The sequence below is a fragment of the Flavobacterium aestuarii genome (assembly GCF_040049115.1).
GTDB classification, from domain to species: Bacteria; Bacteroidota; Bacteroidia; order Flavobacteriales; family Flavobacteriaceae; genus Flavobacterium; species Flavobacterium aestuarii.
In genome coordinates this window covers 288,358-329,731 of record NZ_JBDLZZ010000004.1, presented here as the reverse complement: position 1 = coordinate 329,731, position 41,374 = coordinate 288,358, and the positions used below count along the sequence as shown (strand labels likewise).

33 protein-coding genes, 3 tRNA genes and 1 pseudogene (1 of these 37 cut by a window edge) are annotated in these 41,374 nt (G+C 36.0%); 28 read left to right on the top strand and 9 right to left on the bottom strand.

Going from position 1 to position 41,374, the window contains the following annotated elements; translation table 11 throughout:
* Positions 1-270: 270 nt before the first annotated feature.
* From ABEG11_RS06430 to ABEG11_RS19090, 22 genes and pseudogenes are all read left to right on the top strand, one after another.
* Positions 271-534 (top strand): helix-turn-helix domain-containing protein, encoded by a 264-nt coding sequence (locus ABEG11_RS06430; protein WP_348823360.1) that lies wholly within the window; start codon positions 271-273, stop codon positions 532-534.
* Positions 535-630: 96 nt separating this feature from the next.
* Positions 631-1,311, top strand: a complete 681-nt coding sequence (locus tag ABEG11_RS06425) for a hypothetical protein (protein WP_348823359.1) — start codon at positions 631-633, stop codon at positions 1,309-1,311.
* A gap of 22 nt (positions 1,312-1,333) precedes the next feature.
* On the top strand, positions 1,334-1,879 hold the full coding sequence (locus ABEG11_RS06420; RefSeq protein WP_348823358.1) for a hypothetical protein: 546 nt from the start codon (positions 1,334-1,336) through the stop codon (positions 1,877-1,879).
* Between the two features lie 260 nt (positions 1,880-2,139).
* Positions 2,140-2,613 (top strand): hypothetical protein, encoded by a 474-nt coding sequence (locus ABEG11_RS06415; protein ID WP_348823357.1) that lies wholly within the window; start codon positions 2,140-2,142, stop codon positions 2,611-2,613.
* Between the two features lie 129 nt (positions 2,614-2,742).
* The gene (locus ABEG11_RS06410; RefSeq protein WP_435302832.1) at positions 2,743-3,081 is read left to right on the top strand and encodes a DUF4134 domain-containing protein; all 339 of its coding nucleotides are present in this window, start codon (positions 2,743-2,745) and stop codon (positions 3,079-3,081) included.
* An 11-nt stretch (positions 3,082-3,092) separates the two neighbouring features.
* Entirely contained in the window at positions 3,093-3,521 is a 429-nt protein-coding gene (locus ABEG11_RS06405; RefSeq protein ID WP_348823356.1) for a DUF1896 family protein, read from the top strand.
* 38 nt (positions 3,522-3,559) lie between these two features.
* Positions 3,560-9,142: a helicase-like domain-containing protein gene (locus ABEG11_RS06400; RefSeq protein ID WP_348823355.1), complete on the top strand. Its 5,583-nt coding sequence runs from the start codon at positions 3,560-3,562 to the stop codon at positions 9,140-9,142.
* Between the two features lie 9 nt (positions 9,143-9,151).
* Entirely contained in the window at positions 9,152-9,469 is a 318-nt protein-coding gene (locus ABEG11_RS06395) for a DUF4133 domain-containing protein (protein ID WP_348823354.1), read from the top strand.
* Positions 9,470-9,509: 40 nt separating this feature from the next.
* Positions 9,510-11,978, top strand: coding sequence for a TraG family conjugative transposon ATPase (locus ABEG11_RS06390; RefSeq protein WP_348823353.1), 2,469 nt, complete (start codon positions 9,510-9,512; stop codon positions 11,976-11,978).
* 11 nt (positions 11,979-11,989) lie between these two features.
* Positions 11,990-12,688, top strand: a complete 699-nt coding sequence (locus tag ABEG11_RS06385) for a conjugal transfer protein TraI (protein ID WP_348823352.1) — start codon at positions 11,990-11,992, stop codon at positions 12,686-12,688.
* Positions 12,689-12,692: 4 nt separating this feature from the next.
* Positions 12,693-13,322: a hypothetical protein gene (locus ABEG11_RS06380; protein ID WP_348823351.1), complete on the top strand. Its 630-nt coding sequence runs from the start codon at positions 12,693-12,695 to the stop codon at positions 13,320-13,322.
* On the top strand, positions 13,319-13,954 hold the full coding sequence (locus tag ABEG11_RS06375) for a TerB family tellurite resistance protein (protein WP_348823350.1): 636 nt from the start codon (positions 13,319-13,321) through the stop codon (positions 13,952-13,954). Before ABEG11_RS06380 ends, ABEG11_RS06375 begins: the two co-directional genes overlap by 4 nt.
* Before the next feature lie 14 nt (positions 13,955-13,968).
* Positions 13,969-15,165 (top strand): conjugative transposon protein TraJ, encoded by a 1,197-nt coding sequence (traJ, locus tag ABEG11_RS06370; protein ID WP_435302831.1) that lies wholly within the window; start codon positions 13,969-13,971, stop codon positions 15,163-15,165.
* An 18-nt stretch (positions 15,166-15,183) separates the two neighbouring features.
* A complete protein-coding gene (gene traK, locus ABEG11_RS06365) occupies positions 15,184-15,804 on the top strand; it encodes a conjugative transposon protein TraK (RefSeq protein ID WP_348823348.1) in 621 nt (206 codons plus the stop codon).
* 14 nt (positions 15,805-15,818) lie between these two features.
* Positions 15,819-16,325: a hypothetical protein gene (locus tag ABEG11_RS06360; RefSeq protein WP_348823347.1), complete on the top strand. Its 507-nt coding sequence runs from the start codon at positions 15,819-15,821 to the stop codon at positions 16,323-16,325.
* Between the two features lie 4 nt (positions 16,326-16,329).
* Positions 16,330-17,625 carry a conjugative transposon protein TraM gene (gene traM / locus ABEG11_RS06355; RefSeq protein ID WP_348823346.1) on the top strand — a complete coding sequence of 432 codons (1,296 nt, stop codon included), beginning with the start codon at positions 16,330-16,332 and terminating at the stop codon, positions 17,623-17,625.
* Between the two features lie 19 nt (positions 17,626-17,644).
* Positions 17,645-18,490: a conjugative transposon protein TraN gene (gene traN / locus ABEG11_RS06350; protein WP_348823345.1), complete on the top strand. Its 846-nt coding sequence runs from the start codon at positions 17,645-17,647 to the stop codon at positions 18,488-18,490.
* 27 nt (positions 18,491-18,517) lie between these two features.
* Positions 18,518-19,318, top strand: coding sequence for a hypothetical protein (locus ABEG11_RS06345; RefSeq protein WP_348823344.1), 801 nt, complete (start codon positions 18,518-18,520; stop codon positions 19,316-19,318).
* 29 nt (positions 19,319-19,347) lie between these two features.
* Complete coding sequence (locus ABEG11_RS06340) at positions 19,348-20,403, top strand: hypothetical protein (RefSeq protein WP_348823343.1); 1,056 nt, start codon at positions 19,348-19,350, stop codon at positions 20,401-20,403.
* 14 nt (positions 20,404-20,417) lie between these two features.
* Positions 20,418-20,702 (top strand): hypothetical protein, encoded by a 285-nt coding sequence (locus ABEG11_RS06335; protein ID WP_348823342.1) that lies wholly within the window; start codon positions 20,418-20,420, stop codon positions 20,700-20,702.
* A gap of 71 nt (positions 20,703-20,773) precedes the next feature.
* Positions 20,774-20,974 carry a hypothetical protein gene (locus ABEG11_RS06330; protein ID WP_348823341.1) on the top strand — a complete coding sequence of 67 codons (201 nt, stop codon included), beginning with the start codon at positions 20,774-20,776 and terminating at the stop codon, positions 20,972-20,974.
* 20 nt (positions 20,975-20,994) lie between these two features.
* Positions 20,995-21,921, top strand: a pseudogene (locus ABEG11_RS19090) (recombinase family protein); the annotation flags it as partial.
* A gap of 586 nt (positions 21,922-22,507) precedes the next feature.
* Here the strand turns inward: ABEG11_RS19090 and ABEG11_RS06325 are convergent.
* The 3 genes from ABEG11_RS06325 to ABEG11_RS06315 form a co-directional block, all read right to left on the bottom strand.
* A tRNA-Arg gene (locus ABEG11_RS06325) sits at positions 22,508-22,581 on the bottom strand.
* A 14-nt stretch (positions 22,582-22,595) separates the two neighbouring features.
* Positions 22,596-22,670: transfer RNA gene (locus ABEG11_RS06320), tRNA-Pro, on the bottom strand.
* 77 nt (positions 22,671-22,747) lie between these two features.
* Positions 22,748-22,831 (bottom strand) — tRNA-Ser (locus ABEG11_RS06315).
* 392 nt (positions 22,832-23,223) lie between these two features.
* Between ABEG11_RS06315 and ABEG11_RS06310 the strand changes: the two genes are divergently transcribed.
* Both ABEG11_RS06310 and ABEG11_RS06305 read left to right on the top strand, forming a co-directional pair.
* Positions 23,224-24,408, top strand: coding sequence for an acetyl-CoA C-acyltransferase (locus tag ABEG11_RS06310; protein WP_348823340.1), 1,185 nt, complete (start codon positions 23,224-23,226; stop codon positions 24,406-24,408).
* A 105-nt stretch (positions 24,409-24,513) separates the two neighbouring features.
* Positions 24,514-25,275, top strand: coding sequence for a C40 family peptidase (locus ABEG11_RS06305; RefSeq protein WP_348823339.1), 762 nt, complete (start codon positions 24,514-24,516; stop codon positions 25,273-25,275).
* Positions 25,276-25,324: 49 nt separating this feature from the next.
* On the opposite strand, the gene ABEG11_RS06300 is transcribed toward ABEG11_RS06305, so the two are convergent.
* The 3 genes from ABEG11_RS06300 to gyrA all read right to left on the bottom strand — a co-directional run bounded on the left by ABEG11_RS06300 (position 25,325) and on the right by gyrA (position 30,891).
* Positions 25,325-26,389: a tetratricopeptide repeat protein gene (locus tag ABEG11_RS06300; RefSeq protein WP_348823338.1), complete on the bottom strand. Its 1,065-nt coding sequence runs from the start codon at positions 26,387-26,389 to the stop codon at positions 25,325-25,327.
* A gap of 531 nt (positions 26,390-26,920) precedes the next feature.
* Positions 26,921-28,189, bottom strand: a complete 1,269-nt coding sequence (locus ABEG11_RS06295; RefSeq protein WP_348823337.1) for a tetratricopeptide repeat protein — start codon at positions 28,187-28,189, stop codon at positions 26,921-26,923.
* Positions 28,190-28,236: 47 nt separating this feature from the next.
* On the bottom strand, positions 28,237-30,891 hold the full coding sequence (gyrA, locus tag ABEG11_RS06290) for a DNA gyrase subunit A (RefSeq protein ID WP_348823336.1): 2,655 nt from the start codon (positions 30,889-30,891) through the stop codon (positions 28,237-28,239).
* Positions 30,892-31,153: 262 nt separating this feature from the next.
* Here gyrA and ABEG11_RS06285 point away from each other — a divergent pair, with 262 nt between their 5' ends.
* From ABEG11_RS06285 to ABEG11_RS06275, 3 genes are all read left to right on the top strand, one after another.
* Positions 31,154-33,700 (top strand): ATP-dependent Clp protease ATP-binding subunit, encoded by a 2,547-nt coding sequence (locus tag ABEG11_RS06285; protein ID WP_348823335.1) that lies wholly within the window; start codon positions 31,154-31,156, stop codon positions 33,698-33,700.
* A gap of 138 nt (positions 33,701-33,838) precedes the next feature.
* A complete protein-coding gene (gene rimK / locus ABEG11_RS06280) occupies positions 33,839-35,209 on the top strand; it encodes a 30S ribosomal protein S6--L-glutamate ligase (RefSeq protein WP_348823334.1) in 1,371 nt (456 codons plus the stop codon).
* A 129-nt stretch (positions 35,210-35,338) separates the two neighbouring features.
* Positions 35,339-35,854 (top strand): DUF421 domain-containing protein, encoded by a 516-nt coding sequence (locus ABEG11_RS06275; RefSeq protein ID WP_348823333.1) that lies wholly within the window; start codon positions 35,339-35,341, stop codon positions 35,852-35,854.
* Between the two features lie 425 nt (positions 35,855-36,279).
* Here the strand turns inward: ABEG11_RS06275 and ABEG11_RS06270 are convergent, their stop codons facing one another.
* The 3 genes from ABEG11_RS06270 to hutH are packed head-to-tail and all read right to left on the bottom strand — an operon-like array spanning position 36,280 to position 39,865.
* Positions 36,280-37,626, bottom strand: a complete 1,347-nt coding sequence (locus ABEG11_RS06270; RefSeq protein WP_348823332.1) for an inorganic phosphate transporter — start codon at positions 37,624-37,626, stop codon at positions 36,280-36,282.
* Positions 37,627-37,655: 29 nt separating this feature from the next.
* Positions 37,656-38,300, bottom strand: coding sequence for a DUF47 domain-containing protein (locus ABEG11_RS06265; RefSeq protein WP_348823331.1), 645 nt, complete (start codon positions 38,298-38,300; stop codon positions 37,656-37,658).
* Between the two features lie 50 nt (positions 38,301-38,350).
* Positions 38,351-39,865: a histidine ammonia-lyase gene (gene hutH, locus ABEG11_RS06260; protein WP_348823330.1), complete on the bottom strand. Its 1,515-nt coding sequence runs from the start codon at positions 39,863-39,865 to the stop codon at positions 38,351-38,353.
* 652 nt (positions 39,866-40,517) lie between these two features.
* Here hutH and thrA point away from each other — a divergent pair.
* On the top strand, positions 40,518-41,374 hold the 5' portion of the coding sequence (gene thrA, locus ABEG11_RS06255; protein ID WP_348823329.1) for a bifunctional aspartate kinase/homoserine dehydrogenase I. Its footprint extends 1,591 nt past the window's final position; the window shows 857 of its 2,448 coding nt (coding positions 1-857); the start codon lies at positions 40,518-40,520; its stop codon lies beyond the right edge, outside the window.

The window sequence follows — 41,374 nt, the reverse complement described above, 5'->3', positions numbered from 1 at the left end:
TATATCAATAAATTCATTTTTGATAGACCGATAAACAATATTAAAAATCAAACAATTTAATTACACCCAACGGGTTATTTAAATAAAGATGCGAAGAGAAATTGTTTTGATTTTGAACTACAGCGTATAAGTTTTAATTTATTTCTGCAGGAATTACGATTCATTTATTCCAAATATACTTCTGAGACTTTATTAAACTTCAGCAGAAAGGAAAGCCTGACCATTCAATTTTTGACGATACTGGCCATTCATTGCAAAAAACAGCATAATGTGTCTTTTTACGCAGGCGTTTTATTTGTTACTTCAGGATATTTGAATAAAATAGTAAAACAAGTGACAGGAAGGACTGCAAAAACGTTGATACTGGAAGCTATAGTTGTTGAGGCTAAAAACCTTCTTGAAAATTCGCAATCCACAGTTGCTGAAATTGCTGAGGAATTGGAATTTAGTACTTCATCAAGCTTTAGTATTTTTTTTAAGAGACATACTTCCCTGTCGCCTTCCCAATACCGGTTACGCTTAAACTTTCATTGATATTTTTGACTGGGTTAGTACTGTTCTACAAGCATTGATTTAGGGTACTCTTGATCACAATTCAAGAGAAATATTTACTAAGTAAAAGTAAAAAGTATGACTCAAACCTATCTTTTAGAGTGGCTGGACTCAGTGATTACTGAAACTCTTAATGCGAAAAAAAAAGACATACACGAGATTACGGGCATTCAATCAAAGGTAATTATTGAAACAGCGATGCATGAAACACAGCAAATTCAGTCACAATTGACCATTCAAATCTTTTCTTTGACAAATGAAAAGCATATTAAAGTGCTTGTAGGAAACTATTATTTGTCACTGCTGTTTCTGTCAGGAAAAGTAAGAGAGGCAAACAGCAGTAATGATATGCAGGGAGATAATTTAAAAGAGGTTGCGGCTGTATTGATTTCCTGCTTGAGTGAATTATTAAACTTTATTGAAACCAGGTTTTCAAATTATTTAAATATCACATCGCAAATTAATGGTAATAATGTTACCGGAACTTCAGTAATTGAAAACGTTTCGAGCAAAGTTTTATGTAAACTTTCAACAGATCAGACAGCTCTGATACTGAGAGCATCTGACGAATTAAAAATTCTTATGTCAAAATCAATGAATCACTTATTTAAGACTATAGTTCCTTTTTTGTCCACTCCAAATAAAGCAGATCTTTCCTATGATGCGATGCGAAGTAAAGCATACGTTGCTGAAGAGAGAGATAAGGAAATAGCTATCGAAACTTTAGAAAGAATGATAAAGCGGATACGAGAATATTAACTAAACACTAAAAAATAAAAACATGAAAAAATTACTTTGTATTTTGGCGGTAAGCATTATGATTACGGGATGCCACACTAGAACGCTTGATGAGGAATCGGCCACTGCTCTTATTCTGGAAAAAAATCATTATCCAAAAATTGTAGACCATGATATTTTCTGCAATGATCCAGTACATGCTTACACTATTTTTAAATCCGGATTGATAAAACAAGGATTTGTAAAAGTGCTTCAAAGCAAGAAATTTGGTGACACAATTCCTTTTGTCAGCTTTACTGCTGCCGCAAAACCTTATTTACTGCCTACACCGCCTGAGGACAAAATTTATAAAATTCAGCGTGTAAAAATAGCAGATGAAGAGTTTGGAGCTATTGCAGCAATCAGAATCATGAGTTCAGGAACAAAAGCCATAGTGACTTATAGTACCATCCGCAGAAAGAATGTTTTTGCTAAAGCTGTCAAAAATGGTGTAAAAGATACGCTGAAGCATGAAATATATTTTATACAAACTGATGATGGCTGGCGGATAATGGACAAAAAATCAGAAATAGAATTTTTAGCATTTTAAACCGTATGAACAATCGTATTATCATCCAAATCAGCCTCCCAAGTGGAGGCTTTTATTTTCTTAAAATTTTTTACTTTTTTTAAAGGCTGATTTTGTTGGGAGTCCAGCGAGGTACAGTCGGGGTACAGCATAAAGTTGGACTTGCTGCGGTTTGCTTTCTATTGTTTCTTTGCTGTGTAATGATGGAAATCCGGACATGGTAAGCACTCCATTAAGCCGGACCGAAGGAAACTAATGTAGAACGATTAAATGAGGAAAGTATGTTTACAAACATTTCATGGGGCAATTATATTATTGTGGCTGCCCTGCTATTAGTAAGTTGGTATTTATTTGTTGGATTTCGGTTTTATTTGGATGAAGCCAAAGAAATCATAAAAGAAAAACTTCAATACCGGGGCTTAAAAGACTTCAAGTATCTAGAAGTCCCGTCTAAACTGAACCATGAGGATTCAGCCGAACAGAATCCATTTCAATCTGAATTTGAGATACCGGACAGTATGTTTGAGGATGTTGAGAGTTTAGTTGAACGATTAAAAAATGTTGCTGCAGATGCGGCCAGCAGAAAACTTCTTAAAGAAGAATTTATCGAATATGTGCGATTGGTTCTCACCGAATATCCCACAATTAAAAATTCTTCATTTAAAAGTTCAGTGAGCGAAGTGATTGTCTCAGAGTGTGACAAATTGGAATCTGTCACTTTAACTCAAGAGGAAGCGGAAAAATTGTGGAATTAAAAAAACAAAGCGAAGGATATGTCCCTGTCCATCCCGGCGCGGTATGGCATATGTAACAGGAAAGTGGAATTGTGACAGCGGCGAGCCCTTCGCTTTTATCTAATTATTTAAACTTTAAAAGAATGTGTTATGAAAAAGTGCAGTTGGAATTTTAAAAAGTTTACCAAACAAAAAAATGTTGTTGTTAGTATGGTTTTGTTATTACTGGCAATTAATTACCAATCCTACGCCCAAGACGGACTAGCAGGAATCAATGAGGCCAATCAAAAGGTGAGAAGTTATTTTGATGCAGGGACACAACTGATGTATGCCATTGGAGCACTCTTGGGGTTAATAGGAGCTGTTAAGGTATATCAAAAGTGGAATGCTGGAGATCCAGACACTGGAAAAGTGGCGGCGGCTTGGTTTGGCAGTTGTGTTTTTTTAGTGGTTGTGGCTACTGTAATTCAATCCTTCTTTGGGATTTAAATACCAACGTTATGGAAAATATTCTCAAAGAAAAGCTATGGTTCTATATTATCCATAACAATCCCGATCTGATGCTTACGCTGCAGGAAGAGTACTCGGTAACTGAATATCTCAATGAAAAAGTAAATGGTGTAAAAACCATTATGGAGGATATGCTATCAGAGAGTACACCCCAATATATCATTGAGGAAATTTGTCTCAATGTACTTACCGAAGATTTAAAGCCATCCCGATTTCTATATATCTGCAGTCTATTGGAAGAGGAATTTGAGGATACCTATGCCTCTTTTAGTAAATCAGATATTCTCAGGTATGAAGTAATCAACCTTATGGAAAGTTGCAAAGAAATTTTTGAAACCATTGGTTTTACAAAAGAAAATGAAGAGGATCCTATTTTGAGGAATGCCATTATTGGTCAGATTGCTGACTATTTGAGTTGAGCTATTTATGGAAGAGTGAAGTATGAAAAGGAATAATTATGGCTTACAATCTATCCCAAAAACTAAGTGCGAATATCAAGGCAATAGAAACTGCTATTGCATGGCAGCAAGGTGAAGTTCTTCCTGAAAAGGCTTTAACAACACTAAAGGCATACGCTGGTTTTGGCGGTATCAAGGCTATTTTATATTCAAATGGCAGTATCGAAGAATGGACAAAGTCTGGAGCAACTAAAGAAGACCTAAAACTGCATTCCGAGATTACTCGCATGCATGAATTGTTACAGGAACATTATTCCGAAAAGCAGTACAATGAGGTTGTTTCATCACTTCGCAATAGTGTGTTAACTGCTTTTTATACTCCTGAAATTGTTCCCAAAACACTATACAACGCATTAAAAGAGCAAGGTATTGCTCCTAAAAGATTATATGAACCATCGGCGGGATCAGGGATTTTTATCACGGAAGCCGAAAAGGTTTTTTCGAATCTAGAACAAATTACGGCTGTTGAAAAAGATAGATTGAGTGGACTGGTACTTTCGGCATTGAACAGTACGCTGGTGACAAACACTACCACACATATTACAGGATTGGAGGAAACATCAATTAATGATAACGGTAGTTATGACCTTGTAGTGAGCAATATTCCCTTTGGTAATTTTTCAGTTTATGATGAGGCTTATCCTGATAAAGCGATATCAGGAAAAATTCATAATTATTTCTTTGCAAAAGGATTGGATAAATTAGCAGATGGTGGACTCATGGCATATATCACGACTGACGGTTTTTTGAATAGTCCTTCGAATCAGATTGCTCGTGAATATCTTTTTCAAAAGGCAGATTTTGTAAGTCTGACTGTGATGCCCGATAACCTGATGAAAGAAACAGGAAATACGGAAGCTCCAAACCATTTGCTTATTGTGCAGAAAAATGAGCATAAGGAAATGTTGTCAGATGATGAAAATAAGCTCTTACAAACTGTTGGAATGGAAAACGAGTTTGGGAAATACAGTAGTAATAAATATTTGCACGACAGACCAGATCTGCTAATTGCTGATGAAATACAAGCTGGTAAAAACCAATACGGACAGGCACATCAAAGAGTATGGCAAAGCGGTGATATCAATTCAATTGAAAGCCGTCTGGCACAAACAATTACTGAAGGATTAAAAGAAAATTTCAACAAGGAACGTTTTGAACAGGCACAACAAACAGACATTGTTCAGCAGCCCGAAGTATTGGGGCAAAAATTTACCTATCTGCCCATGCCAGAAAATAAAGCAAGCGGTATTTCTGTTCAGCTGGGATTGTTTGACACCGTGCCAGCGGAGAACATCAATCGTGCGATGGATTACATCAATCCCTTCGATGAAACTGTAGTTGATAAAAAAACAGCACGAATACTAAGTACGATACATACAACAGATAATCCCTCACATGAAAATGTGGTACTTATTACCGCCAAACAAAACAAGACTAATCGTTATCTATACAAGTTCTATTCCAATGTAAAAGAGATAGATGGCTTTTCAGCCAACTGGATGAATGGCGGATTATTGCCCCATGAATTATTGGCTTTATCTAATACGCTTCAGCATTACGGTCATAAATATGTGTACCAAGGAGATAAAACCCTTGAACCGGCTTTTAACTTAAAGAGAGAGCTTCATGAAGAAGCGGCTGCACTCAAATCGTTTTATAAAGAAGGAACACTGGTTCGGCTCGGAGAAAAAGTTGGAATTGTCAGTGATATAAATAATGAGCACAAACAGGCTTTTTTTCAGCCATTACTGCTGCAGGGGAATCTTAAATTTTATGATTCGTATATAGCTGTAAGGGACAATTATTTAGAGCTGTTTGAAAAAGAACTATCAGGTGAAACCGATAGTGATAAGCAGCGAAAAAATCTTGATGAACAGTACACAAGTTTTGTTTCTCATTATGGCATTCTTAACAGTGCAGAGAACCGCAGACTGATTATGCAGGATACGGCTTTTGGGTTCATAATACTTTCTTCATTGGAACGCAAAGAGGGAGAACGTTATGTTAAGTCGGATATTTTGAGGGAGTCTATAGTAAAGCAGCAGGAACGGTACTTTACAGATGATCCAATTGAAGCACTTGCCCGAAGCCTGAATGAAAAAGGAAATGTGGATCTGGGATTTATAACAGCAGCTACGGGGCTTGAAGAAAACGAAGCTGTTGAATATCTGAATAGTCATGTCTTTCTGAATCCAATTAGTCAGAACTGGGAAGCTTCGGATCTGTACTTAAGCGGTAATGTTGTGGAAAAGTTGCAACAGGCTAAACAAGCTGTGGAGCAATATCCTGAAAATACGCAATATTATAAAGGAATGCTGGCATTGGAAAAGGTACAGCCAGAGCGGATACCTTTTGAGCTTTTGGATTTCAATCTTGGAGAGCGATGGATTCCAATGCATTATTATGAGGATTTTGCCAAACAATTATTTGAACAGGCTACGGAAATTAATTACTTTCCATCATTAGATACTTTTAAAGTCAGTACAGGGCATAATACCAAGATTGACAGAGAATTTGCAGTAACTCCTAAAAGTGGACGAACAACCTATGGCTATACCATATTGGAGCACGCGCTCGAAAATACGACTCCATTTTTTACCTATGAGGTTAATGGTCTTGGTGGCAAACCAATACGATTACCTGACAATGAAGCCATACAATTAGCACATCAAAAAATTGAGAATATCCGTAATGGGTTTATAGAATGGCTGCAGGATTTACCCGAAAGCGACAAGAAAGAATTGGAAAATCTGTATAACGAAACGTTCAATTGCTATGTCCTACGGGAGTATGATGGAAGCCATCTGAGTTTTCCCGGCTTGGATAAAAAAGCCCTTGAAATTGAAGATTTGTACAGTTCGCAGAAAAATGCTGCATGGCGTATTATCCAGAATCGAGGTGCTTTAATTGACCATGAGGTGGGATTGGGCAAAACACTTACCATGATTGTAGCCGCCAATGAAATGAAGCGTTTGGGAATCATACACAAACCAGCAATACTAGCGCTTCATGCCAACGTAGATCAAATTGCATCGACCTATCGTAAGGCCTATCCCAATGCCCGGATTTTAGCACCTGGAGAAAATGATTTTACGCCAGCCAAAAGAGTACGGCTGTTCCATGAAATCAAGAATAACAATTGGGATTGTATCATTCTGACACACGATCAGTTCGGTAAAATTCCACAATCTCCGGAAATCCAAAAAGAGATACTACAAAATGAATTGGATAATGTAGAACGTGATTTGGATACAGTAAAAGATTTAGGAGGTGATATATCAAAAAAAATACTCAAAGGACTTGAGATACGCAAAAATAATTTGGATGGAAAGCTCAAAGGATTATTAAAGGATATTGAAGAAAAGAAAGACGGCGGCATCAACTTTAAGGAAATGGGAATTGACCATTTGTTTGTGGATGAGTCGCACAAATTCAAGAATCTGACTTTCACGACCCGTCATGACCGTGTTGCAGGGATTGGAAATATGCAAGGGAGCCAAAAGGCGCTTAATATGCTGTTTGCTGTGCGTTCGCTTCAAGAGAAATTTGATTCGGATTTGTGTGTGACGTTTCTTTCAGGAACTCCTATTTCAAACAGCTTAACGGAGATGTATCTGCTTTTTAAATACCTGCGTCCAAAAGAAATGGAACGGCAGCATATTGAAAACTTTGACGGATGGGCATCTGTTTTTGCCAGAAAAACAACTGATTTTGAATTTTCGGTAACCAATGAGATTATTGCCAAAGAGCGTTTTCGTCATTTTATTAAAGTACCAGAACTGGCACTATTCTATAATGAGATTACCGATTATAAAACAGCCAAGCATATTGATTTGGACAAACCAGAAATTGATGAACAACTTGTCAATATCAGTCCGACACCCCAGCAAAGTGAGTTTATTACACAGCTCATGCAGTTTGCAAAGACGGGTGATGCCACACTTATTGGAAGAGCACCCCTTACTAGAGAGGAAGATAGAGGAAGGATGCTAATCGCCACCAATTACGCTAAAAAGATGGCTGCCGACATGCGCCTGATAAACGAAGGGTACGGTGATCATCCCAATAATAAAGTCAATACCTGTGCCCATAATGTAGCTAAAATTTATAATGCTACAACGGAGCATAGAGGGACACAAATTGTCTTTTCGGATATCGGAACACCTAAGTCAGACGCATTTAATATGTATGATGCCCTTAAAGAAAAATTGGTAACGGATTTTAATATACCTGCCCATGAGATTACCTACATCCACGATTGGACCGATAAAAAGAAAGCGCAATTGTTTTACAAAATGAACACAGGTGAAATACGCATTCTTTTGGGGAGCACGGAAAAAGCGGGCACGGGACTTAATGTTCAGAAACGAGTTGTGGCGATGCATCATTTGGATATTCCTTGGAGACCATCGGATTTAGGACAGCGTAATGGACGAGGCAGCAGACAAGGAAATGAAGTTGCCAAACAATATTACGATAACAAAGTGAAGAATTTCATCTATGCCACGGAACAGTCATTGGACAATTACAAATTCAATCTTTTAAAAAACAAACAGACTTTCATCAGCCAGATGAAAAACTGTGAACTCAATGTCCGATCTATTGATGAAGGTTCTATGGATGAGAAAAGTGGAATGAACTTTTCGGAATATATCGCAGTATTATCAGGGGATACTTCTTTGCTGGAAAAATCAAAATTGGAAAAGAAAGTAGCCGTGATGGAAAGCCTTAAAAAAGCACATTACAAGGAAATTTCCAGAACCAAGTATCAGGTTGAATATCTATCGGAAGAAAAAATGGTCACTACTAAAACATTAAATAAGCTTACTGTCGATGAAGGTTTTTATAAAAAGAGTCTGAAGTATGAGAGTGACGGAACAAAGTCAAATCCCATACAATTGTATGATTTTAAAGTATCCGATTCCGAAAGTATCGGTAAGCAGCTTATTGATCTCTATAAAAATTGGAAGCCTCCAGATGGAGAAAGCGAAGCGAAACAAATTGGTAAACTGTATGATTTTGGACTGTATGTAAAAAGGGAACGAGAAGCGTATCAGAATGATGGACTTTACCAATACCGCTATTCTAACAGCTTTTATGCACAGCGATCGGATGAAGGTATTAAATATACTTTCAATGGAGGAATACCTAACGTGGACAATCCAAAATTGGCGGCACGTCATTTCTTAAATGCCATTGACAGAGTAGAACATCTCAGGGAAAAGTACCAAAAGTCTTTGAATGATATTGAAGAGCAGTTACCAAAATTACAGCAATTAACCGCAAAACCCTTTAGCAAGGAAAACGAATTGCAACAAATGAAAAGTGAACTCTCCAGCCTTGAAAGAGAAATAGCCTTGAAAATTCAGGAGAATCAATTAAAGCAGGATAATCCACAAAATGCCAGTATCAATGGAGAAACATCAGAATCTAATGACGTACCTGTAATTCAATTAGCTGTAAAGAACGGAGAAGAACATACGGAAAAATCAAACAGCTTTTCAACTGTAGAAAAAGATAGCGATAAATGGCAACAACAATCTTATGCAGGAATGAGAAAAAACAGCAGGATGAAATTTTAAAATAACAACATGGCAAATAGTGTATATCAAATCAACAAAGGAATTAACCAGAGTATAGAGTTTAAGGGGTTAAAAGCTCAGTATATATGGTATTTGGGTGGCGGTGTGGTAGCTCTTATGATTCAGTTTGCCACAATGTACATCATAGGGGTACCTTCATTTGTTTGCGTAGTAATTATTGGGATATTGGGTGCGCTATTGGTTTTGTATATATACCGAATGAGCCATAAATATGGTGAACATGGGATGATGAAAGCTTTGGCAAAACGTCAGATTCCTAAAGCAATCAGGGTTCAAAGCAGGAAAGTTTTTAAAATGCAAAAATAGCATTTGGTTAAAGTTAAATAACAGGTAAATAAAGAGGGTGATGGAAAAAATGATAGATGATATTTTACCGATTATGGATGTGGAGCATGATTGCATCCTGTCCAAACAAGGAGATGTGACTGTAGTATTCAAGGCAGAACTTCCTGAGATATTTACTTTGTCGGATCAAGAATACGAAGAGTTTCATCAGGCATGGCTCAAAGCTATAAAGCTGTTGCCAAAGTTTAGTGTGTTCCATAAACAGGACTGGTTTATCGACAGTACCTTTCAAGCTGATTTTACAAATGAAGATACTAGTTTCCTAACCCGAAGCAGTGAGCGTTTTTTTAACGAGCGTCCTTTTCTGGATCATTCGTGTTACATTTTCCTGACCAAGAAACCGGCAGGCAGAAAAACATCCAGTTCCCTATTCTCCAATTTACTGCGAACTTCCATAGTTCCCGAAGAAACATTAAAAGCACAGCTCCGTCAGGAATTTATTGACAGCACAGGACAATTTGCAAGAATCTTGGAAGACAGTGGTTTTGTAAAACTGAGACGCCTTGGTAATGATGAACTCAGAAGCCACAGTAGAAAGATTGGGATTATAGAGAGGTACTGCTTTCTTTCTGAAAAAGAAAATTCGTTTGTTTTTAAAGATATATCATTTAATGATGGATTACAGGTTGGCGACAAGCATTGCCAAATGTATACACTGGGTGATGCAGCAGATTTACCTGCTCTTTGTGGCTCGCGAATTAACTATGACCGATATTCCACTGATAAGACCAAGTTCAGTATTGGTTTTGCTTCAACTTTGGGTCAATTACTTTCCTGCAATCATATTTATAATCAGTACATCTTTATAGAGGATTTCCAGAAAACATTGCAGAAACTAGAAAGCAAAAGATTACGATTGCAGTCCTTATCGGCGTATAGTAGAGAGAATCTCATTGCGCGTGATGCCACTAATGATTTTCTCAATGAGGCTATCAGCCAGCAACGATTACCTGTCAAAGCACATTTTAATGTACTTATCTGGACGGATAATAAAGAGGAAATGAAGGACTTAAAGAACAAAGTTTCTTCCGCACTGGCGCAAATGGATGCGGCTGCCAAGCAGGAAACTATTGGAGCAGCACAAATTTTTTGGGCGGGCATTCCAGGAAACTCGGCAGACTTTCCCATGAATGACACCTTTGATACGTTTGCTGAACAAGCTACTTGTTTTTTGAATTTAGAAACGGGTTATCGTTCTTCCCTTAGTCCCATTGGAATCCGATTGGGAGACCGCTTGACAGGAAAACCAGTTCATGTGGACATCAGTGATGAGCCTGTTAAAATGGGTATTTGTACTAATAGAAATAAATTTATACTGGGTCCTTCGGGTAGCGGAAAATCCTTTTTTACCAATCACATGGTTAGAAGTTATTACGAACAGGGAACTCATATTGTTCTTGTGGACGTCGGACACAGCTACAAAGGTTTATGTGATATGGTGGGAGGCTATTATTTTACTTATGATGAAAAAAATCCCATACGTTTCAATCCATTTTATATTGGTGAAGGAGATAATTTGGATACGGAGAAAAAGGAAAGCATCAAAACATTGCTATTGGCTTTATGGAAAAAGGACAATGAAACATTCAACCGAAGTGAATATGTGGCATTATCCAATGCACTGCAACTCTATTATGAAAAACTAGATGCCAATCCCGATTTATTTCCCTGTTTTAATACTTTTTATGATTTTCTAAAAAATGATTTTGTAAAAATACTGGAAGGAGACAAGGTAAAGGAAAAAGATTTTGACGTGAATAATTTTCTTTACGTATTGCGTCCTTATTATCAGGGGGGCGAATTTGATTACCTGCTCAATGCAACTGAAAATCTGGAATTGTTAAAAGAACGCTTTATCGTTTTTGAGTTGGATAATATCAAAGATCATCCAATACTCTTTCCCGTTGTGACCATTATTATCATGGAAGTGTTCATTAGTAAGATGCGTAAGCTTAAGGGCGTCCGTAAAATGATTCTGATTGAAGAAGCTTGGAAAGCCATTGCTAAGGAAGGTATGGCAGAGTATATAAAGTATTTATTTAAGACTGTACGAAAGTTCTTTGGCGAAGCCATCGTGGTTACACAAGAAGTGGAAGACATTATTTCTTCCCCAGTTGTAAAGCAAGCAATCATCAATAACAGTGATTGCAAAATATTACTGGATCAGAGTAAGTACCAGAATAAATTCGAGCAAATACAAGAACTATTGGGACTTACAGAAAAAGAAAAAGCACTAGTACTATCAGTTAACAAATCGAACGACCCAGATAAAAAGTACAAGGAAGTGTTTATCTCTTTGGGAGGAATGCTCTCCAAAGTATATCGAACCGAAGTATCCCTTGAAGAGTACCTCGCCTATACTACGGAAGAAACTGAAAAAGTAAAAGTGCAGACGTATGCCAAGAAATTTGATGGAGACATTAGAAAAGGAATTGCAGCACTGGCAAACGATATGAGAAACGAAACCTAAATTATAACATTATGAAAGCAAAGAAAAAAATTATGATTTGCGTATTGTGTCTGCTATTCGTCGGCACTCCTGCAAGACCTGCAGAAACAGTTGTTGTCTTTCCAATTGCAGTAATCAAAGAAGCAATTAAAGCAGTGATTAAGGCGATTGACCTTAGAATACAAAAACTGCAGAACAAAACAATCTGGCTACAGAATGCACAAAAGAAAATCGAGAATATTTTATCGAAATTGAAATTAGATGAGATTTCTGATTGGACACAGAAGCAAAAAGACCTATATAAGAATTACTATGAGGAGCTGATGAAAGTCAAATCTATCATTACCTATTACCAGCGTATTAAAGATATTACCCAAAAACAGGTACGGCTAGTTGATGAGTATGAAAGGGCTTGGAGTCTGTTTCAAAAGGACGACCATTTTAACGCTGACGAATTGGTCTATATGCAACAAGTATATTCCGGCATATTGGAAGAGAGCATGAAAAATATCGATCAGATTTTTTTAATTCTGAATTCCTTTTCCACACAGATGAGTGATGCCAAAAGACTTGAAATCATCAATACCGCTGCGGATCAGATTGAAACCAACTACGACGATCTTACTCTTTTTAACAGACAGAATGTACTGTTAAGTTTGCAGAGAACAAAAACAAAAAGTGATTTAGATGCGGTTAGGAAATTTTATGGGATACCACTATTAAAACCCTAAAGTGATGAAAAAAATAATTCTTTTGCTACTCTTTGCAGGATTCTTAAACGGAAACATTTACGCGCAGGCAAAACAAGCACAAGTACTACTGAAACAAATTGCAGCGCTGCAAGTGTATATTGGTTATGCCCAAAAAGGATATTCTATTGCCAAGAAAGGGTTGAACGTAATAAGTGATTTCAAGAGAGGGGAGCTTAATCTTCATACTGATTATTTCAATTCGCTCAAAACGGTTAATCCGAAAATAAAAAAGTATGCAAGAGTTGCTGAAATCATATCCCTTCAGATAAAAATTACGAAAAGCTATAATGTTATCTATAGACTGGTCCAAGAGGGAGATTTATTTCATGGTGATGAAGTGGAATATATCAAAAGGGTATTTGAACGCCTAATCGATAATTGTGACAGCATTTTAGTGGAACTCATTGCCATAATAACTGACAACCAGCTTGAAATAAAAGATGACGAGCGAATAAGTCGGATTGATGTATTGTATCAGAATATGCTGGATAACCATACTTTCTGCGAGAGTTTCGGCAATCAAACCAGATTGTTGTCTTTGTCAAAAACGAAAGACAGTAATGATGTAAAAACCAGCCGCGCCATACAGGGCTTCAATAACAATTTACCATGAAAAAGCTATTGATTATAGGAGTTGTGTTTGTGGGTTTAGTATTCCCGTTCAGGGTTAATGCCCAAGCACAGGAAATGCAACAATTGATTTTGAACATAGAAAAACTTGCTCAGTTCAGACAAATTCTTAAGGATATGAAAAAGGGCTATGAAATTCTTAATGGTGGCTATAATACGGTAAAAAATCTATCGAAAGGGAATTTTGATCTTCACAAAACATTTCTTGATGCGCTGATGCAAGTCAGTCCAACAGTTCGAAAGTATAGGCGTGTTGGGGACATTATTAATAATCAAGTGCTTTTGGTAAAGGAATATAAGGCTGCATTGAAACGTTTCAGAAACAGTGGAAATTTTAACCCTGATGAAATTGCCTATCTCGAAAGAGTGTACGATAATCTGTTCCGGCTGAGCCTTAGAAATCTGGACGAGCTAACCACCGTCATTACGGCCAATAAACTCAGAATGTCCGATGATGAGCGTCTTGCCGCAATTGATAAAATTTATGCTGATATGCAGGATAAACTTTTATTCTTGAGAAGCTTTAATAACGACAATTCTATACTTGCTCAGCAACGTGCAAAAGAGCAAAATGACGTGAATGCTATGCGCAAGATTCACAGGTTAAACAATTAAATAAATATAACGACATGGTAAAAATGAGCAAGGCTGCACTATCTGTAGCTGTAGGGATGGTATTGCCTTTTACGATTCAGGCACAGGGTGTCGCAGATGACATGAACAGCCTGCACAGCGTATTGGAACAATTGTATGATGAGATGATGCCTTTATGCAGTAATCTGTTGGGAGTTGGACAGGGAATCGCTGGCTTTGCTACCATCTGGTATATTGCCTCCAGAGTTTGGAGACATATAGTGAGTGCGGAACCCATAGACTTTTATCCGCTTTTCCGCCCATTTGTCATTGGGTTTTGTATCATGATTTTTCCTTCGGTTTTGGATATGATTAATGGGGTTATGAAACCAACGGTAACAGCTACAGCGGCAATGGTTGAAGGATCAAACAAAGCAATTGAGTTACTGCTTAAAGAAAAAGAAGATGCGCTCAAGAATACTGATCCCTGGAAAATGTATGTTGGCACAGATGGAAGCGGTGATCGGGATAAATGGTACAGATACACACATGGTAATGCTGATCCCAATGCCGAAGGAATACTTGAAGGGATTGGAAATGACATCAAATTTGCCATGTCCAAAGAAGCATACAATTTTCGAAATTCAGTGAAGGAATGGATGAGTGAAGTACTGCAGGTACTTTTCGAAGCCGCTTCACTTTGTATCGATACGCTTCGAACTTTTCAATTGGTAGTACTTTCTGTTTTAGGACCACTGGTTTTTGGGATTGCCGTTTTCGATGGTTTTCAACATACGCTTACCGTATGGCTGGCACGCTACATTAATATCTATTTATGGCTTCCAGTGGCCAATATATTTGGTAGTATCATTGGAAAGATTCAGGAGAACATGCTAAAAATTGACATAGCTCAGGCTCACCATTATGGAGATACTTTTTTCAGCAGTAAGGATATAGCGTATCTGGTGTTCATGATTATCGGTATCGTTGGTTATTTTACTGTTCCTTCAGTTGCTAATTATATTGTTCATGCCGGTGGCGGTGGAGCTTTGGGTCAAAAAGTGACCAGTATTTTTAGCAACTCCACAAATTCGGCTATTAATACTGCATCAGCGGGCGCAGGTATGGCAACGGATGCAATGGGCAATGCTGCAGGGCGCATGGTTCAAAGCATGTCAGGATCCAGTAGTTCTTCTCCTTACTTTAAAGATAAGGAGAGTTACATGGGCGATAAATTAAAAGGCAATTCTTAATCCCTAAATAAAAGTATCATGTTTAGCAAAATGAAAAATGTTGACACTGCCTTTCGCCATGTTCGCGGTTTTACCATGTTGATAATAGGTGGATGCATAGTAATCTGCTGCTTTACTCTTTATAAGAGTTTCAGTTTGGTGTCGAAGATGCAGGATAAGGTCTATATACTGGCCAATGGAAAAGCACTCGAAGCGTATGCTTCTGACCGAAAAGATAATATACCCGTTGAAGCAAGGGATCATGTAAAAGTCTTTCATAAATTATTCTTTACCCTTGATCCAGACGATAAGGTAATCAAAAGCAATGTTACCAAGGCACTTTACCTTGCTGATGAAAGTGCAAAACGGATCTATTATGATTTAAAGGAAAACGGGTATTACTCGGGTATTATTTCAGGAAACATTAGCCAGACATTACATGTGGATAGTGTAACAGTTAACATTAACGAGTATCCATACCGTTTCCGATGTTATGCTACGCAAAATATTATCAGGACAACCAGTATTGCGTATCGGAGTCTAATCACAGAGGGTAATCTTCGCAATGTGTCCAGAAGTGATAACAACCCGCATGGTTTTTTGATCGAAAGATGGAATACCATTGAGAATCGGGATCTACGTAATGAAAACAGAAAATAATAAAACTGCTGATTATGAAATTCATCTTTAAAAGAAACAACGGGAACAACAAAAATAGCTCCGCTGAAGGGTATGATTTCAGGTGGAATCTATTGAAAAGATTTGATGAAGCGAATCTTCGTTTGCAATATAAGTGTGCCAATTGGCTAGAAAGAAAAACGGCACATTTATCGCGTAAAAGTTGGATGGTGATTTTGTTCTGTTTTACAATTTTTACAGGAAGCTATAGCATTTACCTGATTGTGAATAGCTTTTCAGCGAATACAACTAAAAGTATCATTGTAACTCCGATTAGCAAACCGACTAATGCGGTATCATTTGAGAATGAAACCATACAACAAAATGCGACAATCAGTAAAATTGAATTTGAAAGAATTGCCCGTTTTCGGGAGTATTTGGATAGTCTGGGTCGAAGTCCAACAGGAGGAAAACTACACGACAGCATTTTGAAGTACCGACTGGGGTTTTTGGACAGTCTTATCATAGTTGAAGACCATTATCACTCACAATTTAAAAAATAATATCATGGAACAAAAAACAAAATCATTAAAAATACTTAGACAACGTAAGATGCTATTAGTATTACCGCTATTGGTCTTGCCCTTTATTACCACTATGTTTTGGGCATTTGGGGGAGGAAAAAAAGAGATTAAAGAAACGAACCTAATCGAAAAGGAGGGTTTCAATGCACAGCTTCCTGATTCAAAATTTAAGGAAGATGCTACATGGGACAAAATGCATTACTATGAACAGGCAGCTCTTGACTCGGCAAAACTGGATGAACTCATCAAAAAGGATCCTAATTATTTGAGTCAATCTTTTCAGATAGATTCTACAAAGCATAATAGTGATGCTACAATTAGTAAAGGTGCTACTGGTTTAAATACATCGGTGTATCGTGATCCGAACGAAGAAAAAGTGCGTCAAAAACTAGAAGCATTGCAAAAAGTAATAAACGCGCCAACAGCTCCTGTTGTAGAAAATCAGAATTATAATAAATATTCAGAATCAAATCAGACAGCAATGCATTCCAATGACGTTGAGAAATTGGAACAAATGATGCAATCCATGAACGGTCAAAATGGCAATCAGGATCCTGAACTAAAACAACTCAGCGGGATGCTCGAAAATATTCTTGATATTCAGCATCCAGCCAGAGTACAGGAGAAATTGAAAAAGGCATCAGAGGCTGAACGTGGACAGGTATTTGTAATAACGACTAAAACTCAAGAAGACAATATTTCTTCCTTGCAAAATACACCTACAAACACTACTGTTTCTCTCGGACAATCCAAATATAATGGTTTCTATTCCTGGGATCAATCTGCCAATACTGAGTATCTACAAAATGCCATAGAAGCTATTGTTCATGAAACGCAGACTATTGTAAATGGTTCAACCGTTAAACTGCGACTTACCAATGAAATTTTTATCAATGGCATTAAAATTCCAAAGGATAATTTCTTGTTTGGTACAGCTTCCTTAAAAGGAGAAAGACTGGTAATTACGATAAACAGTTTGAGATACAACAACTCTTTGTTTGCTGTTGATTTATCTGTATATGATATGGATGGACTCAGTGGAATCTATATTCCAGGGGCAATCAACCGTGATGTCGCCAAAGAATCGGCAGATCGTTCTATGCAAACTCTGGGAGTTGCAACTCTCGATGATTCATGGGGCGCTCAGGCAACTGGAGCTGGGATTGAGGCTGCCAAAAGCCTTCTTAGTAAAAAAGTAAAGCTTGTCAAGGTAATTGTTAAGGCTGGTTATCAGGTACTGCTTCTGGACGAAAAGCAGAAACAAAAAGATTCCAATTAAAAACTAAAAATTATTAACTATGAAAAACTTTAATCTATTGGTGATGGGGTATTTATTACTTATTGCCACCAGTGTATCTGCACAACAAGCATCTAAAAATCACTTATTCAAAATAGAGCCAGATTCCTTAAGGATAGCGTACTCAAAAACGACCAATATTGTATTTCCTTTTGCCATTAAAAGTGTTGACAGGGGAAGTCAGGATATACTGGTACAGAAAGCGAAAGGACTCGAAAATATACTGATGATTAAGGCTGCCCAAAAAGGATTTTTCGAAACCAACCTTACGGTAGTCACTGCCGATGGTAAACTATATTCTTTTGTACTAAACTACGATGAGAGTTGCCCACAGTTGAATCTCGCTCTAAATAAGACAAAACCAGAGGGACAGGAAATTTATTTTTCTTCTGAAAGTGGAAACGAAGAGAATATTCAGAAGTATTCCAAATTGGCTTTTTACGACAAGAAAAAGTTAAGGGGCGAAAAGGAAATTAAGTATGACATTCATTTTCAACTCAGTGGAATTTTCATCCGCGATGATGTGATGTACTACAGAATTAATGTAACGAATAATTCTAAAATCAATTATGATGTTGACCAACTGCGTTTTTTTATTCGGGACAATAAAAAAGTAAAACGAACTGCTTCACAGGAAATCGAGATTATACCTGTGTATATTTTAAACAATGCAGCTGCAATTGAGGGAGAATCCGAAAACACGTTCGTGTTTGCCCTTCCAAAATTTACAATTCCGGAGCAAAAATACCTTGCTATACAGTTAATGGAAAAGAATGGAGGCAGGCATGTAGAACTGCATGTAAAAAACAAAAAACTGGTACAGGTCACTGTACTGCCTAAACTATAAATTATTAATCATTTAAAATAAATAGTCATGAACGAGAAAAATTTTGAATACTTGCGCGATCAGGTTAAGTACACTGGTTTCGGTGAAGGGCTTGAGGGAGAATTGAAGGAAAAAATGCAACAGGAAACTCCTAGTTTCACTTTGACCCATAATGCTCAGTATGGTAACGACAATGCGGTAGCTACATTAAACTTTAAAAAATCAACCCAGAGTGATATGTATTTTTTTAATTCCTACGAAGTGAACCTGCAAAAAGAGCAAGCTAAAGAATCTATGGAGCAAACTTTTTATGTTAATAAAGGAGGTATTACGATGAAGGAGGCTTATAATCTAATGGATGGTAGAGCGGTTTATAAAGATCTGACCAATAAAGAAGAACAGATTTACAAGGCTTGGGTGCAGCTGGATTTTAAAGAAGCTGATACAAATGGAAATTTTAAGTTAAATCATTACCATGAGAATTATGGCTATGATTTAGAAACTGCATTATCCAAACATCCCATTAAGGAATTGCAAAATCCTGAATATAAAAAGGATCTTATGGATTCGCTGAAAAAAGGGAATCTGCAATCTGCCACTTTTATAAAGGATGGCAATGAGAATAAGCAATATATAGAAGCAAATCCTCAATTCAAAACGATTAATGTATATGATGACAATAAGCAGCGAATTGATAATCGAAAGTCTAAAGAAGAAAAGCAGTCTGAAGGAGAAAGTAAGTCTACTAAACAGGATAACAAAAAACAAAGTCAGAGTGCTGACGATGATGGTCCTGATATACCCAAGGAAGCTAAGAAAAGAAGGAAAAGCCAGTCTAATTCCATGTAACAGAAAGGGTTATAAATAAGATTTGAGATATGAATGAGCAACTTCCCGTTAACAGAATTGAGATGGAATTGAGCCAATGGCACTCTAGGGAAGAGCGTTTTAGTAAATTGTTCTCTTTCAGTCTTTCTAACAATAGGTCACTTCTTAAAGAAAAGCTACATCATTACGAGCGTATTGCAACAAAGTATAAAGACTCACAGAATTTGGATGAACGATTTGCTTTACGGATGCTAAAGCAGGAAAGGAACAGAATACTGAAACAACTTTATCCGAACTTAGTAGTACGTCTTGTTCGGAGGGTTTTGGTTGCGCCATTAATAGAGCAAATTGCAGTCCGACAGGATCTAAAGGAAGTGGAACAGAATAGTCAATCGCTGCACGATCAAGTGCAGCGCATTGGTTTTTCAGATTTGTCCGCTAGAATAGACCAACAAATCAGAAAAGGTCAAGAGCAGTTTACTATCCCAATTTCTTATTACATCAGCGAAAAAGAACGACTCGATCACGAACTTTCTTTTGTCAAAGATCCGACAGGACACTATCAATTTGAAGGTTATAAAACCGCTTTGCAAAACGAATTAAAGCCCGAAGAAAGTAGGTGTCACTATTTTAAAATGCGGGAAGGTCATACAGTTGACACAACACAGGCTTATAATCTATTAGCAGGACGCTCGGTTCAAAACGAAGGAGCTTGGATACAACTTGACCTTAACGACAAGGATCCGAATGGGAATTATCGTATAAAGGAATTCCATTCCGGATATGGTTATGATCTTGAAAAAGCAGTACAACAATTACCATTAAAGGTACTATCATATAAAATCGAGGCAGATAAATTGCTGGATGCCTTAAAACTAGGGAGTCGTCAGTCCGTAATCTTGATGAGAAACGGAAATGAACATCGCTTTTATATCGAAGCCAATCCTCAGTTTAAAACGGTGAACATTTATGATGAACATTCAAGAAAGGTAACACTTGCAACTGTATTGGGTAATAAAACAAGGGAAACGATAAAACAGATGCAGAAAAACAATGAGCATCAGGAAGAGAATCGATCAAAACGTAATGGTATGCGCATAAGCTAATACACAAGGAAATAATGGAAACACTAAAACCTCTGTCCGATTTCTTTAAGGCTATAGAAAAAGATTGTCGTATAAGTATTACTCATATTGGTATATATGCTGCATTATTGCAATTCAGATTGGATAGTGGCTTTGTTAATCCTATTCAAGCATACAGATATGAAATTATGAAGATAGCCAAAATAACGGGACCTGTAACCTATCATAAATGCATGCGTGAACTAAACGAGTATGGCTATATTAATTATGTGCCAAAACGTAATAGAAATCAGAGGAGCACAATTTATTTCCCTATATGAGTAATTGAAGTAATCATAGTAAAATTAGTAAAGCCCGTTATCGGGCTTTTGCTGTCAATAGAGGGAGGTACATGATGAGAGATGAAGAGATTGATAGAATAACACCACACAAAGCTATGGAATTATTAAGTAAGGATGGTATTGATGTAGATGCTGAGCAAGCAAAAATCATTGTAGATTTCCTCTACGAAATGGCTGAAATAGTGGTAAATACATATTTAGATAAACATAAAAGACGTAAATTTACCCTCTCACAAGAGGCATGTGAATAAGTTTAATCAATTTCAAAATCATGAAAATTGCAGATTTATATATCAGAGTAAGTACCGAAGAACAGGCAGATAAAGGATATTCCCAGCGTGACCAAGAAGAACGTCTGCGTAAATACTGTGAGTCAAATGCACTCAAAGTACGCAAAGTTGTAATAGAAGATCATTCAGCTAAAACATTTAACCGTCCAGCTTGGAAAAAATTACTGGTAGAGCTTCGTGCACATAGAGGACATTCCGATTTAATCCTCTTTACAAAATGGGACAGGTTCAGCAGAAATGCAGGTGATTCTTACCAAATGATCAGTACACTGCGTAATTTAGGAGTAGAACCTCAGGCAGTTGAGCAACCATTAGATCTTTCAATTCCTGAAAATAAAATGATGCTTGCTTTTTACCTTGCCGCACCTGAAGTAGAAAATGACCGTCGTGCATTAAATGTATTTAATGGAATGCGTAGAGCAAAAAAAGAAGGTCGTGTAATGGGTCGTCCACCTTTAGGATACATCAATAGAATTACTGAGACAGGAAAAAAGTTTATTGCAATTAAAGAAGACCAAGCAATAATTATGCGCTGGGTGTTTGAAGAACTTGCTAAAGGACAAATAAATACACAACAAATATGGAAAGAAGCAAAAAAGAAAGGTCTTAATTCCACACGAAGCTGTTTTTGGGTTGCACTCAGAAATCCTATTTATATGGGAAAGGTTTTCGTTGCAAAATATAATGATGAAGAATGTCATTTAGTCCAAGGACAGCATGAACCATTGATAACAGAAGCATTATTTTATGACGTACAGGATGTAATAGATGGACGTAAAAAAATAAAAAGAACTACGGTAACAGTAGATCCTGCATTGCCACTCCGAGGTTATTTAATATGTCCTGAATGTGGAAAAATACTCACTGGCAGCGCATCTAAAGGACGATACAAGTACTACCATTATTATCATTGCACCATGGGATGCCCATTTCGAGAGAAAGCCCCTGTAGTAAATGACCTATTTATAGAGGAGATTAGAAGATATGTAAGACCATTACCGTTTCTAGAGCTCTACAAACAGACAATCACTTCTGTATTTAAAAGTAAAACAAATTATAGTAGAAGCGATATAGATCTTCTAAAAAAACAACTAGAAGAAACAAATCAAAGATTAACGCGGGCGAGAGATTTGTTAATATCCGGAGATTTGGACGCTGATGATTATAGAAAAATTAAAATAGAGACTGCAGATAAAATAAATCGCCTTGAAGCTCAACTAACAAGTCAAAGCAGTACCATTTTTAATGTCGATCCTCTTTTAAACAAAGCCCTAGGCAATATTTCACAGCTTGACAAACTCTATGAAGAAGCATCAACAGAAGGAAAAAGGAAGATAATTGGTTCGATGTTCCCCGAAAAACTCACTTTTGAAAAAAATGAAGTTCGAACCACTAAAATTAACGAAGCACTCCGACTTATGTTATTGTTTTACAAGCAATTAGACAATAAAAAAAAAGGACAAAATCAGCAAAAAACTGATTTGTCCTCTTATGTGAACGCAGAAGGATTCGAACCTTCGACCGCCTGCTTAGAAGGCAGGTGCTCTATCCAGCTGAGCTATGCGTCCATTATTTCAATTTGTCGGGGTGGCAGGATTCGAACCTGCGGCCTCCTGCTCCCAAAGCAGGCGCGATAACCGGGCTACGCTACACCCCGAAAACAATTTATCAATTCATTGGCGAAAATACAATAGAGTATTGAACTTGCTATAATTCTTAATCACAAATAAATTGCGGAGAGACAGGGACTCGAACCCTGGCGACGGTTACCCGTCGACAGATTAGCAATCTGCTCCATTACCGCTCTGGCACCTCTCCAAAAACTCAGGAAACGTGTCCTGTTTTGCGGTTGCAAACTTAAGACATGTTTACGTTTCTCACAACTATTTTTGTACTTTTTTTTAATATTTTTTAGTGTTTTATTAAAATGACTTCACAATCAAATATATAGCACGGAATAAAAAAACACAAATATAGCAATTAGTTCTAATCTAAATATGCTTAGTAATAATACCGCATTTATTGTTTCAATTACTGCATAGCCCCAGCAAATAACATTCTGAATAAACACAACCTCTATTTAACAAATTATTTAAAATCATATACAAAAAGACAAAATCATTAAATATATCTTATTTTAATACAGTTAAAAATTTTAATATTACAAAAAAGATTTAAATTTGCTATACAAATCAATATCGTAATAAAACATGAACAAAAAAGTTGTTATCGTTTCTGCAGTTAGAACTCCTATCGGCAGTTTTATGGGAGGATTATCTACAGTAACTGCACCGCAATTAGGAGCAGTGGCCATTAAAGGAGCACTAGACAAAATAAAATTAGATCCCGCCTTAGTTGACGAAGTTTTCATGGGTAATGTGATACAAGCAGGTATAGGTCAGGCACCCGCACGACAAGCATCTATCTATGCTGGTCTTTCGACAGAAACTGCTTGCACCACCGTAAATAAAGTATGTGCCTCTGGAATGAAAGCAATCATGCTGGGAACTCAAGCCATACAATGTGGTGATGCCGAAATTGTTGTAGCTGGAGGCATGGAAAACATGAGTCTGATACCTCATTATATGAATTTAAGGAGTGGCACTAAATTTGGACCAAGCACAATGATCGATGGTTTACAAAAAGACGGACTGACAGATGCTTACGACAACAATGCAATGGGTGTTGCTGCTGACCTTTGTGCAAGCGAATATAAAATCACAAGAGATGAACAAGATAAATTTGCTATACAATCATATGAACGCTCAGCCAGAGCATGGAATGAAGGTAAATTTGAAAATGAAGTTGTTCCAGTAGCAGTTCCACAAAGAAAAGGAGACCCCGTTCTTGTTTATAAAGATGAAGAATACACAAATGTTTCATTGGAAAAAATTCCTCTATTAAACGCAGTATTCACGAAAGACGGTACGGTTACAGCCGCTAACGCCTCTACAATTAATGATGGCGCCGCTGCTATTATATTGATGAGTGAAGAAAGAGCAATTGCACTAGGAATAAAGCCATTAGCATACATTAAAGGCTATGCCGATGCTGCTCAAGAACCAAAATGGTTCACAACAAGTCCGGCAAAGGCTATACCAAAAGCTCTGGCAAAAGCTGGATTGGCACTAAACGAAATTGATTATTTCGAATTTAACGAAGCTTTTTCAGTAGTTGGGTTAGCCAATTCAAAAATATTAGGATTAGATAATAAAAAAGTAAACATTAATGGAGGTGCCGTTTCATTAGGACATCCACTTGGCTGTTCAGGAACACGTATTATTGTGACCCTTTTAAATGTATTGGAACAAAACAATGCTAAATACGGTGCTGCTGCCATTTGTAACGGTGGCGGAGGCGCTTCAGCTTTAATTATAGAAAGAATACTTAATTAGTTTCCTTTTAAATTAAAAGAAAATAATTAAACAATACGAATTGAAAATCACTATTTTTACGGTCATTTTCGATTCGTATTTTATTTTTTAATCTAATTTATATAAATGTTTGGAATTTGTAATTTAGCCATGATTCCACTTCGTGCTGAAGCTAGTGATAAAAGCGAAATTGTTTCCCAAGTGCTGTTTGGCGAACATTTTGAAGTTCTGGAACAGCATAAGCAATGGTCTCATATTAAAACACAATATGATCAATATGAAGGCTGGATAGACACCAAACAGTTTCAGCCAATAACAGAATCTAACTATTCCCAGCTTTCAACTGATGCAATAATCCTGAATGCAGATCTTCTGGAATACATTATAGCTCCATCGAATTTACTAATTCCGATTCCGCTTGGCGCATCATTGTCTTTTTTAAATTATCCCGAAATAAATATTGATTCCTTTGAATTTGAAGGAGCGAAAATCAGTGGAATTAAGCCCAAAAACAATATACTTGCTTCAGCCTTTATGTATTTGAATGCACCATATCTATGGGGAGGAAAAACACCTTTTGGCATTGATTGTTCGGGATTTACACAAATGGTTTATAAACTAAATGGGTATAAATTACTTAGAGATGCATCACAGCAGGCAACTCAAGGAGAACCACTGAGTTTTATTGAAGAAAGCGAAGCAGGTGATTTAGCTTTTTTTGATAACGATGAAGGCAACATCATTCATGTAGGAATCATAATGGAGAACAATTACATTATTCATGCCAGTGGCAAAGTACGAATTGACCGTTTAGACCACCTAGGCATTTATAATGCTGAAAGCAATAAACACACTCATAAACTGAGAGTAATCAAGAAAATAATTTAAAATATTGAAATAAAAAAAGCTAGAAAAATTTTTCTAGCTTTTTTTTATGTTACATAGATGCTTTTAATGCATTGTACTCATTGGTCATATCAAGAGATCGATACACTCCCATTAAAGATTTTATAACATCCTGATTTTTAGGATCAATATCTAAGGCTTTTTTAAGATAAGGTATTGCGCTTTTTACCAAATTATCTTTTTTGATTTTTAATTCATCATACTGCTGCATTTCTTTTGGAGTATTGCCAAGTGCAGACATTTGATCAACTAATGTTTTTTTCGACTCTAATTTAACATAAGCCAGGTTAATGTAAGCGTCAATATATTTCGGATCTAGCTCTACAACTTTATTATAGCAGATTTCAGCTTTTTCAAAGTCATTTTTCTCTAAATAAATATATGCTAGATTTTTATTAATCTCAAATCGTTTTGAAGAGGAAAATTCATCTCTAGGTTTTTCATAAAGCCCCACTTGAATTCCAGAATCCCTGGCACCTGCTGAAACAAAACTATCTTCTTCTTTGGTCTTTTTGTTTGTTGCGTAATATATAATCCTCTTTCCAGAGTAATTAATTCTTTTTAGCTCCTCGTAGTACTTAATGGCTGAATCATAATCTTTTGCCACCATAGAAGCAGAAGCAGCGTTGAATAAATTTAAAGTATCTCTTTTATCAAACAAATAAACTTTATAGCTTTTCTCTGCACTTTCTTTGAATTTATTAGCCTTATAATCATCAACAGCACCGTTAACAAGCTTAGACTTCATTTCTTTTAAAGCAGTGTTTGCCTGCAATGTGAATCTATATTTACCTGCCTCGTTTTCAGCTTTAATCAATTCCTGGTATGCTTCAGAAGCTAATGAGAAATTATTAGCTGCATCGACACCTTTCGTAGCCATGTCTTTCAGAACATTACCTTTCAAATAATAAAAATCGGATTTATCTTCATCAGTTGCATTTACAATCATATACTCTGTTTTTTTCAGGATTCCCAATGCGTCTTGAGATTTACCGCTCGAAAAAACAGCTTGAGCTTCTTTTATTTGTGCCTTTTGGGCATTTACACCAACATTTATCAATAACACTATTGATAGTATTACAAATTTTCTTTTCATGAGGTTAAATTTAGATATTAAACAGATTTTTATAGGGTTTTGTTTTTTTTTTCAAGGATATTGAAATGCAATAGATATATGTCGCCTAGCTAATGAAAAACTAAGTGATTTTTTTAATATACAATTCAAAAAATAGTTAATCGCAGTGATTAATCGTTGCAGCGTAATGTTATATCATTTTTACATTTTTTTGGTTATACAATATCAAAATTTTCTTCTTTTTAAAAAAAGCACATTTTTTTAACAATAATTAATTTACACCGTTTTTTTTATTGCACTTTTTTTATAAAATACATTAATATGCATCTAAAATAAAATTAAAATTTGATAACACAAATAATTTTGAAACAATTTTTTAATTAATTATAACGATTTCGTAAACCCGCCAATGTTTATCACTTCATTAGCAAAATTGTTTTATTTTTAAGACATATCATATACTAATAAATTAGAAAAAACCTAAAGCCAAAACATAAAAAATCCTGCTCTGAATACTACAGGCAGGATTCTTATATCAGGATTTTAAAAAAACTACATTTTAGCTTTCAAAGCTTTATATTCGGCAGTCATTTCTAATGCACTATATACATTTAATAATGTTTTAGCAACATCTTCGTTTTTTGGGTCTAGATCTACAGCTTTCTGCAAGTATGGAATTGTACTTTTAAACAAATCTTCTCTTTTCTTTTTAAGAGCATTGTATTTTTTCATGTCATCAGCCGATGTTCCAAGTTTATTCATTGCATCAATAATAACCTTTTCATCTTCTAACTTCATTGCTGCCATATTTATATAAGCATTTGTATAATCAGGTTTTTTCTCAATAACTGTTTTATAAAATTTCTCAGCTTCCACATGATTTTTAGCTTGAGCACTTATAACACCTAAATTGAAAATCAAATCTACATCATCTGGATTTTTCTCCAATGCCTCGGAAATTAATTTTTTATAGGTATCCATATCTTTAGATTCAAGATATAAATTAGCTTCTGTCAAAATTAAAGAGGTGTCTTCTGGATTTGTTTTTCTCGCATCGGAAACAGCTTTTTTAGCTTCATCTAATTTTCCTTGCTGTACATAAATCAAAGCAACATTTTTATAAATCTCTCCTCTTTTAGAAGGAACGTTTTCGGTTCTTGGCTTTTCATGAGTTCCCATTTTGACCAATCTGTCTCTGTCAGCTGCAGTCTTAAAAAAATCTTCTTGTCCGCTCACTTTATTAACAGCATAATAATAAGTTGCTTTTCCGGAATAATTCAATACTTTTAATTCTTCATATAACTTAAGAGCCTTATCATAATCTTTGGCATTAACATAAGTTGAAGCAGCATAATAAAGATTTATAGTGTCTTTTTTCTCTAACAAATAAGCCTGGTAAAGTTTTTCAGCTCCAGCAGCATCTTTGTTTACTTTTGTATCATCAATTGCAGCATTTACTAACTTTCCTTTAATTTCAGCAATTGAATTAGCGGCTTGTGTTGAATATTTTGATTTACCTGAAGCTTTTTCAGCAGCAATTAATTCCTGATAAGCTTTTGCTGCTAAAATTAAATTTTTATCAAGTTCAACATTTTTATTGGACAGATCCAAATAGGCATTTCCTTTTACAAACAAAAACTGCGCTTTTTCGGCATCAGGTGCATTTGCTGTTAAATATTCTGCACTTGTCAAAATTGATATTGCCTCATTAGAATTCCCGGATTTAAGTGCTTTTTCAGCAGCTTTTATTTCATTTTTTTGAGCAAAACTCGCAACTGATAAAAATAACGCTGACGCAATTATTACATATCTACTTTTCATATTAAATTTATTTTATATTTTACTTTTTTATTACGCTTAAAAAAAAATTAAGCTTCATCGTCTGAATCATCATCAGCAGCATCGTCTTCTTCAGCTTCATCATCAGAATCGTCGTCATCATCGTCATCATCATCTGCAGCACCTTCATCTTCAAGAACTTCAAGAACAGGTTTTACTCTTTCTATAGCTTCAGTCTCGATAACGTTTCCATCTTCATCAACAACCACTTCTTCAGCATCATCTTTCATTACTTTTGTAACGGCTGCAATTGAATCTTTTCCTTTCAGATTAATCAATTTAACCCCTTGAGTTGCACGTCCCATAACACGTAAATCTTCGATAGCCATCCTGATAGTTAAGCCCGATTTATTAATAATCATCAAATCATCAGCGTCTGTTACTGCATTTATTGAAATAAGCTTACCTGTTTTTTCAGTAATATTAAGGGTCTTAACTCCTTTTCCTCCACGGTTTGTTATTCTGTAAACATCTTCGCCGTCTTCATCAACTAGTTTAGTTCGCTTGCCGTATCCGTTTTCGGTAACAACTAAAATCTGCGAATCATTTATATCTTCTTTAGCAACAGTAACCATTCCAATTACTTCATCGGTATCATCTTTTAATGAAATTCCGCGCACTCCTGAAGCTGTTCTTCCCATCGGACGTGTTTTGGTTTCTTCAAAACGAACTAATTTCCCGGATTTAACAGCCAAAATAATCTGGCTCTCACCATTAGTTAATTTTGCTTCCAGCAATTCGTCACCTTCCTTAATAGTTATAGCTGCAACACCGTTTACTCTCGGTTTAGAATATTTCTCTAAAGATGTTTTCTTAACCTGGCCTTGTTTAGTTACCATTACAAGGTTATGACTATTGATATAATCTTTGTCTTTTAAGTCTTGTGTACAGATAAACGCTTTTACTTTATCATCGCTTTCTATATTTACCAAGTTTTGGATCGCTCTTCCTTTGGCTGTTTTGCTTCCTTCTGGAATTTCATAAACACGCATCCAGAAACATTTTCCTTTTTGAGTAAAGAACATCATGTACTGATGATTTGTTGCCACGTACATATGCTCTAAGAAATCCTGATCTCTTGTACCTGCGCTTTTTTGTCCAACCCCTCCTCTATTCTGAGTTTTGTATTCAGACAGATTTGTACGTTTAATATATCCTGCATGAGAAATAGTAATTACCACATTTTCATCAGCAATTAAATCTTCGATGCTTACATCTCCTCCGGAGTATTCTATCTGCGAACGTCGCTCATCACCATATTTATCGCGAATTTCCGTAAGCTCTTCCTTGATTAATTCAGTTCTTAAATTCACATCGGCCAATAAGGCTTTCAAATGCTCAATCAATTTCATCAGCTCTTCAAACTCAGCTCTTAATTTATCCTGTTCAAGACCAGTTAATTGACGCAGACGCATTTCAACAATAGCACGAGCCTGAATATCTGACAGATTAAATCTTTCAATCAATTTATCACGGGCTTCCTCAGTATTTTTGGATCCTCTTATTAACGCAATAACTTCATCAATATTATCTGACGCAATAATTAAACCCTCTAATATATGGGCTCTTTCTTCAGCTTTACGCAATTCAAACTGTGTTCTGCGAACTACAACATCATGACGGTGTTCAATAAAATAATGAATCATATCTTTCAGATTCAGCATTTGTGGACGGCCATTTACCAATGCAATATTATTAACACTGAAAGAAGATTGTAATTGTGTGTATTTGTATAAGGTATTCAAAACCACATTTGGTGTAGCATCACGTTTAAGAATATAAACAATACGCATACCAGTCCTGTCTGATTCATCACGGATATTAGCAATGCCATCTATTTTTTTCTCATTCACCAAATCAGCCGTACGCTTAATCATATCGGCTTTATTCACTTGATATGGAATTTCGGTAACAATGATTGATTCTCTTCCATCTACTTCTTCAAAACCGACTTTGGCACGCATTACAATACGTCCACGACCTGTTTTAAAAGCTTCACGAACTCCTTCATAACCATATATAACCCCTCCTGTTGGAAAATCTGGAGCCTTGATATGGTTCATCAAGTCATCAATTTCAATATCGTTATTATCAAGATACGCTAATGTACCATTGATTACTTCAGTCAAATTATGAGGAGGCATGTTTGTAGCCATACCTACAGCAATCCCTGTTGCACCGTTAACTAATAAGGTAGGAACTCTGGTTGGCATTACTTTTGGCTCATATAAAGTGTCGTCAAAGTTCAATTGAAAATCAACTGTTTCTTTTTCGATATCAGCCATAATTTCTTCCGAAATCTTTTTCATTCTAGCCTCGGTATAACGCATTGCTGCTGGGCTATCACCATCGACAGATCCAAAGTTACCTTGTCCATCAACCAATAAATAACGCATACTCCATTCCTGAGCCATACGCACCATAGCATCATAAACTGAGGCATCTCCATGAGGGTGATACTTTCCTAAAACTTCCCCGACTATTCTTGCAGATTTTTTGTGGGCAGATCTTGAAGTTACTCCTAAATCATACATTCCATAAAGTACTCTTCGATGCACTGGTTTCAAACCGTCTCTTACATCAGGAAGTGCTCTTGAGACAATTACTGACATCGAATAATCGATGTAAGCTGATTTCATTTCATCTTCAATGTTAATTGGAATTAACTTTTCTCCGTCAGACATAAATATATTCTTAAATTAAAATTATTTTGTGTTAAAAAATCCCGCTAATATAAGCTTTCTCAATATTTTTTCAGTCATAAAGTAAACATAAATTTATCCGATTTATTAACAAATTTTTATTGTGATTTAGTTAATAAAATAAGTTACTTTTAAGGCTGTGTTCTTCATTTTTTTTGTCAATTAGCATTAATAGATTTATCAGGTATGATTTTTGCTTTTAAACTTCATGTTTATTAAATTTACATAAACAACAATCAATATTATGGATGATAATTTTTCACCTAGAGTAAAAGACGTTATTACTTATAGCAAAGAAGAGGCTTTACGTCTTGGACATGACTTTATAGGTACTGAACATTTGATGCTTGGCATTCTGAGGGATGGTAATGGTAAAGCTATTCACATCCTGAACAACCTGTCAGTTGATCTTGATCATTTGAGGAGAAAGGTTGAAATCCTAAGCCCCGCGAGCCCTAGCGTTGATGTGAGTGTAGAAAAGAAAAATTTACATCTGACCCGTCAAGCTGAACGAGCTTTGAAAACTACTTTTCTTGAAGCAAAAGTTTTTCAGAGTTCCTCTATTAGCACAGCCCATCTGCTGCTGTGTATCTTAAGAAATGAAAATGATCCAACAACCAAGTTATTGAATAAGCTTAAAATAGATTATGATATAGCTAAAGAACAATACATCAATATGACTCCAAACGAAGAAGAATTTTTAGAAAACTTGCCAAAAAACGAATCATATAATGATGATTCAGGACAAGATGACAGTCTCAAAGAAGGAAGTTTCAATAATCCAGCCAATAAATCTAATAAAAAATCAAAAACTCCAGTTCTTGATAACTTTGGAAGAGATTTAACTGAAATGGCAGAAGAAGGAAAGCTAGACCCTGTTGTTGGACGAGAAAAAGAAATAGAACGTGTATCTCAGATTTTGAGCCGCCGCAAAAAAAACAACCCGTTATTAATAGGTGAACCCGGTGTAGGCAAGTCAGCTATTGCAGAAGGATTGGCTTTGCGTATTATTCAAAAGAAAGTTTCGCGAATATTATTCAACAAACGTGTAGTAACTCTCGATTTAGCCAGCCTGGTTGCCGGTACTAAATATAGAGGACAGTTTGAAGAACGCATGAAAGCGGTTATGAATGAATTGGAAAAAAATGACGACATCATTCTTTTCATAGACGAAATTCATACTATTGTTGGTGCTGGAGGTGCTACTGGCTCTCTTGATGCTTCAAATATGTTCAAGCCGGCATTATCAAGAGGAGAAATCCAATGTATTGGAGCTACAACTCTAGACGAATACAGACAATACATTGAAAAAGACGGCGCGCTTGAAAGACGTTTCCAAAAAGTAATTGTAGAACCGACATCTGTTGAGGAAACCATTGCGATTTTGAATAATATCAAAAACAAATATGAAGATCATCATAATGTAATTTACACTGACGAAGCTATCGAAGCCTGTGTTAAACTAACCAATAGATACATGTCTGAACGTTTCTTGCCAGACAAAGCTATTGACGCATTGGATGAAGCCGGATCCCGAGTACACATCACCAATATTGATGTTCCTAAGCAGATATTAGATTTAGAACGCCAATTGGAAGAAGTACGCGAATTGAAAAATCTGGTTGTCAAAAAACAAAAATATGAAGAGGCTGCTAAACTTCGTGACGATGAGAAAAAAATTGAGAAGGATTTAGCCATAGCACAGGAACAATGGGAAGAAGACTCTAAAAACAATCGAATTGTTGTTACCGAAGATAATGTTGCTGACGTTGTATCAATGATGACCGGCATTCCAGTAAACAGAATTGCACAGACTGAAAGCAATAAACTGGCTAAATTGCCTGAGCTGATTCAAGACAAAGTAATAGGACAAAATGACGCTGTTTTAAAAATTGCGCGTTCTATTCAAAGAAACCGTGCCGGATTAAAAGATCCTAACAAACCAATTGGTTCTTTTATTTTCTTAGGACAGACAGGTGTTGGTAAGACACAGTTAGCCAAAGTTCTTGCCAAAGAATTATTCGATTCTGAAGATGCATTAGTCCGCATTGATATGAGTGAATACATGGAGAAATTTGCAATTTCAAGATTAGTTGGAGCACCTCCAGGATACGTAGGATACGAAGAAGGCGGACAATTGACTGAAAAAGTGAGAAGAAAACCATATTGCGTTGTATTGCTTGACGAAATTGAAAAAGCGCATCCAGATGTTTTCAATATGATGCTTCAGGTGCTTGACGATGGTTTTTTAACTGACAGTTTAGGACGTAAAATTGATTTTAAGAACACAATCATTATTATGACTTCGAATGTTGGAGCTCGTCAATTGAAAGACTTTGGACAAGGTGTTGGATTTGGCACTGCAGCCAAAATTGCTCAAGCTGATGATAACTCTAAAAGCATTATCGAAAATGCATTGAAGAAAACTTTTGCTCCTGAATTTTTGAACAGAATTGATGATGTAATTGTATTTAATTCTTTAGAAAAAGAAGATATCAATTTAATTATCGAGATTGAATTGAGAAAATTATACAGCCGTATCAATGAATTAGGATATCAATTAAAACTGTCTGACAAAGCCAAAGCATTTATTGCAGATAAAGGATTTGACAAACAATTTGGAGCGAGACCTTTAAAAAGAGCCATTCAGAAGTATATTGAAGACGCTCTTGCAGAAGAAATTATCACTTCAAAAATTACTTCGGGTGACGAAATATTCATGGATATTGAAGATGGTTCTCAAGAGTTAACAATAAAAGTTCACAAAGCAGAAGAACCTACTAATCAATAATTTAAATAAAAAACATCCATAACAAACCCGTTACGTTTTAATAACATAACGGGTTTATTCTTTATAGGATAATTTCGTATTTTTTGAAAACAAATATTTACATTTGATAATACATATAAAAACAACCAAAATTAATTTATGGTACAAAATAAAGTCATCCTGGGTAGCGAAGAATGGTGTTCATTTCCAGAATTAGGAATTCCTACAATAAAAGCAAGAGTAGATTCTGGTGCCAAAACATCTGCTTTACATGCCATAAATATTGCTCCATTTATAAAAAACAATGCCAATTGGGTAAAATTTGACATCAACCCTATTCAAAATAATATCAAAACAGTTATTCACTGTGAAGCCCCTTTGGTTGGCAAACGTATCGTAAAAAGCTCCAGCGGCTTTAGAGAACACCGTTATGTTATTCAAACCAGCATAGCTATTGGCGAGTCGAAATGGCCAATTGAAATGACATTGACCAATAGAGATTCAATGGGATTTCGAATGCTTTTGGGAAGGGAAGCCATGAGCGGGAGAATCCTTGTTGATCCAGAACAAAAATACCTGCTAGGACAGCCCACTGCCGAAAGCTTAAAAGAATTATATATAAACTCAGAAAAAGCCAGTTCGGGCTTACGCATTGGCCTTTTGGCCAGTAATCCCGAATTATACAGTAACAAAAGAATCATAGAAGCCGGCGAAATGAGAGGACATGAAATGCACTTCTTGAATATCAAAGAATGCTACATGAAACTGGATGCCAAAACTCCCGAAATTCATTACCGCGGCGGAAAAATTTTAAATCAGTTTGACGCCATTATCCCAAGGATTCGTCCGAGTATCACTTTTTACGGCTGTGCTTTAACGCGTCAATTTGAGGCCTTAAAAGTGTTTTGTTTAAATTCATCAACAGCAATTACGCAATCAAGAGATAAACTGTTTTCTTTACAGTTATTACTGAATCACGGTGTTGATATTCCAACAACAGGATTTGCTAATTCTCCTTTGGACACCGATAATTTAATAAAAATGGTTGGCGGACCGCCACTTATTGTTAAATTGCTGGAAGGAACTCAGGGAAAAGGTGTCGTATTGGCAGAAACCAAAAAAGCAGCCGAAAGTGTTATCAATGCATTCAAAAGTCTTAATGCAAATATCTTGGTTCAGGAGTTCATTAAAGAAGCCAACGGCAAAGATATCCGCTGTTTTGTGATTGACGGCAAAGTGGTTGCTGCAATCCAAAGAGAAGCTATGCCTGGAGAATTTAGAGCCAATATTCACTTAGGAGGAACCGCATCTGTAATCAAAGTTACCGCAGAGGAAAAAAAGATCGCTATAAAAGCAGCAAAAGCTATGGATTTAAAAGTAGCCGGCGTAGATATTATTCGTTCTTCTAAAGGGCCATTATTACTGGAAGTAAACTCTTCACCGGGGCTAGAAGGAATCGAAGGCGCAACCAACAAAGATATTGCCGGAGAAATGATCAAAGCAATTGAGAAGAACTTTAAGATAAAGTAGCTTTAAGCTTTAGGCGGTAAGCATTAAGCAAACTTCGAGCGTGAATTCAATCACGAAATACAACTTATAATCCAGTTCAACAATAGCCTATAGCATATTGCTTATAACTTAAAGCAGCAATAAAAAATAATGAATCCATATTTAGATATCACCATCCGCAGTGCAGCCGTATATTTATTTATGGTTATTGCACTGCGTCTTTTTGGTAAAAAAGAATTATCGCAGCTTAACACCTCTGATGTGATTTTGATTCTGCTGATAAGTAATTCGGTTCAAAATGCAATGGTAGGCGACAACACGACGCTCTGGGGAGGTATAGCCGCAGCTACAATTCTGTTTGTGATTAATTTTATATTGATGAAATTAATTTACCGCTATAAAAAATTTGGTGATCTCTTTCTCGAAAAACCAGAGATTTTAATTCATAACGGAACTTTAGATTTTAAAAACTTAAGTAAATTAAATATTACTTCGGATGAACTGAAAGAAGCGATGAGAGAGCATGGAGTCGAATATTTTAAGGATGTGAAACTTGCCATGCTTGAAATAGATGGAAATATAAGCATCATAACTGGCGATAAAAACTTAAAGCAGACTCATTACAAACGAAGAAAAAATCACAAAAATCTAGTTCGAGGCAATTAGGACTCTACCCAATGTCATTAAGTTAAGTTTTTTTACTAATGTTTATCTAAATATGATTCTCGCAAAGACGCTAAGACGCAAAGAAATCCGATCATAACTTTGCGTCTTAGCGCCTTTGCGAGAGTGAATTAAAACTTAACTTAATAACATTGAGACTCCACCCGAAAACTACACTTTTTTTCTTTTAAAAGTTCTTTAAATAAATTCATTTTGGGGATGTTGAAACAAAATACTAAATTTCTAATCTAGCCCCGATCGAAGTGAAAATCCTTGCGAGCCGGGGTTCGGCTCACAAGATTGCAGCGAAGAGCGGGACAATTATTTCTATAATTCGAAAATTTCTGCTCCTAAAAATTTCCTTACCTCATTTTACAGCACAAAAAAACCATTCGGATTGAATGGTTTTTTATATATTATTATTGTGATTAAATAAATATTCTGAGAATCCAATATACTAATGAAGCCAGCAATGCAGAAACCGGAATTGTAAGGACCCAAGCCCAAAGCAGACTTACGGTTACACCCCAGCGTACTGCCGAGATACGTTTTGTTAAACCTACTCCAATAATCGATCCTGTAATAGTATGCGTTGTACTTACGGGTACTTTAAAATGCTCTGTAAAATAAAGCGTCAAAGCTCCTGCTGTTTCGGCAGCCACACCTTCAAAAGAAGTTACTTTGGTAATTTTAGAACCCATAGTTTTTACAATTTTCCAGCCACCGCTTAAAGTTCCAACTGCAATTGCAGTATAACAAGCCAATGGAATCCATTCTGGCATTGCTCCCTTTATTCCTTTATCATCGTCTGGAAGAACAACCTGCAGCCAGTCTGGAAGATTCATAATATCGACACCGCTTGTTTTAATGTAAACCGCTACAGCGGCAGCAATAATTCCCATTACTTTTTGAGAATCATTTCCTCCGTGACCTAAACTAAATGCTGCTGAAGAAAGCAGCTGCATTTTTTTCAGGACTGCATCGGCTTTATGTAAATTCAAACTGCTAAACAGCAAAGCAAATGTAGAAATTGAAAGTATTATAAAAGCTACCAAAAACCATTTAATATTATGCGATTCGAATACAATACTCCAGAAATGAGACTCAAAACGAGGTTTTTCAATTTTCTCAAAAGGAACCATCTGTCCATATACAAACCATATTGACACTATCATCAATGCAATTGTAAAAAGTTTAGGCAGAATACTTTTTCTTGAGGCATTTAATAACCAAATAGAAATTAAGTATGAAATTAATGCTCCCAATAAAGGTGCGAGAACGATAAACGCAATGATAATCACAACTCCGGAAGGCATACCGCCGTCTTTCCCTGCTTTATACCAGCTTACAATATCATACCAGTGTTTAGTATGCTGTACTCCGTCTTCCAGGATTGTATAGTCTGAAAATCCGTGAATTGTGATTGCATGAGCAATCGCGGCTCCAGCAAAACCGCCAATTAAAGTATGTGAAGAACTGGAAGGAATTCCCTGCCACCAGGTAATTAAGTTCCAAATAATAGCTGCAATAACACCTGCAAGAATTACTGTTAAATCAATTTGGCTTGCATCGGCAGTTTTTGCAACGGTATTGGCAACACCTAAACCAAAAACCCAATAGGCCAAAAAGTTAAAAAAAGCCGCCCAAAGCACCGCCTGAAAAGGAGATAAAACCTTGGTTGCAACAACAGTAGCAATAGCATTGGCAGCATCATGGAAACCATTGATGTAATCAAAAATTAATGCTAGAACTATAATAAGTAATAGTAAAGTCATATCAATATCTTCAGAATGAATAGATTAAATTAAGAATGTTTTACTGTAATAGATTCTAACACACTGGCAACACTCTTACATTTATCAGTAGCAGATTCTAAAACTGACAATACTTCTTTATATTTAATAATATTTTTGGCATCTGTTTCGTTTTCAAAAATTTCAAAAACAGCTTTATTATAGACCATATCCGATTTATTTTCCAGCTTATTGATTTTTGCACAAGCGTTGGTAATCGTTTTCATGTGGCTCAGGTTTTTCAGTTCTTTTACCGCTACATCGATATTTTGACAGGCCTCCAGATTGATTTCTGTCATCTTACGGATTGATTTCGTGATTTTATCTACCTGATACAAACGCATTCTTGAAGCTGCTCCATGAAGATAATCCGCTACGTAATCTATTGAAGTAACCAGAGAGTGAATATCTTCCCTGTCAAAAGGAGTAATAAAGTTTCTGCTCAATTCTAAATTAGTCTGACGGGTAATATCTTCGCCTTTTTGCTCTAATTCATCTATTTTATGAAATAAAGCCTCTCTTTCTTTCAAAGGAAGATTTACAGCTTCGTGCAGATTTGAAGCTAATTCAATTAAATTACTTGATGCTTCTTCAAAAAGAGGGAAGAATTTTTTGTCCTTTGGAACCAGAAATTGAAAAATACTATTTAATGACATTTGTTTAATTTTTATGTAGTGCAAAATTACTTCATTATTTAAAGCCAATGTTAAGCCAATGTTAACAAATCATCTTCGATTTGGAAACTGTTTAAGAAGCCCACTGTTTGCTCGATATCATAATGTAAAATTCTGTCTTCCTTAACCAAAGGCACTTCATTTCTGTAGGATTTTAAAAACATTTCAATAAAATCACTTGACTTTAAAGGTCTTCTATACTCAATTGCCTGCGAAGCATTCATCAGTTCAATCGCTAAAATGCGTTCCAGATTCTCCATTACCTTTAAGCATTTTACTGCACCATTCGCTCCCATACTCACATGATCTTCCTGTCCGTTACTGGAAACAATACTGTCAACACTCGAAGGTGTTGCCAGCTGTTTATTCTGGCTTGCAATACTGGCAGCGGTATACTGAGGAATCATAAATCCAGAGTTCAACCCTGGATTATCTACCAAGAAAGCAGGAAGATTACGCAATCCGGAAATCAGCTGATAGGTTCTGCGCTCCGAAATACTTCCTAATTCTGCCAAAGCTATTGCCATAAAATCCAGTGCCAGAGCCAAAGGCTGTCCGTGAAAATTCCCGCCGGAAATAATCTGGTCGCTTTCGATAAATATATTAGGATTATCCGTTACCGAATTGATTTCGGTTTTGAATACTTTTTTTACATAATCAAATGCATCTTTGGAAGCACCGTGTACCTGCGGAATACAGCGGAACGAATACGGATCCTGAACATGCGTTTTTGGCTGTTCGATGATTTCGCTGCCATCTAGAAACTCTTTTACTCTTTTGGCAGTAGCAATCTGTCCGTTATGAGGTCTTATATAATGTATCAGCTCATTAAAAGGCTCAATTCTGCCGTCAAAACCTTCCAGTGATATTGTTCCGATTAAATCTGCTAAAAACGAAAACTTATCTGCTTTCATTACAATATAAGCACCGTAAGCACTCATAAACTGCGTTCCGTTTAACAACGCCAGACCTTCTTTGGATTTTAAAACGATCGGTTTCCACTCAAAACGTTTTAACACTTCTGCCGAATTTACTTTTTTGCCTTCAAACCAGACTTCCCCTTCTCCTAATAAAGGCAGTGACAAATGAGCCAAAGGAGCCAAATCTCCTGATGCTCCAAGTGACCCTTGAGTATAAATTACAGGCAGAATATCATTATTGTAAAAATCAACCAATCGCTGTACCGTTTCCAATTGTATGCCCGAATGTCCGTAACTCAACGATTGAATTTTAAGAAGCAGCATTATTTTCACAATCTCATTCGGTACTTCATCACCAGTTCCGCAGGAATGCGATTTCACAAGGTTTTCCTGGAGTTTTGACAAATTCTCGCTTGAAATTTTTACATTACAAAGCGAGCCAAAACCAGTATTGATTCCGTAAATAGGTTCCGAATGCGAGGCCATTTTAGCATCAAGGTATTTTCTGCACTTTAGAATATTCGTTTTTGCATTCTCAGAAAGCGCAATGGATTTATGATGCGAAATAATCTCCTGCAGGGTTTCAAAAGAAAGCAATTCGGTACTTATATAATGTGTATTCTCCATTTCTATTTGTTTTAAGTGTTCAAAATTCCACAAAACCTTATTAAAAAACAATATTTTATAACAATAATTTAAAACTGTGACTAAATAAAGTTCCGAACCAATATCATACTGATTGTCATTTAAATTTTGATCATTTTAAAATTTTTCAAAGACAAGAATATCATTTTTACAGCAGAATTAGCAATATTCAGTCATCAAATCAATATCAAAACAGCAGGAAACTTCAGCAGAAAACAAAGATAATCTCAATAAACAAATAAATAAATTACGCAATATTAAATTTGAATCACAATTGAATTTTAATTATTAAACTATTCGCAAAAACGAACATTAAAGCTTTTTTTTTCATAAAAAACAGTACTTTTGGAAAATCAAAAATGAAGAAATTTAACAGCACATATCATCCTTCGGTAACAACTCAAATCTGGGTTGCTCTTGCTCTTACAACTACATCTACTACAATTACTACCCCTTAGGGGTATACATTTTACATATAATCCAGCTGCTGTACTTTTTTCTTTAAAGAAAAAAAGTCATGGGTGTATAGAAACCATTTTACAATCAGAAAATAAAAACACGAATTCACTGATTATCACACAATAACAATCAAAAAAACAGTGATTCAAATTTACATAAAACAAATAAACTTCTTATGAGAGTATTAAAATTTGGCGGTACTTCGGTAGCCAATGCAGAAAACATAAAATTAGTTTTAGACATAGTCCTTAATAAAGCACAAGGTGAAAAACTTGCCGTTGTTGTATCCGCTTTGAGCAAAGTAACCGATTTACTACTGTTAGCTGCTTCGAAAGCTGCATCCAACGACGAAAGCTTTAAAGAAATTGTTGCCGAAATTGAGAAAAAACATTTAGAAGCACTTAAACAGCTGACTCCTGTTAGCGAGCAAAGCGGTTTGTTAAGCCATATAAAAAGAATCATCAACCACTTGGAAACACTGCTTGACGGATGTTTTCTTCTGGGTGAATTATCACCAAGAACTTTGGATACTATCCTAAGTTTTGGAGAATTATTATCATCATTCATCATTGCCGAAGCCTTAAAACAAAAACTAAAAAACAGCAGTTACAAAGACAGCCGTGAATTGATTAAAACCAATAATCAGTTTGGTAAAGCTGCGGTGAATTTTGAGATTACAAATAAATTAATCGCTGATTTTTTTGCTTCAAATGAAAATCAAGTGGTTGTAATGCCTGGTTTTATTGCAACTTCCGAAGATGGAATCCATACTACTTTAGGACGTGGCGGTTCTGATTATACTGCTGCAATCATTGCAGGAGCATTAAATGCAAGTGATTTAGAAATTTGGACTGATGTAAACGGAATGTTTACTGCTAATCCTAAAATTGTAAAACAGGCGCAGCCAATTGCCACAATTTCGTACCAAGAAGCAATGGAATTGTCTCATTTTGGTGCCAAAGTGTTGTATCCGCCAACTATTCAGCCGGTTTTAAGAAAAAACATTCCAATTTATATCAAAAATACTTTCGA

Bases quoted from the DNA above. Each gene is read 5' to 3' on its own strand.
- ABEG11_RS06390 (WP_348823353.1), top strand. From the start codon at position 9,510: ATGGAAAAAATGATAGATGATATTTTACCGATTATGGATGTGGAGCAT.
- ABEG11_RS06410 (WP_435302832.1), top strand. From the start codon at position 2,743: ATGAAAAAGTGCAGTTGGAATTTTAAAAAGTTTACCAAACAAAAAAAT.
- traN (WP_348823345.1), top strand. From the start codon at position 17,645: ATGAAAAACTTTAATCTATTGGTGATGGGGTATTTATTACTTATTGCC.
- rimK (WP_348823334.1), top strand. From the start codon at position 33,839: ATGGTACAAAATAAAGTCATCCTGGGTAGCGAAGAATGGTGTTCATTT.
- ABEG11_RS06405 (WP_348823356.1), top strand. From the start codon at position 3,093: ATGGAAAATATTCTCAAAGAAAAGCTATGGTTCTATATTATCCATAAC.
- ABEG11_RS06335 (WP_348823342.1), top strand. From the start codon at position 20,418: ATGGAAACACTAAAACCTCTGTCCGATTTCTTTAAGGCTATAGAAAAA.
- ABEG11_RS06340 (WP_348823343.1), top strand. From the start codon at position 19,348: ATGAATGAGCAACTTCCCGTTAACAGAATTGAGATGGAATTGAGCCAA.
- ABEG11_RS06395 (WP_348823354.1), top strand. From the start codon at position 9,152: ATGGCAAATAGTGTATATCAAATCAACAAAGGAATTAACCAGAGTATA.
- ABEG11_RS06385 (WP_348823352.1), top strand. From the start codon at position 11,990: ATGAAAGCAAAGAAAAAAATTATGATTTGCGTATTGTGTCTGCTATTC.
- ABEG11_RS06265 (WP_348823331.1), bottom strand. From the start codon at position 38,300: ATGTCATTAAATAGTATTTTTCAATTTCTGGTTCCAAAGGACAAAAAA.
- ABEG11_RS06270 (WP_348823332.1), bottom strand. From the start codon at position 37,626: ATGACTTTACTATTACTTATTATAGTTCTAGCATTAATTTTTGATTAC.
- ABEG11_RS06375 (WP_348823350.1), top strand. From the start codon at position 13,319: ATGAAAAAGCTATTGATTATAGGAGTTGTGTTTGTGGGTTTAGTATTC.
- traM (WP_348823346.1), top strand. From the start codon at position 16,330: ATGGAACAAAAAACAAAATCATTAAAAATACTTAGACAACGTAAGATG.
- ABEG11_RS06305 (WP_348823339.1), top strand. From the start codon at position 24,514: ATGTTTGGAATTTGTAATTTAGCCATGATTCCACTTCGTGCTGAAGCT.
- ABEG11_RS06275 (WP_348823333.1), top strand. From the start codon at position 35,339: ATGAATCCATATTTAGATATCACCATCCGCAGTGCAGCCGTATATTTA.
- ABEG11_RS06425 (WP_348823359.1), top strand. From the start codon at position 631: ATGACTCAAACCTATCTTTTAGAGTGGCTGGACTCAGTGATTACTGAA.
- traK (WP_348823348.1), top strand. From the start codon at position 15,184: ATGTTTAGCAAAATGAAAAATGTTGACACTGCCTTTCGCCATGTTCGC.
- gyrA (WP_348823336.1), bottom strand. From the start codon at position 30,891: ATGTCTGACGGAGAAAAGTTAATTCCAATTAACATTGAAGATGAAATG.
- ABEG11_RS06400 (WP_348823355.1), top strand. From the start codon at position 3,560: ATGGCTTACAATCTATCCCAAAAACTAAGTGCGAATATCAAGGCAATA.
- ABEG11_RS06415 (WP_348823357.1), top strand. From the start codon at position 2,140: ATGTTTACAAACATTTCATGGGGCAATTATATTATTGTGGCTGCCCTG.
- ABEG11_RS06295 (WP_348823337.1), bottom strand. From the start codon at position 28,189: ATGAAAAGTAGATATGTAATAATTGCGTCAGCGTTATTTTTATCAGTT.
- ABEG11_RS06330 (WP_348823341.1), top strand. From the start codon at position 20,774: ATGATGAGAGATGAAGAGATTGATAGAATAACACCACACAAAGCTATG.
- ABEG11_RS06360 (WP_348823347.1), top strand. From the start codon at position 15,819: ATGAAATTCATCTTTAAAAGAAACAACGGGAACAACAAAAATAGCTCC.
- ABEG11_RS06300 (WP_348823338.1), bottom strand. From the start codon at position 26,389: ATGAAAAGAAAATTTGTAATACTATCAATAGTGTTATTGATAAATGTT.
- ABEG11_RS06380 (WP_348823351.1), top strand. From the start codon at position 12,693: ATGAAAAAAATAATTCTTTTGCTACTCTTTGCAGGATTCTTAAACGGA.
- hutH (WP_348823330.1), bottom strand. From the start codon at position 39,865: ATGGAGAATACACATTATATAAGTACCGAATTGCTTTCTTTTGAAACC.
- ABEG11_RS06420 (WP_348823358.1), top strand. From the start codon at position 1,334: ATGAAAAAATTACTTTGTATTTTGGCGGTAAGCATTATGATTACGGGA.
- ABEG11_RS06310 (WP_348823340.1), top strand. From the start codon at position 23,224: ATGAACAAAAAAGTTGTTATCGTTTCTGCAGTTAGAACTCCTATCGGC.
- traJ (WP_435302831.1), top strand. From the start codon at position 13,969: ATGGTAAAAATGAGCAAGGCTGCACTATCTGTAGCTGTAGGGATGGTA.
- ABEG11_RS06285 (WP_348823335.1), top strand. From the start codon at position 31,154: ATGGATGATAATTTTTCACCTAGAGTAAAAGACGTTATTACTTATAGC.
- ABEG11_RS06345 (WP_348823344.1), top strand. From the start codon at position 18,518: ATGAACGAGAAAAATTTTGAATACTTGCGCGATCAGGTTAAGTACACT.